At 64.7% G+C, this 53,187-nt stretch carries 63 protein-coding genes, 1 tRNA gene and 2 pseudogenes (2 of these 66 only partly in view); 38 read left to right on the forward strand and 28 right to left on the reverse strand.

Annotation, left to right across the window (positions count from 1 at the left end; all coding sequences use genetic code 11):
- From GT347_RS19960 to GT347_RS27630, 7 genes and pseudogenes are all read left to right on the forward strand, one after another.
- Nucleotides 1-536: the 3' portion of a protein-L-isoaspartate(D-aspartate) O-methyltransferase gene (locus GT347_RS19960; protein ID WP_407704112.1), read on the forward strand. Its footprint begins 229 nt before the window's first position; only the last 536 of its 765 coding nucleotides appear in the window; the start codon falls outside the window, past its left edge; the stop codon is at nucleotides 534-536.
- Between the two features lie 10 nt (nucleotides 537-546).
- Nucleotides 547-1,409 (forward strand): annotated as a pseudogene (locus GT347_RS19965) (peptidoglycan DD-metalloendopeptidase family protein).
- Between the two features lie 267 nt (nucleotides 1,410-1,676).
- Nucleotides 1,677-2,339 (forward strand): DUF11 domain-containing protein, encoded by a 663-nt coding sequence (locus GT347_RS19970; protein ID WP_160553866.1) that lies wholly within the window; start codon nucleotides 1,677-1,679, stop codon nucleotides 2,337-2,339.
- Nucleotides 2,340-2,431: 92 nt separating this feature from the next.
- The gene (locus tag GT347_RS19975; protein WP_160553867.1) at nucleotides 2,432-5,353 is read left to right on the forward strand and encodes a DUF11 domain-containing protein; all 2,922 of its coding nucleotides are present in this window, start codon (nucleotides 2,432-2,434) and stop codon (nucleotides 5,351-5,353) included.
- 139 nt (nucleotides 5,354-5,492) lie between these two features.
- On the forward strand, nucleotides 5,493-6,059 hold the full coding sequence (locus GT347_RS27620; RefSeq protein ID WP_229722395.1) for a hypothetical protein: 567 nt from the start codon (nucleotides 5,493-5,495) through the stop codon (nucleotides 6,057-6,059).
- 29 nt (nucleotides 6,060-6,088) lie between these two features.
- Nucleotides 6,089-8,710, forward strand: a complete 2,622-nt coding sequence (locus tag GT347_RS27625) for a DUF11 domain-containing protein (RefSeq protein ID WP_229722396.1) — start codon at nucleotides 6,089-6,091, stop codon at nucleotides 8,708-8,710.
- A 65-nt stretch (nucleotides 8,711-8,775) separates the two neighbouring features.
- Nucleotides 8,776-12,891 carry a TonB-dependent receptor gene (locus GT347_RS27630; protein WP_229722397.1) on the forward strand — a complete coding sequence of 1,372 codons (4,116 nt, stop codon included), beginning with the start codon at nucleotides 8,776-8,778 and terminating at the stop codon, nucleotides 12,889-12,891.
- On the opposite strand, the gene GT347_RS19985 is transcribed toward GT347_RS27630, so the two are convergent.
- Nucleotides 12,888-13,823, reverse strand: a complete 936-nt coding sequence (locus GT347_RS19985) for a LysR substrate-binding domain-containing protein (protein WP_160553868.1) — start codon at nucleotides 13,821-13,823, stop codon at nucleotides 12,888-12,890. The two genes, GT347_RS27630 and GT347_RS19985, sit on opposite strands and share 4 nt — an antisense overlap.
- A gap of 186 nt (nucleotides 13,824-14,009) precedes the next feature.
- Between GT347_RS19985 and GT347_RS19990 the strand changes: the two genes are divergently transcribed.
- The 3 genes and pseudogenes from GT347_RS19990 (at nucleotide 14,010) to GT347_RS20000 (ending at nucleotide 16,966) form a co-directional block, all read left to right on the forward strand.
- Nucleotides 14,010-15,209: an acyl-CoA dehydrogenase gene (locus GT347_RS19990; protein WP_160553869.1), complete on the forward strand. Its 1,200-nt coding sequence runs from the start codon at nucleotides 14,010-14,012 to the stop codon at nucleotides 15,207-15,209.
- Nucleotides 15,210-15,294: 85 nt separating this feature from the next.
- A complete protein-coding gene (locus GT347_RS19995) occupies nucleotides 15,295-16,542 on the forward strand; it encodes a CaiB/BaiF CoA transferase family protein (protein WP_160553870.1) in 1,248 nt (415 codons plus the stop codon).
- 11 nt (nucleotides 16,543-16,553) lie between these two features.
- Nucleotides 16,554-16,966, forward strand: a pseudogene (locus GT347_RS20000) (DUF2177 family protein).
- A 16-nt stretch (nucleotides 16,967-16,982) separates the two neighbouring features.
- Here the strand turns inward: GT347_RS20000 and GT347_RS20005 are convergent.
- The gene (locus tag GT347_RS20005) at nucleotides 16,983-18,098 is read right to left on the reverse strand and encodes a YihY/virulence factor BrkB family protein (protein WP_160553871.1); all 1,116 of its coding nucleotides are present in this window, start codon (nucleotides 18,096-18,098) and stop codon (nucleotides 16,983-16,985) included.
- A gap of 194 nt (nucleotides 18,099-18,292) precedes the next feature.
- Here GT347_RS20005 and GT347_RS20010 point away from each other — a divergent pair, with 194 nt between their 5' ends.
- Nucleotides 18,293-18,667 (forward strand): hypothetical protein, encoded by a 375-nt coding sequence (locus tag GT347_RS20010; RefSeq protein ID WP_160553872.1) that lies wholly within the window; start codon nucleotides 18,293-18,295, stop codon nucleotides 18,665-18,667.
- Between the two features lie 38 nt (nucleotides 18,668-18,705).
- Entirely contained in the window at nucleotides 18,706-18,909 is a 204-nt protein-coding gene (locus GT347_RS20015; RefSeq protein WP_160553873.1) for a hypothetical protein, read from the forward strand.
- A gap of 23 nt (nucleotides 18,910-18,932) precedes the next feature.
- Here the strand turns inward: GT347_RS20015 and GT347_RS20020 are convergent, their stop codons facing one another.
- Both GT347_RS20020 and GT347_RS27960 read right to left on the reverse strand, forming a co-directional pair.
- Complete coding sequence (locus tag GT347_RS20020; protein ID WP_160553874.1) at nucleotides 18,933-19,502, reverse strand: surface-adhesin E family protein; 570 nt, start codon at nucleotides 19,500-19,502, stop codon at nucleotides 18,933-18,935.
- A complete protein-coding gene (locus GT347_RS27960; RefSeq protein ID WP_160553875.1) occupies nucleotides 19,468-21,093 on the reverse strand; it encodes a methyl-accepting chemotaxis protein in 1,626 nt (541 codons plus the stop codon). Before GT347_RS27960 ends, GT347_RS20020 begins: the two co-directional genes overlap by 35 nt.
- Nucleotides 21,094-21,305: 212 nt before the next feature.
- Here GT347_RS27960 and GT347_RS20030 point away from each other — a divergent pair, with 212 nt between their 5' ends.
- Nucleotides 21,306-21,527, forward strand: a complete 222-nt coding sequence (locus GT347_RS20030; RefSeq protein ID WP_160553876.1) for a hypothetical protein — start codon at nucleotides 21,306-21,308, stop codon at nucleotides 21,525-21,527.
- On the opposite strand, the gene GT347_RS20035 is transcribed toward GT347_RS20030, so the two are convergent.
- From GT347_RS20035 to GT347_RS20055, 5 genes are all read right to left on the reverse strand, one after another.
- Nucleotides 21,517-22,185: a queuosine precursor transporter gene (locus GT347_RS20035; protein ID WP_160553877.1), complete on the reverse strand. Its 669-nt coding sequence runs from the start codon at nucleotides 22,183-22,185 to the stop codon at nucleotides 21,517-21,519. The genes GT347_RS20030 and GT347_RS20035 overlap by 11 nt on opposite strands.
- Before the next feature lie 135 nt (nucleotides 22,186-22,320).
- Nucleotides 22,321-23,499 carry an ABC transporter substrate-binding protein gene (locus GT347_RS20040; protein WP_160553878.1) on the reverse strand — a complete coding sequence of 393 codons (1,179 nt, stop codon included), beginning with the start codon at nucleotides 23,497-23,499 and terminating at the stop codon, nucleotides 22,321-22,323.
- A gap of 261 nt (nucleotides 23,500-23,760) precedes the next feature.
- Nucleotides 23,761-24,783: a site-specific integrase gene (locus tag GT347_RS20045; protein WP_229722398.1), complete on the reverse strand. Its 1,023-nt coding sequence runs from the start codon at nucleotides 24,781-24,783 to the stop codon at nucleotides 23,761-23,763.
- Nucleotides 24,780-25,004 carry a DUF4224 domain-containing protein gene (locus tag GT347_RS20050; protein WP_160553879.1) on the reverse strand — a complete coding sequence of 75 codons (225 nt, stop codon included), beginning with the start codon at nucleotides 25,002-25,004 and terminating at the stop codon, nucleotides 24,780-24,782. The genes GT347_RS20045 and GT347_RS20050 overlap by 4 nt, the downstream gene beginning before the upstream one ends.
- Complete coding sequence (locus tag GT347_RS20055) at nucleotides 25,004-25,327, reverse strand: DUF4326 domain-containing protein (protein ID WP_229722399.1); 324 nt, start codon at nucleotides 25,325-25,327, stop codon at nucleotides 25,004-25,006. The genes GT347_RS20050 and GT347_RS20055 overlap by 1 nt, the downstream gene beginning before the upstream one ends.
- 90 nt (nucleotides 25,328-25,417) lie before the next feature.
- On the opposite strand from GT347_RS20055, the gene GT347_RS20060 reads away from it, so the two are divergent.
- Nucleotides 25,418-25,723 (forward strand): hypothetical protein, encoded by a 306-nt coding sequence (locus GT347_RS20060; protein ID WP_160553880.1) that lies wholly within the window; start codon nucleotides 25,418-25,420, stop codon nucleotides 25,721-25,723.
- Nucleotides 25,724-25,951: 228 nt separating this feature from the next.
- Nucleotides 25,952-26,170: a hypothetical protein gene (locus GT347_RS20065; RefSeq protein ID WP_160553881.1), complete on the forward strand. Its 219-nt coding sequence runs from the start codon at nucleotides 25,952-25,954 to the stop codon at nucleotides 26,168-26,170.
- 457 nt (nucleotides 26,171-26,627) lie between these two features.
- On the opposite strand, the gene GT347_RS20070 is transcribed toward GT347_RS20065, so the two are convergent.
- The 4 genes from GT347_RS20070 to GT347_RS20085 are packed head-to-tail and all read right to left on the reverse strand — an operon-like array spanning nucleotide 26,628 to nucleotide 30,572.
- Nucleotides 26,628-26,921, reverse strand: a complete 294-nt coding sequence (locus GT347_RS20070; protein WP_160553882.1) for a hypothetical protein — start codon at nucleotides 26,919-26,921, stop codon at nucleotides 26,628-26,630.
- Nucleotides 26,914-27,531 (reverse strand): hypothetical protein, encoded by a 618-nt coding sequence (locus GT347_RS20075; RefSeq protein ID WP_160553883.1) that lies wholly within the window; start codon nucleotides 27,529-27,531, stop codon nucleotides 26,914-26,916. Before GT347_RS20075 ends, GT347_RS20070 begins: the two co-directional genes overlap by 8 nt.
- 3 nt (nucleotides 27,532-27,534) lie before the next feature.
- A complete protein-coding gene (locus tag GT347_RS20080; RefSeq protein WP_160553884.1) occupies nucleotides 27,535-28,422 on the reverse strand; it encodes a hypothetical protein in 888 nt (295 codons plus the stop codon).
- Nucleotides 28,423-28,442: 20 nt separating this feature from the next.
- Nucleotides 28,443-30,572, reverse strand: coding sequence for a DNA cytosine methyltransferase (locus GT347_RS20085; protein ID WP_160553885.1), 2,130 nt, complete (start codon nucleotides 30,570-30,572; stop codon nucleotides 28,443-28,445).
- 921 nt (nucleotides 30,573-31,493) lie between these two features.
- On the opposite strand from GT347_RS20085, the gene GT347_RS27865 reads away from it, so the two are divergent.
- Nucleotides 31,494-31,616: a hypothetical protein gene (locus GT347_RS27865; RefSeq protein ID WP_268236183.1), complete on the forward strand. Its 123-nt coding sequence runs from the start codon at nucleotides 31,494-31,496 to the stop codon at nucleotides 31,614-31,616.
- Nucleotides 31,617-31,635: 19 nt separating this feature from the next.
- Here the strand turns inward: GT347_RS27865 and GT347_RS20090 are convergent, their stop codons facing one another.
- Genes GT347_RS20090 through GT347_RS20110 form a run of 5 tightly spaced genes read right to left on the reverse strand, consistent with a single transcriptional unit; the run spans nucleotide 31,636 to nucleotide 35,841 of the window.
- Nucleotides 31,636-32,451, reverse strand: a complete 816-nt coding sequence (locus GT347_RS20090) for a hypothetical protein (RefSeq protein WP_160553886.1) — start codon at nucleotides 32,449-32,451, stop codon at nucleotides 31,636-31,638.
- A complete protein-coding gene (locus GT347_RS20095) occupies nucleotides 32,448-32,732 on the reverse strand; it encodes a KTSC domain-containing protein (RefSeq protein ID WP_160553887.1) in 285 nt (94 codons plus the stop codon). The genes GT347_RS20090 and GT347_RS20095 overlap by 4 nt, the downstream gene beginning before the upstream one ends.
- 11 nt (nucleotides 32,733-32,743) lie before the next feature.
- The gene (locus tag GT347_RS20100) at nucleotides 32,744-34,534 is read right to left on the reverse strand and encodes a YqaJ viral recombinase family protein (RefSeq protein ID WP_160553888.1); all 1,791 of its coding nucleotides are present in this window, start codon (nucleotides 34,532-34,534) and stop codon (nucleotides 32,744-32,746) included.
- A 9-nt stretch (nucleotides 34,535-34,543) separates the two neighbouring features.
- On the reverse strand, nucleotides 34,544-35,602 hold the full coding sequence (locus GT347_RS20105) for a RecT family recombinase (RefSeq protein WP_160553889.1): 1,059 nt from the start codon (nucleotides 35,600-35,602) through the stop codon (nucleotides 34,544-34,546).
- Nucleotides 35,599-35,841 carry a hypothetical protein gene (locus GT347_RS20110; RefSeq protein WP_160553890.1) on the reverse strand — a complete coding sequence of 81 codons (243 nt, stop codon included), beginning with the start codon at nucleotides 35,839-35,841 and terminating at the stop codon, nucleotides 35,599-35,601. Before GT347_RS20110 ends, GT347_RS20105 begins: the two co-directional genes overlap by 4 nt.
- Before the next feature lie 48 nt (nucleotides 35,842-35,889).
- On the opposite strand from GT347_RS20110, the gene GT347_RS20115 reads away from it, so the two are divergent.
- The gene (locus GT347_RS20115) at nucleotides 35,890-36,105 is read left to right on the forward strand and encodes a hypothetical protein (RefSeq protein ID WP_160553891.1); all 216 of its coding nucleotides are present in this window, start codon (nucleotides 35,890-35,892) and stop codon (nucleotides 36,103-36,105) included.
- A gap of 56 nt (nucleotides 36,106-36,161) precedes the next feature.
- On the opposite strand, the gene GT347_RS20120 is transcribed toward GT347_RS20115, so the two are convergent.
- From GT347_RS20120 to GT347_RS27305, 7 genes are all read right to left on the reverse strand, one after another.
- A complete protein-coding gene (locus GT347_RS20120; protein ID WP_160553892.1) occupies nucleotides 36,162-36,779 on the reverse strand; it encodes a hypothetical protein in 618 nt (205 codons plus the stop codon).
- The gene (locus GT347_RS20125) at nucleotides 36,772-36,933 is read right to left on the reverse strand and encodes a hypothetical protein (RefSeq protein WP_160553893.1); all 162 of its coding nucleotides are present in this window, start codon (nucleotides 36,931-36,933) and stop codon (nucleotides 36,772-36,774) included. The genes GT347_RS20120 and GT347_RS20125 overlap by 8 nt, the downstream gene beginning before the upstream one ends.
- Complete coding sequence (locus GT347_RS20130) at nucleotides 36,930-37,121, reverse strand: hypothetical protein (protein ID WP_160553894.1); 192 nt, start codon at nucleotides 37,119-37,121, stop codon at nucleotides 36,930-36,932. The genes GT347_RS20125 and GT347_RS20130 overlap by 4 nt, the downstream gene beginning before the upstream one ends.
- A complete protein-coding gene (locus GT347_RS20135) occupies nucleotides 37,118-37,345 on the reverse strand; it encodes a hypothetical protein (protein ID WP_160553895.1) in 228 nt (75 codons plus the stop codon). The genes GT347_RS20130 and GT347_RS20135 overlap by 4 nt, the downstream gene beginning before the upstream one ends.
- A gap of 184 nt (nucleotides 37,346-37,529) precedes the next feature.
- A complete protein-coding gene (locus tag GT347_RS20140; RefSeq protein ID WP_160553896.1) occupies nucleotides 37,530-38,075 on the reverse strand; it encodes a DUF2939 domain-containing protein in 546 nt (181 codons plus the stop codon).
- Between the two features lie 38 nt (nucleotides 38,076-38,113).
- The gene (locus GT347_RS28085) at nucleotides 38,114-38,350 is read right to left on the reverse strand and encodes a S24 family peptidase (protein ID WP_160553897.1); all 237 of its coding nucleotides are present in this window, start codon (nucleotides 38,348-38,350) and stop codon (nucleotides 38,114-38,116) included.
- A complete protein-coding gene (locus GT347_RS27305; protein WP_195812453.1) occupies nucleotides 38,263-38,805 on the reverse strand; it encodes a hypothetical protein in 543 nt (180 codons plus the stop codon). The genes GT347_RS28085 and GT347_RS27305 overlap by 88 nt, the downstream gene beginning before the upstream one ends.
- 82 nt (nucleotides 38,806-38,887) lie before the next feature.
- Here GT347_RS27305 and GT347_RS20150 point away from each other — a divergent pair, with 82 nt between their 5' ends.
- Entirely contained in the window at nucleotides 38,888-39,124 is a 237-nt protein-coding gene (locus tag GT347_RS20150; RefSeq protein WP_160553898.1) for a helix-turn-helix domain-containing protein, read from the forward strand.
- 158 nt (nucleotides 39,125-39,282) lie between these two features.
- Here GT347_RS20150 and GT347_RS20155 read toward each other — a convergent pair whose 3' ends face one another.
- Nucleotides 39,283-39,654 (reverse strand): DUF2513 domain-containing protein, encoded by a 372-nt coding sequence (locus tag GT347_RS20155; protein WP_160553899.1) that lies wholly within the window; start codon nucleotides 39,652-39,654, stop codon nucleotides 39,283-39,285.
- An 88-nt stretch (nucleotides 39,655-39,742) separates the two neighbouring features.
- On the opposite strand from GT347_RS20155, the gene GT347_RS20160 reads away from it, so the two are divergent.
- The 7 genes from GT347_RS20160 to GT347_RS20190 all read left to right on the forward strand — a co-directional run bounded on the left by GT347_RS20160 (nucleotide 39,743) and on the right by GT347_RS20190 (nucleotide 42,966).
- Nucleotides 39,743-39,880 carry a hypothetical protein gene (locus GT347_RS20160; protein ID WP_160553900.1) on the forward strand — a complete coding sequence of 46 codons (138 nt, stop codon included), beginning with the start codon at nucleotides 39,743-39,745 and terminating at the stop codon, nucleotides 39,878-39,880.
- Nucleotides 39,881-40,039: 159 nt separating this feature from the next.
- Entirely contained in the window at nucleotides 40,040-40,246 is a 207-nt protein-coding gene (locus GT347_RS20165) for a hypothetical protein (RefSeq protein WP_160553901.1), read from the forward strand.
- A gap of 65 nt (nucleotides 40,247-40,311) precedes the next feature.
- Entirely contained in the window at nucleotides 40,312-40,470 is a 159-nt protein-coding gene (locus GT347_RS20170) for a hypothetical protein (protein WP_160553902.1), read from the forward strand.
- 31 nt (nucleotides 40,471-40,501) lie between these two features.
- The gene (locus GT347_RS20175) at nucleotides 40,502-40,858 is read left to right on the forward strand and encodes a hypothetical protein (protein WP_160553903.1); all 357 of its coding nucleotides are present in this window, start codon (nucleotides 40,502-40,504) and stop codon (nucleotides 40,856-40,858) included.
- A 17-nt stretch (nucleotides 40,859-40,875) separates the two neighbouring features.
- Nucleotides 40,876-41,463, forward strand: a complete 588-nt coding sequence (locus GT347_RS27645; protein ID WP_229722400.1) for an HNH endonuclease — start codon at nucleotides 40,876-40,878, stop codon at nucleotides 41,461-41,463.
- A complete protein-coding gene (locus tag GT347_RS20185) occupies nucleotides 41,460-42,323 on the forward strand; it encodes a YdaU family protein (protein ID WP_160553904.1) in 864 nt (287 codons plus the stop codon). Before GT347_RS27645 ends, GT347_RS20185 begins: the two co-directional genes overlap by 4 nt.
- On the forward strand, nucleotides 42,310-42,966 hold the full coding sequence (locus tag GT347_RS20190) for a DUF6475 domain-containing protein (RefSeq protein WP_160553905.1): 657 nt from the start codon (nucleotides 42,310-42,312) through the stop codon (nucleotides 42,964-42,966). The genes GT347_RS20185 and GT347_RS20190 overlap by 14 nt, the downstream gene beginning before the upstream one ends.
- Nucleotide 42,967: 1 nt before the next feature.
- Here GT347_RS20190 and GT347_RS20195 read toward each other — a convergent pair whose 3' ends face one another.
- The gene (locus tag GT347_RS20195) at nucleotides 42,968-43,237 is read right to left on the reverse strand and encodes a hypothetical protein (protein WP_160553906.1); all 270 of its coding nucleotides are present in this window, start codon (nucleotides 43,235-43,237) and stop codon (nucleotides 42,968-42,970) included.
- Nucleotides 43,238-43,282: 45 nt separating this feature from the next.
- Here GT347_RS20195 and GT347_RS20200 point away from each other — a divergent pair, with 45 nt between their 5' ends.
- The 12 genes from GT347_RS20200 to GT347_RS20255 all read left to right on the forward strand — a co-directional run bounded on the left by GT347_RS20200 (nucleotide 43,283) and on the right by GT347_RS20255 (nucleotide 52,198).
- Nucleotides 43,283-44,191, forward strand: a complete 909-nt coding sequence (locus GT347_RS20200; RefSeq protein WP_160553907.1) for a hypothetical protein — start codon at nucleotides 43,283-43,285, stop codon at nucleotides 44,189-44,191.
- A complete protein-coding gene (locus GT347_RS20205; protein WP_160553908.1) occupies nucleotides 44,184-44,705 on the forward strand; it encodes a DUF1367 family protein in 522 nt (173 codons plus the stop codon). Before GT347_RS20200 ends, GT347_RS20205 begins: the two co-directional genes overlap by 8 nt.
- Nucleotides 44,706-44,812: 107 nt before the next feature.
- Nucleotides 44,813-45,253 (forward strand): nuclease domain-containing protein, encoded by a 441-nt coding sequence (locus tag GT347_RS20210; RefSeq protein WP_229722401.1) that lies wholly within the window; start codon nucleotides 44,813-44,815, stop codon nucleotides 45,251-45,253.
- The gene (locus tag GT347_RS20215; protein ID WP_160553910.1) at nucleotides 45,250-45,657 is read left to right on the forward strand and encodes a hypothetical protein; all 408 of its coding nucleotides are present in this window, start codon (nucleotides 45,250-45,252) and stop codon (nucleotides 45,655-45,657) included. Before GT347_RS20210 ends, GT347_RS20215 begins: the two co-directional genes overlap by 4 nt.
- Nucleotides 45,658-45,850: 193 nt before the next feature.
- Complete coding sequence (locus tag GT347_RS20220) at nucleotides 45,851-46,483, forward strand: hypothetical protein (protein ID WP_160553911.1); 633 nt, start codon at nucleotides 45,851-45,853, stop codon at nucleotides 46,481-46,483.
- Nucleotides 46,484-46,726: 243 nt separating this feature from the next.
- A tRNA-Met gene (locus GT347_RS20225) sits at nucleotides 46,727-46,800 on the forward strand.
- Between the two features lie 181 nt (nucleotides 46,801-46,981).
- The gene (locus tag GT347_RS20230; RefSeq protein ID WP_195812360.1) at nucleotides 46,982-47,599 is read left to right on the forward strand and encodes a putative metallopeptidase; all 618 of its coding nucleotides are present in this window, start codon (nucleotides 46,982-46,984) and stop codon (nucleotides 47,597-47,599) included.
- Nucleotides 47,600-47,649: 50 nt separating this feature from the next.
- Entirely contained in the window at nucleotides 47,650-48,102 is a 453-nt protein-coding gene (locus tag GT347_RS20235; RefSeq protein ID WP_229722402.1) for a DUF2280 domain-containing protein, read from the forward strand.
- Nucleotides 48,077-49,387, forward strand: coding sequence for a phage terminase large subunit family protein (locus tag GT347_RS20240; protein WP_160553914.1), 1,311 nt, complete (start codon nucleotides 48,077-48,079; stop codon nucleotides 49,385-49,387). The genes GT347_RS20235 and GT347_RS20240 overlap by 26 nt, the downstream gene beginning before the upstream one ends.
- A 7-nt stretch (nucleotides 49,388-49,394) precedes the next feature.
- Nucleotides 49,395-50,837: a DUF4055 domain-containing protein gene (locus GT347_RS20245; protein WP_229722403.1), complete on the forward strand. Its 1,443-nt coding sequence runs from the start codon at nucleotides 49,395-49,397 to the stop codon at nucleotides 50,835-50,837.
- The gene (locus GT347_RS20250) at nucleotides 50,818-51,930 is read left to right on the forward strand and encodes a phage minor head protein (protein ID WP_160553915.1); all 1,113 of its coding nucleotides are present in this window, start codon (nucleotides 50,818-50,820) and stop codon (nucleotides 51,928-51,930) included. Before GT347_RS20245 ends, GT347_RS20250 begins: the two co-directional genes overlap by 20 nt.
- Nucleotides 51,931-52,006: 76 nt before the next feature.
- Complete coding sequence (locus GT347_RS20255) at nucleotides 52,007-52,198, forward strand: hypothetical protein (RefSeq protein ID WP_160553916.1); 192 nt, start codon at nucleotides 52,007-52,009, stop codon at nucleotides 52,196-52,198.
- Here the strand turns inward: GT347_RS20255 and GT347_RS20260 are convergent.
- Nucleotides 52,195-52,419 carry a hypothetical protein gene (locus GT347_RS20260; protein WP_160553917.1) on the reverse strand — a complete coding sequence of 75 codons (225 nt, stop codon included), beginning with the start codon at nucleotides 52,417-52,419 and terminating at the stop codon, nucleotides 52,195-52,197. The genes GT347_RS20255 and GT347_RS20260 overlap by 4 nt on opposite strands.
- A gap of 146 nt (nucleotides 52,420-52,565) precedes the next feature.
- Here GT347_RS20260 and GT347_RS20265 point away from each other — a divergent pair, with 146 nt between their 5' ends.
- Nucleotides 52,566-53,187 carry the 5' portion of a DUF6651 domain-containing protein gene (locus GT347_RS20265; RefSeq protein ID WP_229722404.1) on the forward strand. The gene runs 182 nt beyond the window's last position, so the window shows 622 of its 804 coding nt (coding positions 1-622); its start codon is at nucleotides 52,566-52,568; the stop codon falls past the right edge of the window.

Consider the following 53,187-nt stretch of genomic DNA (forward strand, 5'->3'; position numbering starts at 1 on the left):
CCGCGCTGGCCGCGCAGGCCTACGAAGACACCAGCCTGCCGATAGGCCTGGGTCAGACCATCTCCAAGCCCGGCGTGGTGGCGCGCATGTGCGAGCTGCTGCTGGGCGCCGAGATCGCGCGCCAGGCGCCGCTGGGGCGGGTGCTGGAAATCGGCACCGGCTGCGGCTATCAGGCCGCGGTGCTGTCGCTGATGGCACGCGAGGTCTACTCGATCGAGCGGCTGCGCGGACTGCACGAGAAGGCGCGCGCCAATCTGCGGCCCTTCCGGCTGGCCAATGTGCATCTGCTCTTCGGCGACGGCATGGCGGGCTATGCCAAGGGTGCGCCGTACGCGGGCATCATCGCGGCCGCTGGCGGAGAGATGATTCCCGACGCCTGGTGCGAGCAACTCGCCATCGGCGGCCGCCTGGTCGCCCCCATGGTGACGCGTGCCGGACAGCAGGCGCTGGTGGTGCTGGACCGCATGCCGCAGGGCCTGCGCCGCACCGTGCTCGAAGACGTTCACTTTGTCCCCCTAAAATCCGGGATTGCTTAAAGGAATTCGTATGGTGTTGACGCGTGGACGTGGTTGGTGGACGAAGGGGGCACTGATGGCGCTTTCGGTGCTGTCGGGCTGTTCGCCCCAGGCACCGCTGCGTGCGCCACCCGTGGAAGACCGGGGCCTGGGCGCGACCTCGTTCAGTGCAAGCGCTGAACCGGTGGGTTCGGCCGCCGCGGCAGCCGCCGCCAAGCCGCTGCCAGGGGCCGAAAATGCCGGCAAGCCCGGCTACTACACGGTCAGGCCTGGGGACAATGTGCGCAAGGTGGCGCAGGAAGCCGGCCAGAACTGGCGCGACATCGCGCGCTGGAACGAACTGCCGAACCCCGACCTGATCGAAGTGGGGCAGGTGCTTCGCATCGTTCCGCCAGGCGCGGCCGCAACCCCCCTGCCGTGGCGCAGGGCTCGCCTGCAGCGCCCGTCGCACCGGCCGTGGTGGGAACGCCTTTGCCGCCCGCCTCGCCGCCGGCACCGGCGCGGCCTGCCGGCACGGCGGGCGAGGAGGAACTCGCATTCATCTGGCCGGCCTCCGGCCCGCTGCTCGCCGCCTTCGACGAGGCCAAGAACAAGGGCTATGACATCGGCGGTAAGGCCGGCGACCCTGTCGTGGCTTCGGCCACCGGGCGGGTGGTGTATGCCGGCGCCGGCCTGCGGGGCTATGGAAACCTCATCATCCTCAAGCACAACAACACCTATCTGACGGCCTACGCCCACAACCAGGCACTACTGGTCAAGGAAGACCAGACGGTTCAAAAGGGCCAGAAGATTGCGGAGATGGGCTCCAGCGACGCGGACCGTGTGAAGCTGCACTTCGAGATCCGGCGACAGGGAAAGCCTGTGGATCCTTCGCGATATCTGGCGACGCGCTGAAACGCCAAGCGACTCCAACAAGTCAAATGAATGCCCCGCAATCGCGGGGCATTTTTTTTTTGCCCTGCCGGGCATTGCCTTCATTCTTCACAGATTTTAGAAATCAAATGCCAATAATGAATCTATTTGTTTCGATATGAATTAAATGAAAATTTGGTAATTGACGTCAGCGGATGCTAACTTTGACCTGTTGTTTGCTTAAATGCGAGAGCGTTTGGTCAACGCGCACGTGTTGACCGATCTGTCACTCACCCGCAAAGGTTCGTTATGCCAAGTTTTGAGTTGTCTCGCAACTCGATTGATCCTGCAGGATCAATATGTTCGCAGACTTCTGGTCGTCAAAATTTCAGCCGCCTGGCGGCTTTTTTAGTCCTGGGAACGGTTGCCGCCCTGCTTGCAGCCGATGTGGCCTTTTCACAGGGTGTCGCCGCGACGTCAAAACTACCGACTGCCGCGGCCGCGCCTCCTGCAGTCACAGCGCTTTTGACACAAGCCAGGGTTGTCAAGGCATCCGATGGCAGCGAGAAACTCGAAGATGCGTCGAAGGTGAAGCCAGGCGACATCATCGAATACAAGGTGACTTACACCAACAAAGGTGGCAATCCGGTGAATGGGCTGATTGCCGAGTTGCCAATACCCGTCGGTCTGGATTATTTGCCCAACAGTGCCAAGCCCGGCGGAGCTATCGTCAAGGCGGCGACCGACGACAACAAGTTTGCCGCGGAGCCCCTCACGCAAACGGTGGCGGGGAAGCGTGAGTTCGTGCCGTATGCGAATTACCGCAAACTGCAGTGGACTCTCGGGAAATTGGCGGCGAACGAGTCTGTATCCGTAACGGCCAGAGCGGAAGTGGAGCGCGTAACTCCCGTTCTGCCTGCATTGCAGGATTCAGGTCATCGTTTCCAGCCAGATTCGCAGATTAAAAAATAAATCTCCGATAAAGCCTGCGCTAGCAAGTGCGGCAGTCCTCACAGCCCTTGCGGCGATGAAACAAGACTGCCATTTAAAATCAAGGAAATGCTGTGAAAGTAAGTTCGTTCGCCGCGCGTGCGAAATCAGGAGCTGGTCGCCCGTTGTGTCAATCCAGTCTGTTCCTGGCGATGTTGCTGGGAAGTGGGTCGACATGGGCCATTGCACCAGCTGCCCAGACCAATATCGGCAACACGGCATCCGCCACTTTTGTCGATCTGACTGGCAAAGCGAATATCGTGACCTCCAACCCGGTCGTGACCGTGGTGCAGCAGGTCGGTTCATTTGCGGTCGATGGCAGAACGGGCGCGACAAGCGTATCCGTCAATACCAAAACAGGCATCGCTGGAAGCACGGTCTATTCGCCGCACATTCTGACCAATACCGGCAATGGACAGGATCAATTCGGTATCTCGGTCAGCGCATCCGCTCTTTCGAAAATCGAAGTCTATGCTGACGACGGTAGCGGAAATCCCACTGGCGCAGCGCTCTGCAGCTCCGACGGAACCACGGCTTGCGAGGTGCAAGCCGTGCCGGTCGCGGGCAGCAATGGCGCTTTCAAGTTCGTGGTCGCCTACACGATTCCGGCGGTCGCTTCCGGCTCGGCCGCCCCCTATACGACGGCATCCATTTCCGTATCGCCGATCGCGGCATCGCGGCCGCTCTACCTCGCAGCCAACTACCCCACCGTCGTAAAGGACGATGTGAATCTGACGACCGGAGCAGCATTCACGATGACCAAGAGCATCGCAGCGCCTGCGGTCAGCGCACCGAATGGCGGCGCGTGGCCAGCGGCGGTTGCCGCAGGCGCCGCGTCTTCCCCTTCGGCCACTTGCGCGACGACCTGGTCAACCGGTCTGACGTCTACGGCAACCTGCAAATACACGGTCTACACCTTGAATTTCGTCAACCTGGGTTATGACCCGGGCCGTTTCGCGCTTGCCGACAGCCTGCCATCGGGGTTGACTTACGTGACGGGCTCCGCTGTGTGGAGCAATGCTCCCGGCATCGCGCTGACCGAGGCCGCTGGTGGCGATCCGGCCAACATGGATTACCAATATTCGGGCGGCCGCATTACCGCCGTCATTTCCAATATTCCTGGTGGCAATTCGCAATCGCTGAGTTTTGTTGTACTGGTCAACAGCAGCGCTACGACTGGAACCGCGAACACCACCAACGTCGCGTACTACAACCCGAGCGATGCCGGGCCCACGGCCACGTCCACCACACCAGGCAACCTGAATGCCCACACCTCCACCACGCCTTACGTGGTTCAGGGCAGATATGGGGTTGCGTTGGGGTCCAGATCCTCAACCGGCTCCACGGCGCTGGATACCACACATGGCCAACCGAATGCCGGCGCGGGCGACACAACGACGGTGGCTTCCGCTGTCGCGGGGGCCATCGTGAAATTCGAACAGCGCGTCTATAACACTGGAGACAGCACAGACACGGTGAACCTGTCTGTCGACCCTCAAACCTTCCCTCAGGGAACAACGTTCTTCCTGTTCGACTCGAGCGGCGCAGTCCTGCTGCAGGACACGGGCACGGGAGACGGGGTTCAGGACACCGGTCCGATTCGCCCTGGTGAATATGCAACGGTGGTTCTCGCGGCGGTTCTGCCGGCGAACTTGCCGCCGGGCAATGTGAATTACAGCGCCGTGCTCAAAGGCACTTCGCAAAGTGATCCGAGCAAATCCGATACCACAAAGGACACTGTTTCGGCCATCGCAAATGGCTTGGTGGATTTGACCAATACCGACAAAGGCAATGGCACGTCGGGTCTGACAGGCGATGGTGATGCCGGCCCCGGTCCCAGCCCTTTGCCGACGACCACCAACTCTACTTCCGCTGGTACTCCGACGGCTTTCAATCTTTATGTGGCCAACCATGATTCGGTTGCTCGTACCTACACCCTGGCTGCCAGTGCATCACAGAGTTTCCCGGGCAGTTTGCCTCAGGGCTGGTCGGTCAGATTCGTGATGAACGCGAATGCCTCGTGCGCGCCGTCTACTCCCCAGATCACGGATACCGGCACGGTGCCTGCCAACAGCCAGATGGCGGTCACCGCCTGTGTGACACCAGCGGTGAATCAGGTACCGGTCACGGCTCAGAAAATCTACTTCCGCGTCACGGCAACGACAGCCGCGGAGTCAGGACAATTGGCCAGCGACACCAAGACTGATGCCGTGACCGTCACTTACTCCACGGCGGAGCGGTTCATGGCAACGCTCGCAGGAAACAATTCGGGCGAATTAGGTAGTCCTGGTACGGTCGTTTATTCCCACCTTCTGCAGAATATCGGACGCGAGACTTGCGGGCCTTACACCCTCAATGCAGCTCTTTCGCCAAACGATCTGGCCGCTGGATGGACCGCGGCAATTTATCTGGACTCGGATGGAAATGGTCAATGGAGTGCCGCCGATTCACTGGTGACGGACAAGATCACAAATCCTCTCTTGCCGGGAGTGGATAAGGCTCAGAGGTTTTTTGTCAGAATTTACGCCCCCGGCAATTTGACTGCAGGGGCAATGAGCACTGCCACCGTCTCGGCAGTATTCGACGGACCGAACAGCTGCGGCTCGCCCTCGGTTGTCGATCTGACAACCGTCAATCTGGGCTCGGTTCGTGTGTATAAAACCCAGGCCCTTGATGAGAATTGCGATGGCACCAAGGTTTCCCCATTCACGACCGATGTTTTGAAGGTGAAGCCGGGTGGCTGCATTTCCTATCACGTCATGGCCAAAAATGAGGGGACCGCTCCAGTCAGCAACGTGGTCGTCAAGGACCGGGTTCCCGCCTACACCAGACTCAGTGGGTCGCAACCCCCGCAACATTGCGTGTCGGTCGGCATAACAGGTGCCACGGTGAGTTACACATCGACCGAGCCTGACGTGAGTTGCGGCAGTGACGGTAATGTCATGCAGCCAGGCGGATCGGTGACTCTCGACTACACCGTAACTGTCGATCAATAAAAACATGCGGCCTTGATGGTCGCGTTAAAAATGAAGCAACGATTTTTTTAATCGTTGCTTCCACTTTTTTCGTCCTAACGTCTGGGGTTGGGCAAGAAGGTAATGAGATAAGGCCGGCGGCGCAAGTCGAGGTAGCAGCGTGATGCTCAATGTTTTAAAAAAATTTAAGAATACCAAAGTCCTTTTTTCGACTTTTTCAGACAGGCTTGCGTTTTGCCTGATGCTGCTGCTGTCGGGAATCGGGGTATACGCGGCGCCGCCCCCTGCAGGCACGTCTTTGCAAACTGCGGCAAAGGCGACTTACATTCCGGCCGGAATATCTCAATCCGAGGTATCGACCTCCAACCTGGTGGTCGCCACGGTGGTTGCTGTAGAGGCGGCCCTGCTGGCACAGGATCAAAACGTGGTTCGCCCCGCAGGTGTAGGGGTTGTGCTAACCCATGTACTAAGCAATGTCGGCAACGTGAGTTCGAAATACACGTTTGCCCTGGCAAACGGCGGATCAACGTGCCCGATAGCGAATTTTCCTGTCGGTAATCTGCAGCTTTTACGCGATTCGAATGGGAATGGCGTGGTTGATGCCGCTGACACCCCCGTGCCCTTGGGGGGGCGGATGCTCTCACGCTTACGCCCGGTCAGAGCGCTGCCTTGCTCGTTCGGGGAGATGTGCCCGCAATATCCTCGGGTAACGCATGTGTTTCGCTGACGGCGAGCACTGCATTACAGAGTATTGTGGTGGCCAACCGTGACCTGATTTCCATCAGCAATGGGGCCATTCTTCTTCTTTCCAAGTCCGCCAGCTATCCGGCAGTTCTGGTTGCGGGTGAGAGTCGGATTGAGTTTAATGTTCGTGCGAGCAATATCGGCATGCAGCTCGCACAACCGGCAAGAAGCCTGCTTGCGTCATCCACGCTGACCGTAAATGGGTCGCCTGCCGACTACGTGCTTCTGCGCGATTTGATTCCTTCTGGGACAAGATATTTGCCGGGGAGTCTGCAAACGGCAGCGGCCAATGCGATACGCCTCTACCGGCGACAAAGTGATCCGCCGTTCAGCTATCAGACCACTGAAATGCCTGGCGCGGACGAGGTTGCGATAGGGTTGCCAGGCGGTATCGAGCCTAATGTTACGGTCGCCATGCAGTTCGCGGTTACGCGGCTGGCGGGGCAGAGTGGCGATATCGCCAACATTGCGCAAAGCTTTTATTACGACGGGAATCGCCCGGCTGAGTCCGCTTCGAACATGGTGGTGATCCCGGCAGGAAAGTCATGGATCGGGCTGGCCAAACAGGCTTCGAACGCCGTTGCGAACCGAAATCCGGATGGATCGCTGGATGGAACCATCAACTTGCAGTTTCGCATTCGCGTCAAAAACTATGGCGATGGATGGCTTCACAATGTGCAGGCGACGGACATATTGGAAGGCAGCGGTGCGGATAAATTTGGGAGCTACACGACGGCGAATGTCCTGGCGTCGGGGCAGTACACCGTTATTCCGGGGTCCATTCGTGTGGTGTCCGGCTCGGATGTTTCTATCAACGCTGCTTACAACGGCACGGCAAGCTCGGCAAATCTGCTGGCCCCTGGAGTGAGACTTTCTCCCGGCTCCGATGTGACGGTTCAATTCGAGGTGAAAGTCAATACGACGGGTCGCGTCGTGGCACTTGCCAATAATGCCAGTGGCTCTGCCAGTACCGCGGAGGGCCAGCCTCCGTCGGTTTTCGATGACTCGGTGGACGGCCTCGATCCCGATCCCGATGCGGACGGAAATCCTAATAACAACGCCTCGACCACATTCGTGGCTACGCAGATCCCCATTCTGAATTTCACAAAGACAGCCGGGGTGCCGCGTCGTGTCGATGCGGGTGTTTATGAAGTCGACTACACCTTTCGGTTAAAAAACGCGGGCAGTGTGCCGGCACCCAATGTCAGGGTGGTGGACAACCTGGCTTGCACATTCGGCGCGGACTCGGTGGCTTCATGGAGCCTGGTCAATGCACCTCAGGCGCGCAATGGCAACTTGTCGATTTCGCCGGGATTCACCGGCAGGGCGACCTGCAATCGCACCCAGTTGGAAAGCAAGAATCCCGCGGATCTGCCTGGAGAACTGGTGCTGAACATGACGGATGGCAGCCGCTCGCTTGCACCTGGGCAATCCGAGGAAATCACGCTGACGGTCCGGATCACACTGAAGAGCGCTGCGCCGGACGGTGCGTCGTTGATGACGAACAAGGCATGGGCGGCCGCGTTCCGAAACAACATGGTCGGCTTCGATGCAGCGTCCGTGGTCGCAGCTTCGTCCTCGACGGCCGATACGCTGCTGGTGGATCCGCAAGGTATCGTTTACGACGCTTCCAGCCGCGCGCCGATTGCAGGCGCTGTAGCCACCTTGACCCGGCTCTCATGCCAAAGCTCGATATCCGGCGCCATCACCGCCGCTGACCTGCTCAGTGGCGATAGCGGCGCATACCGTTTCAACGGCGATGGCAGTGCGTCCATGACGACAGGCGCCGATGGTGCGTACCAGTTCGTGCTGAGATCGCCGCCCGTCACGGATTTATGCACATACGGCCTGACGGTGCAGCCGCCGGCTGGTAGCGCCTATGTCGCGCCGTCTGAACTCATTCCGGCCAGCTCCGGGGTGTTTTCCAACTGCGGGGCGGTGGTACCCGGTGCTTTGGCTCCACGGGACAGCGATCCCACGATCTTTTATAACCAGGTTCTGCTTGGCCCGCGCGCTGCGGGCGGCCAGGCCTGCGAGGTATTCCACAACCATATTCCGCTCGATCCTGGAAATGTGCGCGGCTTGATCCTGCGCAAGGAGGGAAGCAAGCGTCAGGTGGAACTCGGCGATTTCATGGACTATGCCCTGACGGTGGTCAACAAGACCGGCATGGCGACTCAAGGCGTCACTTTCGACGACCATTTGCCGCTCGGTTTTGCGTATGTGCCCGGCAGCGCCCAGCTCAACGGCGTGCGCGTGGGCAATCCGTCGGGTGGCGCCGGCCCGCAACTGACTTTTGGCTTTTCCGACTTGCCCCTGGCACCGGAAGCTTCTGCAACCCTGCGCTATCGCGTTCGGGTTGGGGTCGGAGCTCCCACCCATGGCGATGCAGTCAACCGCGCGGTGGCCCGCTCGGCCGCCCTGCAATCCAATCAAGCCAGCTGGACGGTGCGGCTGACCGGGGGCGTGTTCTCCGATGAGGCCTTCGCCTTCGGCAAGGTGTACCTCGATTGCAAGCGGGATGGCCGGCAAGAGGGGCGGATGAGGTGGGCGTGCCGGGAGTTCGGTTATTCCTGGAAAACGGGACTTCAGTCGTCACCGATGTCGAAGGTAAATGGAGTCTTTATGGCCTGAAGCCGGTCACTCACGTATTACGCCTGGACCAGACCACCCTGCCAGAGGGTGCACGACTCGCCATCTTGGACAGCCGCAACGCCGCCAATCCGGCGAGCCGCTTCCTGGACCTGGTGAAGGGCGAATTCCAGCAGGCGGACTTCATCATCGGAAACTGCGACAGCAAGGTGGTGGAGGCCGTGACGGCCCGCCGTTCGGCGACCAAGGCGGACCCCAATGCAGAAGGCGAAGCGCAGATCAGGTCCAGGCTGGACCCCGAAGGCCGATCACCCGCTTTGGGCGATACGCGCGGTTTGCCGGCCAGCGGGCAGGCTTCGACCACTGGAGCGGTCGGATCGCTTCCGGCAGCCGTCGGGCCCTTGATCCAGTTGCCGTCCGGTTCCACCAGCGCCTCGGGTACGAGCTACGTAGGGGCGGTATCGGCTGCAGGCAGCACCTTGAACGGCAGCAATGTCACGTCTGCAGCCGCTCCCGGCAGTCCATTCACGCCTTTGGCCGGCATGCCCGATTCGGCCCAGCCCAGATCGACCACGAGCATGAGCGCCGTTGGCCCCGGAGCCTCCGGGCAGCGTCCTTTGTCACGCAGCGGAGCCATGCTCGAGCCGAATGCGCCGGCCATGCTGGCCTCGGAACTTCCCAGCCCTATCGAGCTGGAGACGCTCTTGCCAGGGCTTGCCGACAACAAGCTGGGCTTCATTGACCTGAAAGACGGCGACACGGTGCCTCAGCCGGTATTGAACATACGTGTCAAAGGCGAGATGGGCACCGCCTTGCGGCTTGCGGTCAACGGCGAGACGATCGATGAAAAACGCGTCGGCAAGAAAGCGACCCTCGCGGAGAAAAAGCTCGGTGCGTGGGAGTACGTCGGTGTGGTGCTCAAGGCTGGTCCCAACGAACTCCAATTGAGTTCTCTGGACGAGTTCGGAAACCTGCGCGAGACCGCGGCACCCATTCGTATCGTCGCGCCCGGAACGCTGGGGGCGATACAACTCGAGCTTCCGGCGTCCGCGCGTGCGGACTTGCGTACGCCCATCCCCGTCAGGGTGCGTCTGGTCGATGCGGCCGGTGTGCCGGTGACGGCGCGCACGCAACTCACATTGGAGTCCGATCGCGGCAGGTGGCTGGACGAAGACCTGAATCCCCAGGAGCGTGGGCTGCAGGTGTTCATGAGCGGTGGGCAGGCCGAGTTCCGCTTGCTGCCGCCGGGCGAGCCTGGCGTGCTGCGCGTCCGCGCAAGCGCAGGCTCGTTCGTCAAGGAGGCGAATGTGAGTCTGCTGGCGGAGCTCAGGCCGATGATTGCCGTTGGCGTGGTGGAGGGCGTGCTCGACTTCAGCAAACGTGGACCCGTACCGGTGGGTGCCGTGCCCGCGGGCGCGGCCTTCGAGTCCGAACTGAGCAGTCTGGCTGAAGGCTCTGACGCGCGGGCGGCAGGACGAAGCGCCTTCTTCCTCAAAGGTGCGGTGAAGGGCGAATACCTGCTGACGGCCAGTTTCGACTCCGACAAGCGCGAGAAAGACCGCTTGTTCCGCGACATCCGTCCGGACGAGTTCTACCCCATCTACGGCGACTCTTCGGTTCGCAGCTTCGATGCCCAGAGCACGCAGCGGCTGTATGTGCGCATCGACAAGAACCGCTCCTATCTGCTCTATGGTGACTTCACCACGGCGAGTAGCGGCGAAGTCCGCAGCCTGAGCCAGACCAACCGCACCTTGACCGGGGCCAAGCAGGTCTATGACGACACCCGGGTTCGTGTGACCAGCTACCTGGCGAACACCTCGCAGACTCAGCAAGTAGAGGAATTCATAGGCCTGGGCATTTCGGGGCCTTACTACCTCCGCGCTGGAGCCGGTGAGTTTGTCCTCAACAGCGAGCAGATCGAGATCGTGGTGCGAGATCGAGCACAGCTTGACAACGTATTGCAACGAACGCCTCTGACGCGCAATAGCGATTACGTGGTGGATACGGTCAACGGTGGCATCACCTTCTCTCACCCGATCGCCGCGTTCGACGCAAACCTCAATCAGCAGTCGATTCGTGTCACCTACGAAGTGGAGAGCGGTGGTGCCAAGTTCGTGGTCGCCGGTACCGACGCGCAGTTCAAGATCACGGACCAGCTGCAGCTCGGTGTGGTCGCCAACACGGATCGCAATCCCCAGAACCAGCGAAACCTGGCAGGTGTGACCGCGTTGGCCCGCATCGGAGCCAACGCCACCGCGGCGGGCGAACTGGTACGGACCCAGTCGGACGACAAAGGCATGGGTACTGGCGGCCGCGCCGAAATCCGCTACCAGGACGACAAGCTGGCCGCGGTCGCGCTGGCCAGCAAGACGAGCGCCGGCTTCGACAATCCGGGATCCACCATCGGGGCCGGGCGCTCGGATGCGGCAGCACGTGCCGAATACCGTATCGACCCCACGCTCGCGGTGCGCGGAGAGGCGCTCTACAGCAAGGACGATGCGTCCAACGTCGAACGCAGCGGTGCGACGGTCAGCGTGCAGAAGAAGCTCGATGACTCGACCACGGTGGAAGCCGGTCTGCGCTACGGCCAAAGCAATGCGGCGCTGGGCAGCAGTTCCGGTTTCGACTACGGCAATGTCTCGACCTACAACGGCGCCATGGGCGGCAACCTCGGCGCAGGCAACACGACGGCGCTGGGTGCCGCGGCAGCCAATGCCGCCAACCGTGCGGGTGACAACCTCGCCACGGTTCGGGCGAGGCTGTCCGCCCTGGTGCCGGGACTGCCGGGTGCGCAGGCTTTCGTCGAAGGCGAGCAGAGCCTCAGCGAGTCGGATCGCCAGACGCTGGCCATCGGGGCCAACTATGCCCTGACCGACAAGACCCGGGCATACGGTCGCTACGAGCTGATCTCGGGTCTTTACGGTCCGTATGAGTTGGGTGGCACGCAGGTGAACAACGTCGGCATCCTGGGCATCGAGAGCGCCTATATGGAAGGCGGCCGTGTCTACAACGAGTACCGGCTGGCCGACTCGATCGACGGGCGTGGCGTGGTCGCGGCACTGGGCGTTCGCAATACCTACGCGCTGAGCCCGCGGATTCGGCTGACCGGCGGCGTGGAGCACAGCCGCAACCTCAGCAGCGCAAGCAACAGCGTCAACAACGGCACGGGCTACGGCAGCGTCCTCGGCGAATCGACTGCCATCACCTCGGGGGTGGAATACACGGTCGAGCGGCTCAAGGCCAGCGCCATCCTGGAGGCGCGGGACGGTTCGGACTCGGACACCCTGCTGTTCAGCGGCGGCGTGGCCTACAAGCTCAATCCGGAGTTCAGCCTGCTCGCGCGCAGTGTCGTCAGCGACAGCAAGGGGCAGGGTTCCAGCATAGGCAACAGCCGGGAGCTGCAGCGTCACCAGATCGGTGTGGCGTACCGGCCGGTCGATACCAATACCTGGAACGCCCTGGCGCGCTATGAGCACAAGACGGACAAGGTGACCGGCAGCGGCAATTCCTCCGGCAGCTTCCTGGCCGGCAATTCGGGAAATGCGAACCTGCCCGGCACCTACACGACCGACATCGTGTCCACCCATGTGAACTACAACCCGCGTGCCGGGCTGCGCACGAACGCGCGTTATGCGGCCAAGGTGAGCCAGGCCGACGACGGTGTGTTGTCGAGCCGGTATTGGGCGCAGTTGATCCAGGGACGCATCACCCGCGACGTCGGCAGCGACTGGGACATCGGCTTTCAGGCCGGTACCTTGTTCGGTCAGGGCGGTGCCCGGCAAAACACGGTGGGCGCCGAGGTCGGTCACCAGGTCTACCGCGACATCTGGGTCTCCGGGGGCTACAACTTCGTTGGCTTGACCGATCGCGATCTGGCCGCCAACGAATACACCAGCAAGGGCGCCTACCTGCGGCTGAGGATGAAGTTCGACGAAACCGCACTGGGTTTTGCGCCGGTGGATGAAGCGGCCAGGGCGGTTGCGCCGATGCCGGCGGTGCCCGTGCCGGTGCCCGAGTCCATGGTCCGCCAACCCGATGCGCCTGCGCTGGAGATATCCCCTTCGCTCACCCCGCCGGCGCCGCCGGCGGCTGCTGGGCCGGCTGCCTCTCCCACGCTGCCCACACCACCCGCGCCGCCCACGGCGCCCACGCCGCCCGTATCCCAGCCCCATGAGCCGGCGAAGAGTCCCGCGCCGGCAGAGGAGGCGGCCGAGACCCGCTAAAGGCCAGCCTGCGCCGAAGGCCCAAGTTCTGCGCGCGCCACCATCTCGCGCATCCATTGCTTGAAGGCCGAGAGCGCAGGCGTTTCTCCGGCGCTCACTGGTGAAACCAGGTAGTAGGCACGCTCGATCGGCGGCGCGTCCGCGCAGGCAATCGCCAGCACGCCGCTGGCCAGTTCGTTTTCCACGAGCATGCGTGGAACCAGGGCGGCTCCCATGGCATGGGCCGCCGCGACCGCCACCATGGAAAACAGCTCATAGCGCGGCCCTTCCAGGGCATGCGGCGCGGTCACACCGAGGGCGCCGAACCAGCGCTGCCAGGCGGTGGGGCGGGTGCTTTGCTGCAGCAATGGCAGGCGCGTCAAGGCGGTCGGGCTGATCGGCCCGCCGCCGGGCGGCAGCAGGCGCGGGCTGCAGACCGGCACGACTTCCTCATCCATCAACTGCTCGGCGCTGGTGCCGGGCCAGTGCGCGACCTGTTCGGGTGTTCCGGCGAACAGGGCTGCGTCGAAACCCGATTCCTCGAAGATGAAGGGCCGTGTCCGCGTCTCGATGTGCACCGTGATGCCGGGATGGCGCACGGCCAGTTCCGGAAGCCGGGGCACCAGCCAGCGGGTGGCGAAGGTCGGCACGGCAGCCAGTGCCACGCCGCCGCCGCTGCCCTGGCCGGCCATGAGGTCGAGTGTGTCGCGCTCCAGTCCCTGCAGGCTGCGGCTCACCTGCCGGCTGTAATGGGCGCCGGCCGGCGTCAGGGCCACGCCATGCCGGGTGCGGCGAAACATCGGCAGGCCGACGAAGGTTTCCAGGGCCTGGATCTGCCGGGAGACCGCGCTCTGCGTCATGGAGAGCTCTTCGGCGGCCCGGGTGTAGCTGCGGTGGCGCGCCGCGGCTTCGAAACACGCGAGCGCCTGGGTCGAGGGGATTTTTCTTCGCATGCCGGAACGGAATCCTGTGTGAAGGAATGCCAAGCCTGCCAAAGCTGCGCGGCGGCGGCAAGATATTCCATCTTCTCATTTCTGCGTGTGGATTTCTCGGTTGCATGCCTGCCTGGGCGGTCTATACCATGCGGTCCTTGGAAACGCGGGAGCCATCGGGCCCGCGCCGAAAACCTGGAGACCATCTTGACCGCCAACCGTGCCGCCTTTCACTGGGAAGACCCCTTCCTGCTCGACCAGCAACTCAGCGATGACGAACGCATGGTGCGCGATGCCGCCGCCGCGTACTGCCAGGACAAGCTGGCGCCGCGTGTGCTGGAAGCTTTCCGCAACGAAAAGACCGACATCGGCATCTTTCGCGAGATGGGCGAACTGGGCCTGCTGGGCCCGACGATTCCCGAGCAGTACGGCGGTCCCGGCCTGAACTACGTGGCCTACGGCCTGATCGGCCGCGAGGTCGAGCGGGTGGATTCGGGCTATCGCTCGATGATGAGTGTGCAGAGCTCCCTGGTCATGGTGCCGATCTTCGAGTTCGGCACCGAGGCCCAGCGCCAGAAGTACCTGCCCAAGCTGGCCACCGGCGAATGGATCGGCTGCTTCGGCCTGACCGAGCCCGATCACGGCTCCGACCCCGGCAGCATGGCCACCCGCGCCAGGAAGGTCGCCGGCGGATATGAGCTGCGCGGCAGCAAGATGTGGATCACCAACAGCCCGATCGCCGATGTCTTCGTGGTCTGGGCCAAGGAAGTCAGCGAGAGCGGCGCCGTCGGCCCGATCCGCGGCTTCGTGCTGGAAAAAGGCATGAAGGGCCTGAGCGCGCCGGCCATCCATGGCAAGGTGGGCCTGCGTGCCTCCATCACCGGCGAGATCGTGATGGACAACGTCTTCGTGCCCGAGGAAAACGCCTTCCCTGAAGTGACCGGCCTGAAGGGCCCGTTCACCTGCCTGAACAGCGCCCGCTACGGCATCGCCTGGGGTGCGCTGGGCGCGGCCGAGGATTGCTGGTTCCGCGCCCGCCAGTACGTGCTGGACCGCAAGCAGTTCGGCCGCCCGCTGGCCGCCAACCAGCTGATCCAGAAGAAGCTGGCCGACATGCAGACCGAGATCGCGCTGGGCCTGCAGGGCTGCCTGCGCCTGGGCCGCATGAAGGACGAGGGCACGGCCGCGGTCGAGATCACCTCCATCCTCAAGCGCAATTCCTGCGGCAAGTCGCTGGATATCGCCCGCATGGCGCGCGACATGATGGGCGGCAACGGCATCAGCGACGAATTCGGCGTGGCCCGCCACCTGGTCAACCTGGAGGTGGTCAACACCTACGAGGGCACGCACGATGTGCATGCGCTCATCCTGGGCCGGGCGCAGACCGGGATCGCCGCCTTCAGCTGAACCGGCAGCGGTTGATCAACAGACGCGGCGCGCCCCCGACATCCGGGAGCGCGCCGTTTTTCGATTTCTGGAGGAGACAAATTCCATGACCGCACTCACATCGCACCAGGGCGCCCTGGCCGGCATCAAGGTGCTGGACCTGTCGCGCGTGCTGGCCGGCCCCTGGTGCACGCAGACGCTGGCCGATCTGGGCGCCGACGTGGTGAAGATCGAGCGCCCGATCGTCGGCGACGACACCCGCCACTGGGGCCCGCCCTTCCTGCATGACGCGCAGGGCCAGGCCACCGGCCAGGCGGCTTACTTCGCCTGCTGCAACCGCAACAAGCGATCGGTCACCATCGACATGGCGACGCCGGACGGCCAGGCCCTGCTGCGCCGCATGGCACTGGAAGCCGACGTGCTGGTCGAGAACTTCAAGGTCGGCGGCCTCAAGGCCTATGGGCTGGACTACGCCAGCATCTCCGCGCTGAATCCGCGCCTGGTGTATTGCTCGGTCACCGGCTTCGGCCAGGACGGCCCCTACGCCCGGCGCGCCGGCTACGACCTGATGGTGCAGGCCATGAGCGGCATGATGAGCATCACCGGCCTGGGCGACGACATGCCTGGCGGCGGGCCGCAGCGGGTGGGCGTGGCGCTGACCGACACCTTCACCGGCATGTACGCCGCCACGGCCATCCTGGCGGCCCTGCATGCACGCCAGGCCAGCGGCCGCGGGCAGCACATCGACATGGCCTTGCTGGACGTGGGCATGGCGATCCTCGCCAACCAGTCCACGGGTTACCTGAACTCAGGCAATGTGCCGCAGCGCCAGGGCAATACCCATCCCAGCCTGGCGCCGTACCAGGATTTCCCCACGGCCGACGGCTCGATGCTGCTGGCCATCGGCAACGACGGCCAGTTCGCCCGTTTCTGCCAGGCGGTGGGCCGGCCACAGTGGAGCGCCGACCCGCGCTGGGCCACCAATGTGGAGCGGGTGCGCCACCGCGCCAGCTTGATCCCGGCGATGGAGGAAGTGACGCGCCAGCGCACGACAGCCGCATGGATCGCGCTCTTCGAGGACAAGGCGGTTCCCTGCGGACCGATCAACGACATCGCCCAGGCCTTCGCCGACCCGCAGGTGCAGGCGCGCGGGCTGGCGCTCAAGCTGCCGCGCGATGCGCAAGACGGCATTGCGGAGATCGGCAGCGTCGCCAGCCCGATGCGGCTTTCCGAGCATCCGCCGGTGTTGCGCCACGCTCCGCCCGCGCTGGGCGAGCACACCGACGAGGTGCTGCTGGAGCTGGGCCTGGACAGCGTCGAAATCGCACGCCTGCGCGCGGCTTCGGTCCTCTGATCGAGATGTCCATGCAAAACCCACTCGGTTTCAGCCAGGCCGCGGCGGCCTATGTCGCGGCACTGGTCGCCATCCTGCTGCTGGACGGCTTCTGGCTCGGATTCGCCGCCAAGGGCCTGTACCAGGTGGAGATGGGCCAGTTGATGAACGACAGTCCGCGCTGGGGCCGGCCGTCCTGTTCTATCTGGCCTATCCGGTCGGGCTGGTGATCCTGGTGACGCTCGGCGGCGTGCCTGCGCCGGCTGCCGCCGCATGGCGCGGCGCCATCGTGGGCGCCATGGCCTATGGCGCCTACAACGCCACCAATCTGTCGGTGATCCGGGGCTTTTCCACCAGGCTGGCGGTCATCGATTTTTGTTGGGGCGTGGCGCTCACCGCCGCGGCTTCGGCGGCGCTGGCCTGGGCCGCGAACCGCTTCAAATAGGCCAGGTTCGGGCGTCTCAACGACGCCGGCTGCGCCGTCGTGCCTCGGCGCGTCCCATGGCGAACCTCACCGCGACCTGCAGCACGGCCAGCGTGCCGTAGACCAGCACCTTCTGCTGCCAGGTGGGCCCCGGTGGCAGATCGGCCGTGTGCGCCAGGGGACCTTCGGGCGACTCCTGCGGCGGCAGGGCCAGCGAGCCGGCCTGGACCGCCGCGGTGGCGGGAATGCCGGGCGCCGGCTGCTGGCGATTGGGAACCTCGGCCGCGGCGGGCGGCGTGTGTGGAATGCCCGAGCGGGAGCCGTGTTCCTGGGCGAACACCCAGGTGAACTCCGCGCCCAGCAGGAAGATCTGCGCCGAGTAGTACACCCACACCAGCAGCACGATCACCGAACCGGCGGCCGCATACGACGAGGCCACGCTGGTCTTGCCCACGTACAGGCCGATCAGCAGCTTGCCCACCTCGAACAGCACGGCGGTGACACCGGCCCCCACCCACACGTCGCGCCAGGCGATGCGTGCCTGCGGCATCAGCTTGTAGATCATGGCGAACAGCACCGTGGTGATGCCTAGCGAGATGCACAGGTTGAGCAGCTGCAGTCCGATCTCCCAGCCCGGCACGTAGTCGCCGGCCCAGCGCCCGATGACGGCCACGCCCGCGCTCACCACCAGCGACACCATCAGCAAAAACGCCAGGCCCAGGATCAGCCCGAAGGACAGCAGCCGCGCGCGCAGGGTCGCCATCACCCCGGACTTGGCGTTCTGCGGCACCTGCCAGATGCGGTCCAGGGCGGATTGCAGCTCGCCGAAGACCGTGGTCGCGCCGACGATCAACACCACCACGCTGATGCCGCCGGCCACCAAGCCGTCCGCCGGTTTACTCGCGCTCTTGATCAGGCCCTGGATGGCGAGCGCGCCGTCATGCCCGATCAGGCCTTGCAGCTGCGCCACGATCTCGCCCTGCACGGCATCCCGGCCGAACACGGCGCCCGCCACCGCGATCACGATCAGCAGCAGCGGCGCCAGCGAAAAAACGGTGTAGTAGGCAATGGCCGCGCCCATGCTGGGCGCGTAGTCGTCGGACCAGGCGGCGACCGACTTTCGCGCCAGGTCGTAAAAGCGTTTGAACTGCATGCATCCCTCCAGACCGCCGATTGTTGACGTGTCGGGGCGGTCACGTCTTGGGCGCTTTTTGTTTCATCGTGTAGGCCATGGGCGATGGCGCTTGCGCCACGGTGCGTCCCACCATGGTGCCCGCAGCTTTCCTACAAGCGCGTCACGCCTGCAGTCCTAAGGTGGATGCATCCCATACCTGCGAGGAGCCGACCATGACCCAGTGGACCGTGAAGATCGAAACCAATACCAATGGCCGCTACCAGTGGCGCCACGAACCCACCGAAGGCGCGGGCAATGCCCACCTGGGTGCCGACCAGTACGACACGCCCGAAGCCGCCCGCCAGGCCGGCGAACAAGCCCTGGTGCGCCACCATGAAAACGCCGCGGCCACCGATGCGGACGGCTATGCCCTGCCGGAAACGCCGCAGCACGACGAGGACACCCGCCTGACCGAGTCGCAGGCCAAGCTGGAGTCCGAAGAGGATCCGCGGCTGATGGGTGGCGCCGGCCTGTCCATTTCCAGCCTGCCGCTCGAAGCCGAAGTACGCACCGCCGACGAAGAAGGCCAGCCGCTGCTGCGTCACTGAACCAGCCGGCCGCCACCAATCAACGACAGGAGACACCCATGACCATCAGGCCAGGCGACGAAGACAAGATGCGAAAGGCCCTCGGCGTGCCGGACGCGATGACCAAGGCCACCGGTTCGGACATCGATCCGCACAAGGCCTCGGAGTTGCGCCAGCGGGCCGAACGTGAAGAAGCCGAGGACAAGGCCAGATCCGATAGCTGGGACCGTGACGACGCCGCGCGGCCGCCCACGGGCAGCTGAACCCGCCGGGCCGCGCTGCCGCTTCAGCGAACCGCTGCGCAGGCGGCGGTGATCAGCTTGACCGCCGGCGCTCCGGGGATCTCGGAAAAGATCATCGGCGCCTCTTCCGGCTTGAAGGTGACGGTCTTCGATACCGTGCCTTGCCAGGCTGGCTGCGTGTAGAAGCTCAATGTCAGGAACCAGCCCTTGCGCGAGTTGCAATCCACCGCGGCGAGACCCTGATAAGAGCGGTAGGGAACGCCCCCGTATCCGGTGCGCATGGCCTTGCGGGTGGTCCTCACCTCGACGGCCACCTGATCCTGCCAGCTGCTGATGCCGGGGCTGATCTGGATGACATCGGTTTCCGGCAGCTCGGGATAGCCGTAGATCGTGAACCAGTCCTGGGCTGCGGCTTGGGAGGCGGCCAGAGCCGGCGCCAGGGCGAGGGCGATCGCAGCGGTGAGTCGCATCATGATGGTTCGCGAGGCGGTGCCGGACGGCACATGGATGGTGGCCGGACATGATAGCCGGCCCGCCTTTCGGCCCGACGACGGCCGCACGCCGCGGCCATCGGCCACATCAGGCACCGATGCGCGCGAATGCGGCAGGGCCACCGATGGCGGCGCCATACGCATGATGGCTGGCGGCCAGTCCGCCACCGGCCAGCCTGAACACTGACACCGCCTGCACCAGCTGCTGCGCCTGGCCCTTCAGGCTCGACGCCGCCGCTGCGCTTTCCTCCACCAGGGCCGCGTTCTGCTGCGTGGCCTGGTCCATCTGCGTCACCGTCTCGCCGACCTGTGTCACACCGGCGCTCTGCTCGCGGGTGGCCACGCTGATTTCGGCGACGATGCTGGCCACGCGCTGGATCGACTGCACCACATCGCTCATCGTGGCCCCGGCGCGATCGACCAGGGCGGTGCCCTGGCTGACCCGCTCGACGCTGGTGTCGATCAGCGTCTTGATTTCCTTGGCCGCGTCCGCGCTGCGGCCCGCCAGGCTGCGCACTTCGCTGGCGACCACCGCGAAACCACGGCCCTGTTCGCCAGCGCGGGCGGCTTCCACCGCGGCGTTCAGCGCCAGGATGTTGGTCTGGAAGGCGATGCTGTCGATCACGCCGATGATGTCGGCGATGCGGCGCGAGGCGTCGTCTATGCCCTTCATGGTGGCGACGACTTCGCCCACCACCTGTCCGCCGCGGGTGGCCACCGCGGAGGCATCGGTGGCGAGCTTGCTGGCTTCCTGGGCGTTGTCGGAGTTCTGGCGCACGGTCGAGCTCAGCTCTTCCATGGACGCCGCGGTTTCTTCCAGCGCGGCCGCCTGCTGCTCGGTGCGGCCGGACAGGTCGTGGTTGCCCTGTTCGATCTGCGCGCTGGCGGTGGCCACGCCCTCGGCATTGCCGCGCACCTCGCCCACCACCCGCGACAGGCTGTCGCGCATTTCGGAAAGCGCCTGCATCAGCTCGGCGGACTCGTCCTTGCCGGACACCGCCACCTGCATCGTCAGATCACCCTGGGCGACCTTGCTGGCCATCTCCACGGCCAGCGCCAGGGGCACGGTGATCAGCCGGGTGATCCACCAGGCCAGCAGGCCGGACACCAGCACCACCACCAGCATCAGCACCGCCAGCATGGTGCGGGCGCTGGCGTAGACGGCGGTACCGGCGTCGTGCGCCGCGTCGGCGGCCTTGCGGTTGAAGTCGGTCAGCGCGGTCATCTTGCTGGTCAGCGTCGCATACTTCGCGGCCGACGGGCCGAAGTAAAGGCGCACGATGTCGTCGTGCGGGGCGTTCTTGTCCAGCATGGCCAGCAGCTGAGCCTGGTCGGCCATGTAGCCGGTGCGAGCGGCCTGGAAATCGTCGTACAGCCGCCGCTCTTCGCCTTCGGTTACCAGGGGCGCATACACATCGACCGCCTTTTGCACCTCGGCGCGTCGGGCGGCCAGATCGTTCTTGTACTTCTCGGCCTCGTCCTGCTGCGCCGGCATGAACAGCTCGCTCTCCGTGCGGCGCATGCGGTTGACCGACACCCGCACCGTTCCCACCGCCTGCACGCTGGGCAGCCAGTTGGTGGCGATGTCGTCGGCGCCCGCCGCGACGCGGGAAAGCTGGTTCCACGCCAGGATTCCCAGCACGAGAGTCAGCAGGGTGGTGATCGTGAAGGCGAGGGCGAGCTTCGCTCCGATACGCAGGTTTGCGAGGTTCATCTTGGCGGGGGTGGAAGGAGAAGCGGGAGGAAATTTTCGTACGTCGTCACAATTGGAAACCGCCGGACCTGACCACTTCCTGAAGCATAGGAACGAATCCAGGCGTCTGTTGGTTCGATGCAACGGTAAGGCCATTCCGTAGGCCAAGGCCTAGGCCGCGATACGGCGCCCGCTGGCTGTTGGGGCTGGGTCGTGGCGAGACCATACACCGCATGAAACTTCCCACCAAACGCGGCACGAAACGCGAAGCCCAGATGGGCGAATTCGAGGCCCTGGATTCCGCTGACCGGCTCGACCGCAAGGCCGAACGCCGCCGCGCCGAAGCGCTGTCGCCCGAGAGCCCGGTCGGCTATCCCGGCGCACCGGCCCGGACTGCACGCAAATCGCAGCCGGAAAACGGCTGGGCAGGACAGCGCTTCGTCCTCATGGCTTGAGGCTGAAGGGGTTGAAGTCGGTGTGGCGGTCGTAGACGTCCACGCCCTCCTGGCGCTTGAGGAAGGCGACGACCCGGTAGGTGACGGGAGTCATCACGATTTCCCAGCCGGTCTTGAGCAGGTACTGCGCCACAACCACCGCCAGCAACTGGTGATGGGGCCAGATGCCGCCGAACGCGATCACATAGAAAAGGCTGGAGTCGACCAGTTCGCCGCACAGGGTCGAGCCGATGGTGCGCATCCACAGTGCCCGTCCCGCCATGGCGACCTTCATGCGTGCCATCACATAGCTGTTGACGAAACTGCCGCACCAGAACGCGATCACCGATCCGGCCACGATGCGCGGCGTGTTGCCGAACACGGCCTCCAGATGCGCCTGGTAGCCGGCGTTGAAGGGATCGCTCGAAGGCTTGAGCGCCAACACCACGGCCGACATCAGCGCCGCGAACACCAGCGCCGCGAAACCGGCCCAGATCACGCGCCGGTCGCGGCCATAGCCGTAGACCTCGGTGAGCACATCGCCGAAGACATAGGAGATCGGGAAGAACAGCACACCCGCGCCGAAGGTCACGGTGCCGAGCAGGGGCAGCGTGACCTCGGCCGCCTTGGCCGCACCGATCAGGTTGGAGCACAGCAGCACCGCCACGAACGCGGCCATCACGAGGTCGTAATACCGGAACTGCGGGCTGGGCGGCGTGTCCGGCAGGGGGTGGGGAGGGGGTTCATGCGGGTGGGTCCGGCGGCGGCAGGAGTGTGGCGGCTCTCAAGCAGGATCGAGGCCAGGGGGCGGGGCTCAGCGGGCCTGCTTGCCGGGATCCTTCACCCGCTCGAAGCGGTCGAATTCGACATTCACGAGTTTGCCCTCGACCTTCTCCACCTTGCGGATGTAGACCGTCTGCACGATGTCGCGGGTGGCCGGATCGATCTCGATCGGACCGCGCGGGCTTTCGAAGCGCAGGCCGCGCAGCGCCTCCATCATCCGGTTGCCGCCGAGATCGCCCCGGGTTCGCTTGAGCGCGAGGTCGATCGCCGCCATCGCGTCGTAGGCCGTCACCGCGAAATAACTCGGCCGCCTCTCCCGCCCGAAGCGGGCGGCGAAGTCGGCCACGAACTTCTGGTTCTTGGGCGAGACGTGGGTGTAGGAGTAGTGATGGCTGGTGATCAGCCCGAGCGCCACGTCGCCGGTCGCTTCCAGATAGGCATCGCTGGTGGCGTCGCCGGTCGCGAACAGCCGCACGCCGAGTTCTTCCACGCCCGACTGTTTCCAGGCCTTCAGAAAAGCCATGGGCATGGCGCCCGCCGGAAAGAAAAAGAAGACCGAGCGCGGCCGCACCTGGCGGATGCGCTGGATGCAGGCGGCGAAGTCGCTGCTGTCCAGCGTCACCCGGAACTGCCCGGCGATGGTTCCGCCGCCGCCGATGAAAGCCGCGGCGAAGGCCGTCTCGGCATCGATGCCGGAAGTGAAATCGGCCACCACCGTGAAAGCGTCCCGGATGCCGTTGCGCAGCATCCAGCGCGCCATCGGATCGGATACCTGCTGCACCGTGAACGACACCCGGGCGATATAGGGCGATGCTGCGGTGATGCCCGACGAGGAGGCGTTCATCACCACCGTGGGAATCTTGGCCTGCGTGATCACCGGCGCGACGGCATAGGCGTAGGTGCTGAAATCCAGCCCGGTCAGGATGTCGATGCGTTCCTTGCCGACCAGGTCCTGCGCGAAGCCGCGCGCCACCTCCGGTGCCGGCCCGGCCGCATCCTTGCGGATGAATTCCACGCCGCGGCCGGCCAGGGTTTCACCGTGTTCCTGGAGGTACAGCGCGATGCCGGCATCGAATTGCCGGCCGTAGTCGGCATAGGGCCCGCTGTAGGTGGCGATGATGCCGATACGCACCGGCGCATCGGCCGCGGCGGCTGCCAGCGGCAGGGCTGGTGCGGCGAGGGCGGAGAGGATTTGTCTTCTACTCGGCATTCCGGCACCTGTTGGGGGATGCACGAGCTTACGCTGCTCGCGGAAAGTTATCCGGCGGCCTTGCGACTCATGGCGCGGATCTGGTGGAGATGACCGCCAGACTGCCATGGTGCCCGGGGCCGGAATCGAACCGGCACGCCTTGCGGCGGGGGATTTTGAGTCCCTGGAAAAATTGAGCATTGGCGCGGGTTTTTGGCCTAAACGTTCCGCATTTGTGGAGGTCCGGCCTCCAGCGAGGATGGACGTTTGCGGAACGCTTTTTCAGGCCACTGGCTTGAGTTTTCTGACGGCTCCGTAGTGCCTTTCCGTGAGTCGTTTGTCGTCGTGCTGCAGCAGGTCTGAAGCCTCCTCCAAGCTGCCGGATTTCTGAGCTGCGCGCTTCCTGCCGTCGCGCAGAAACAGCGCTCGAATCGCCGCCACGCTTTGGCCATCGTCCGCGAGAGAGGCCTTCACCGCAGCCCGCTCCCGGGCCGTGTCCCACCGGTATCGCAGCATCTTCAGGTTCACCGGCCGCCCGTCCGGAGTGGATAGCAGCATGAGGTGGTCGGCGCCGAGGGCGCGGCGCCGGGCCAGCAGATCGGGCAGCGTTGCCGACAGGCTGAGATCCCACTCGGCTTCCTTCCCGGTCTTGCTGGCCTCCAGGTGCAGGATGTCGGTCCGGGGCATGAGGACGGTGATGCAGTCGGTCAGGCGCATGCCGGTGGCGCTGGCCAGGTCCATGCAGTCGTGCAGCACCTGGTCGCCTTCGTACCGGATGGCATTCCAGATCTCATCGCGCACGCGCATGCGCCGCGGCTTCTCCTTGTTTTTCCAGCCGGACCGCTCCATGCCGGCCGCCGGCCACACCAGGGTCGTGTAGCCCTCGCCTCGGGCCCAGTTCCAGATCAGCGATAGAAGAGCCATCTCGCGGTTGCCTTGTGTCTTGGCGCTCCGTGCTCGCAGATAGCCCTTAAGCAGCGGGACGTCGACCTGGTCCCAAGTGCCCGGGCCGAACGTCGGCCGGATCCGGCGCAGCTGCTTCGTGTAGCCCTCGCGGGTGTGGTGGTTCGTGTAAGTGGGCAGCACCTCGGCCTCCCAGGCCTTGAACGCTTCCTCGATGGTGCCGACCATGCGCGGAGCTTGGTGGTGGATCTCATCCCAACGCTTCACGGCCTCGTCGAAGTCCTTGCCGAGCGGAATGTCCGCCTCGCTCCAAGCCCGGCGGTCGTAAAAATAGTAGACGACCACTTTCCCCGACTTGCGCCGGCGCGTGACGGATCGGAGGTTGGGGTATTGGCCGGTCATTTCACCAGTGCGAGGCTGATCCCGCGCGAGGGCGTGACGGCGCGGCCGGCAAGCCATTCGCGGGTGTGAAAACGGCTGACGAGGATACGCCTGCCGCGGCGCCGGAAGGGTATGCCATCGGCGGCCAGGATGCGCTCCTGCTCGTCGATGTTCGCGGTGTCGGCCAGCGCCTTGACCTCGCTCGGGGTCAGGAATTCGTCGGCTAGTGGTTGAGCGGACATCAGCCTTCTCCTTGCGCCGCATTCGCCAGCTGCAGCAGCACGTCAGCGTGGCAAGGCGTGCCCAAGCGGCACCAGCATGCGAGGTTCTTGCCGCGCAGCTCGCGCCGGATGTCGTCGGTGGAAACCCAGACGTGAGCAGAGCCGCGGCGCGCGGTATGGCCCAGGTAGCCCCCATCGCGGTCAAGCTGATCGCGGAACAGCACCACGGCCGTGGCGGCATCCTTGATCTCGACCGTGCCGTGCCCAGCATCGACCTGATCGCCGACGCGGAAGGGATTGCCCCAGATGGTGGTGCGATCGACCTTCACGGTGTTGGCTGGCATGCGCCAGCCAGCGGTGCGGCCGAGCTGCACTCGGTGCGGCAGGGCTGGGGGCGGCTGAGTGGCAGCTGTGTGCGGCATACTCGTTCCTGCATGGAAAGTCCCGTCAATGCTATATACCGGATCTGCGCAGTGCGATACGGCGCCGACGGCTATCTGGCCGCTGTGCGTTGGTGCCGGATGGAACTCGACACGGACAATGCGACTGCTGGTCAGCTCGAGGAAGTGGGCGCGGACAGAGCCATGGCCGCGGCCTATGCCAACCTGGTGTATGCCTGGGGACCAAGCCGGCTCGTCAATCGAATCGTGGTCGAGCCAAAAGCATTTGGTGGCAGCCGATTGGCGGACTCGTCCGATGCGGCTGCAGATTCCTGGCTGACCAGCATGCCGAGGTTTTGACTCTGATTGAACCAGGGTCAGCTTGCGGTCAGACATTTGTAGTAAGACTGACCCGCGCATATCGACGCGCGCGCTCAGACACCCCTCGGCGGTGGAAATTGCCCCCCCGATCGTTTTGATCTCTCCGGTGGTCGCACTCTCTTTCTGCAGAACTGCGATTGCTAGGTTGCTGAGACGCTGAACCGGTAGCGTGAACCAACCTCCAACAGTATTTTTAAAAGTTTGACCATGCCCGCTGAATACCTTATCAACATCGGCGAGGCTCAGGTTTACCTGACGGCCCAGGGCGAGCGCTGCAGCCGCGGCGCCCTCGGCACGGGACCGATCTATTTCGTTCGCTGTGACACCGACGGGGTGCCTCTGTTGGCCAACTGGGACATCGGGCTCAGCGAATTCTCCGAAGAGCAACGCAAATCCGCGCAGGTTTGGGCGCGGGCTCGAGATTGATTCAACCGGATCTGATTGGCTATCCCATTTTTCGTAATCGGGATATCGCAATCCGACTAGTTCGCTATGGCGTAAACGCGTTATCGGCTGATCGCAGCCGCATGTGTTATCAATCGCCGGGTTAACAGCCCTTATAAAGCCATGGACATTTCCGGTCTTCGCCAAGAGGCAGCACCAGTTGCGTCGTTGTCGGTTACGGCTCACTATTTGGTGCACATTGGCGGTACGCAGCTTTATTTCGACATTGACTTGGAGCCGTGCAAAGCGCCGCGGGACGGCCCGGTAGACGATCCCCGTCCGGTGTATTTCCGCCCAGCCAACTCTGCCACCCTTTGGACGCACGAATGGCAAGCGCTGCTTGCTGACTTCACCGTGGAGCAAAGGATTGCTGCGCGTCTGTGGGTGCGAGAAGGCGGATAACTGGAGCTGATGCGGCGCTAGACAAGCCGCGCGCTTTTTACTGCACGCCATTGCCGCCTCCCTTCCCACCCAGGCCATCTGCCTGAGGGGCTGCGAGTCGGGCCAATTCGGTTGTCAGGGCCAGGAAGGTGCGCCAGGGTTGCGGCTCCAGCACTCGGGTGGGCTTGCAGCTACCGGCGTGCGGGAAGGGGCTGTCCATGTAGTTGGTGATTTGCGCCCGGTTGCAAAACCTGCAGCGCAGGTAGTCGCCGTCAAGCGTCCATCGGTTTGAGAAGTCGCAGAGGTCGCCATTGATCGCGCTTGTGGCCTCGATGTATTTCCGGTCAGACATGGCTCTCTCCCTTCTCTGCCATCTGATCCATTGGGCTTTTGTTGGGGGTGGCGTCCTCGATCAGAAGCGCGAACTTGCCAGAGCTCCACGACAGGGGTGCGCAGGAGGCCGCCACCTTGTTGTAGGCCTCGACGGCTTCCTGAAGGTCGCTCGGCAAGCTGTGCCAGTCGCCGTCCTCCGGCAGCTCGTCGCAGAAGAAGTCTTCGTCCAGCTGGCGCGGGAGGTTCGGATCGCAGAGCACCAGGCGCAGGCCGGTAAGCGACTCGCCCTCGTCGAGGTTTTCCGTGGCATCCTGGATGTCCTGGAAGTAGCGATCCTTCGCCTCGCTGTAGAGCATCTGGTGGCCGTCCCATGCCTTACGTGGCATAGCGGCGTAGCGTTCCAGCTTGCGTCGGGCGCCGCAGGCGTCACAGACCCCGTAGCCCTTGTCGCAGGTCGCGCCGCAGTCGGCGCAGGCGCCGTGCGTGCTGCCGCAATAGCGTGCCATGCGCTCCCCGTGAGCATCGTCGCTCCAGAGGCTGCCATCGCGGCCAACCCAGCAGGTGACCGACTTGCGTTCGGCGGCCAGCGGCGAACTCGGCAAGATGACGGTTTCAGTCTTGGCGTTCATGGCTCACGCTCCTTTGGTTGCTTGAGAAGCGATAGCTGCGTCGAATTTCGGTTTGGCTGCGTAGCGGGCACGCATCTTGTCGCGGACATGCGGCTGGCAGATATGTGCCACGTCGGCCTCCGCCATGGCGATCATGTCGATGCCCTTGGCCTGCGCCAGTGCGCCCAACGTGGCAACAACCGAGCCGATTTCCTTCGCCAACTCGCCCACGGGGCGGCTGTAGGTGTGCGCCACCCGCTGGTGCGCCTCCTGCTCGGACATGGCGGCCGCCTGCGCCACCTCGATGGCCTCCTCGAAGAAGTGGCCGCGCCGGTCGGGCAGGCTTTCCATGCACTCGATGCCGAAGGCCGCGCAGCCGGCGGCCCAGATGCGGGCCTGGAGGGCATCCGGATGCTCCGCTCCTGCCGGTGCAGCCTGCTCGGGCTGTCGAACCACCGCGCAGGCGCCGGCCATGCGCTGGCTGCGGATGCGGTTGAATTGCTCTTGTTTGCCTTCCGTGCAGAGGTTCCAGCCCAGCAGCATGCCTGCCGCGTAATTGGAGTCGGCAATCGCGTCCTGGCGCTCGCTCGGCGCTCCCTTGCCGGACTCCACGGCAGGAGCGGCTGCAGACGCGGATGCTTCACCCGCCAGGGCGGCCCGTGCGACCGCGCCGGCGGCGCCTTCCGCGTAGGTCTGGAGGGCGGCGCGCAGCACGTTGATTTCGGTCTGGGCATCGTCCATGACAGCCTGGGCCGATGGGCGCTCAATCCAGTTGCCGGACTCGTCCGAAACGCGCCGAACCCCTCCGCACAAGAGGATGAAACTGAAGGCAGGGAGCCTGCAGAGCTTGTCCCAATACTCGTAGCCGGGGCGAAGTGCTGGAGCGGCGCCGCTCATAGGGATGTTTTCCATGTTGTTTCCTTGGGAGGGAGTCATGCGGCAGCGCGCCCGTGGATCTGGGCTTCGTGGGCGAAGTTGGCGCGGGCGAGGGCCTCGGCCTGGGCCGGCGCCACGCTGTTGTCGCACATGCGCACCTGGGCGGTCGCGGTGAGCGGAATGCGGGGCGCCAGTAGCGGCTCCGTCGCCTGCATGCCACCGGCGAACAGCAGGGTCGGGTCCGGGATTTCGTGGATCACGTAGCCCGGCGGGAAGCTCTGGGCCAGGAACAGCTCCGGCGCCTTGAGCATCCGCAACGTGATGTCCACCAGCACCCAGTCGCCCACCAGCACCAGGTCGGCCGGCTCGGGAAAGTGCTCCGGCAGGTACAGGTGCAGCAACTCGGCGCACTGCTTGGCTCGGGCCCGCAAGTCGGGCGCCAGACAGTCGGCCGATACCTGCACCACCTGCACCAGGCCCATCCGGCCCTTCGTCGGCAGCGTGTGCATCGGCTCGGCCAGACCCTGCCACTGCCCGCCGCTGGAGTAGTACTTCACGCAGTAGGCGGTGATCAGGCGCTGATTGCTGCCGGCTGCGGTGATGGTGGACATCGGCGCATCGGCTGCACGGCCGTCGCCGTCGTAGAAGCCGCCATTGGCCTGCTCCAGGCAGACGGCCGCGATGGCGCTGGTGGCGCCGCTTGCGGTCACGGTGTTCAGCGGCACGTCAAGGCTGCGGATGCCGTGGCTGAACCGCTTCGTGCCGTCCTTGCCTTCGCCGTGACCCATGTCCACCAGGTGCGCCGCCACCAGCCCCAGCGGCACGCTGCCGCCGGGCCGCTTCACGAAGCTGTTCGCGGTGACGGTGTGGAGCGGCTCCTGCAGGTCGTGCCCGACGCTGTTGGCGCGGAACTTGGTGACGAAGGCGCCTTCGCAGACGGCATGCTTCACGCCGCCGGCCACCACCGTGCCTAGCGGTGCTCCGATGTCGAGGGCCCGCGGCTCCTGGCCTGGCCGCTCGCCATAGCCGACGGTGATCAGGTGCGCGCCAGATAGCGCGTGATGCGTGCCGCCGGCCGAGATCGTCGAGAGCGGTGCGGCCACGTCATCGCCGTTGAGATGCGGTTCGTCGGTGCCGCGCAGCGGGTGCAGCGTGGGTGCCACGACGGCGCGATGGTTCTCGGTCGTCATCGCGCCCAACGGGCGGTCAGCTGCGACCGGCCTGCCGCCGTATTCAGGCCCACCGGCACCGAGGATCATGGGTGCCAACACCGGCAAGGCCAGCGCCGAGTCGGCCTTCGAGGTGATGGTCTGGACCGGCTGGTGCACACCGCGCGCCGGGCTCTGGCCCATGCGCCCGCCCACACCCACGATGAAGGGCTTCGGGCTGGTCAGGACGTGCCGCCACAGGCCCTTCGCCACGCGGCGCAGGGTGTTGTCGGCCAGCGCCTTCTTGCGGTCGAACACGCTGCGCGCCGGCAGGGTGAAGTCGATGCACTCGGCGGCGCTGCGCCAGGGCAGCAGCTTGCCGGCCAGCACCGCCGCGCTGGTGGGCTCGCCGTGAGTAGCCTCGGGCCAGACGATGGGCAGGCCGTCGCGGCGCGCCACCATGAACAGGCGCTTGCGGATCGTCGGCGCGCCGTTGTCGCAGGCGCGCAGCTCGCGCCACTCGACTTGGTAGCCGTGGGCGCGCAGCTGACGGACGAAGCTCTCGAAGGTCTTGCCGCGCTTGGCAGGATCCGGGCGGACCAGGCCATCCGGGCCGACCAGCAGCGGGCCCCAGGTGGTGAACTCCTCGACGTTCTCCAGCATCATCACGCGGGGCTTGCACCGGGCGATCCAGCGCATGCCCACCCAGGCAAGGCCGCGGATGTGCTTCGCCACCGGCGTGCCGCCCTTGGCCTTGCTGAAATGCTTGCAGTCGGGCGAAAGCCAGACCAGGCCCACCGGCTGATTCTTCGTGACCTTGATCGGGTCCACGTCCCAGACGCTCTCCAGCAGGTGCAGCGTGCGAGGGTGGTTGATGGCGTGCATCGCCAGCGCCTCGGGATCGTGGTTGATGGCGATGTCCACGGGGCGGCCGAATGCGGCTTCGAGGCCGGTGCTGGTGCCGCCGCCACCGGCGAAGTTGTCGATGATGAGCTCGTCGGCGAAGCCGAGCGGCATGGTGAAAGCATCGCGCTTCATGCGGCGCTCCTTTCCGCCGCCCGACGCCCGTCTGGCGCGGTGTGGGTCTGGTCCTGCAAGCCGGTGGGTCGTAGGCCTGTAACGCGACGAGAGCTTCGGAGGTGTTCTGGGTGGCACCGTTGCAGGTGAATGCGACCATGACCAGAAAAGATCCCGTGTACGACGCCTGGAATCGGCTGCGGGGCCGATGGGAACTTGTCACAGGCGAAGCTCAACGAGAGCGGGCAAAGATGAATGCGCGCTTGGCACAGGCGGCCCGGGGCGAAAAGCCGGCTCCGCGGGATGCCGAATTCGCTGAGTGCGACAGGCTGGACGAATTGGCGAAGAGCCTGGCTGCCGACATGGATGTGCTCAGCTCGCGGTACTGACGCCGCGTCCGGCTGAGTTGCCTGCGAAATCCCCTTCGGCAAGTCGGATGCCTGCATCCGCATGAGACGACCCGACGTATCCAGCTCAAGACAATAAGTTTGGAGCCAAAGATGAGTCGGTTGGGAAAGTCGGCACAGGAAATTACCGCTGAGATCGGGCGCGTTGTGCGCGACGAGTTGGGGCAGCCTGAGTTCCTGGACAGCAGCATCCAGTTCACGCCGGGCCCGCGTTGGCCCACCTTGGACGATCCTTGCAATTGGCAGATCGTTGTTGCACCGCCGGTGCGACAGCAGGTTTGGCGAGCGCTGTGCATTGCGGCTGAGCGCGTGCGCGCACGTTGGGATTTGAAGCCTTCCCTTGGCTCCAAGTGAACAGCTTTCTGCCGCCGTGGTCAGCCGCTGGCGCTCTTCCGGACAGGTGATCCTAGCCATCCGAGGGGCAGCCTTCTCTGCTGCGCCCCTCAGGCTGCGGTTTGCTGCGCAGTCAACATTGCGTCCCGGCGCTACGTGAAAACCCGTATATTTCGAGTCCTGACCACGCGCAGGAGCGGCAATGCACTTCGGTACCAACGGGCCAGACCCGGCGCCGCAGGAAAAGTCACGGAGCTGGCTCGACTGGCTGAGCGATGGCTTTGACGTCGTCGAGCTGATCGTCGAGGTTATGAAATTGTTCTGAGTGTTCTCGGAGCTGTTCATTACGCAGCCTCCGCCAACGACTTGGCAATCGAGCGAAGGTCGCCGGCGCCAACACCGTTCGACGTTTTGGCCTGCAGTCGAATTTCTCCCGTTGCGGCATCGAACGAGGTCACCGTGACGCCGCGCTCCAGAGCCTTGAACAGCTGCCCGTCGTTCAGCGCCACCAGTTTGGAGTTGCCCTTGGCTTGCGCAGCCTCCAGACGTGCAGCGAGTTCCTGCCCAGCCTCGGCGCCGCGCTTGCGAACTGCCTTCACCGCCTCTGCCGCGCTCACCGTGCCCGCTTGCACCATGCGTTGAATGTCCGTGTTGGCATTGGCCAGAAGCAGCATCTGGCGGATGTGCTCCTCGCTTTTTTGCATGCTCGTGGCGATGCGCGAGACCGGCCAATCGAAGGCCGCCAGCCGCTTGTAGACACGGCCAAGCTCCAGCGGGGCGAGCTTCAAGCCGGCGTTGGTTTGCGCGATGGCCGCGACGGCTTCGGCGTCGTTGCCGGTGAACACGTCGAAGCGCATCCACACCTCGCCATCGGCATCAGCGATGCTCGAGTCCTCGGCCAGAGCGCGGCGGGTCGCCTCGGTGCGGCAGTGACCATCGCGCACCAGGCCGCCTTTGTCTTCCAGCGAAATCAGGATCGGAGGCCATGTCCCACCGGCCAGCTTGTGGCGTTTCAACGCCTCGATGTGCGCCTCCAGTTCTGGGCCGGGGGTGCGCTCGTTGAAGCCGTCCTGCACGCGCAGGGCCGACAGGCGGATCACCGGGCCGGTGTCGGGGCGCCGGATGATCTTCGCGGCGTTGAGTTTGTTGAGCGAACTCACGCGGCCACCTCCGGCAGCTTGAACTTCTTGAACGGCAGATGCTTGATGTGCGCGCCGAAGAAGACGCCTTTCGATTCGGCAGCCATGAACTCGGCATGCTTCTCCGGCTCGACGTCCGGGTACTGGTAGAGAGCCTGACCGCGGGTGAAGGTGACGGCCAGGGTCTTCGTCTCGGGGTCGTAGCCGATCTCGGCCACCTGGTTGGACTCGACGGCCTGGCGGTTGATGGCGAGGGGCTCGCTTTCGGAGAAGGGCTGGGCGACGGGGAAGGTTTTACGCATGTGGATCTCCTTCAGGCGGCCTGCAGGGCGCGCACGCGGTTGATGTGGGCGATCAGGGCGGCGGTGATGCGCGGCCAGTCGGATTCGAGGTAGAGCGGGGCGGCACGCTCACGGGCGGCGGGCTCGAAGCCGAGCGTCATGAGGAATGCGCCGGGGAGTGCGAAGCCAAGGCGCTCGGCCATGGTTCCGAGCTTCAGGGTCGGCACCTCGTCGGTCGCCGGCTCGGGGAAGGTGTTCGGCGTCAGGATCTCGGGCTCGGCCGGAGGCGCGGCGGCCGCCTGGGCTGCGGCAGTAGCGGTCTGCACCACTGCGCGGGCGGAGACGGCGGCTTGTTGGCGCTGACGCTCGTCCGCTTCGGCTTGGCGCTGCTGGGCGGCCTGCCGGTCGCGCTCCTGCTGCTCGGCCTGCAGGCGCTGCTGTTCTGCGGCGTGGGCCAGCTGCTGGGCTCGGGCCTCCTCCTCGCGGCGGATCTGCTGGCGCAACTGGTCGGCCTTGGCTTCTTCCTGGCGCTGGTGGTCGGCCAGCCGCGTGCGCACCAGGGCGGTCAGGTCATCGTTTGCTTTCAGGACCAGCTGCGCCGTGTCGGGGAACAGGGAGTGGTGCCCGATAGCCAGCTCGCGCAGCGTGGCCAGGTTCACCTGGATGCGGTCGGCCGTCTCGTTGGCTGCAATTTTGGAAGACGCAAGAAGGGTGGCGATCGCATCCTCCATGTTGTCGAAGTTCTTCTTGCCAGCGATTGCCCCTGCGAAGTCCGCCTTGGCTGCAGCCTCCGGCATGTAGGGCTTGCCGAGGCGGACATTGAGTGCGTCGACGTGCGCCTTTAAGGCTGCATGACCATCGAACACGATCTTGGTCTTGCGGTTCTTCTTTTCAGCCTCGACGATCTTTTCGCGGGCAAGCCGGGTAGTGCGTGCCAGTGCATGCAGTTCGGCCTTCAGGCGGCGCATCGCATCGACGTCCGTCAGTTCGCCGAGCGCGGCTTCCTCGGCCGAATCCAGCGCATCCTCGATCTTCTTGAGCGCCTTGCACTCGGCGTCCGCGTTGGCGAATTCCTGATCGTTGCTGGGCTTCTCGACCATGCGACCGATGAAGGCCCGCAGCGCCACGCTGATCTCGGGCAGGTTGGACGCCACCGCCAGGGAACCGCTGAGGCGGACCTGTACGGCCGGCAAGGTCTGCACGGGTGCAGCCACAACCTTTGCTACAACTTCCATCGGCACATAGGCCGCAACATCGGCTTCGAGCTGCGCCCAACCGGCGACGATCTGGGCGCGCAGCTGCGGGTCCGTCACGTACCAGGCCTCACGTTTTTCGACGAGCTCATCGCCGCGCCATTTGGACGCCATGAACAGCGTGCGGCTCGCGTTCGAAACCAGGTGCTGGTGCTCCATTTGCACTCGGTAGAGCAGAGGAAGGTCGGCACCCGTGCAACCGGAGACCATCGCAGCGCGCAAAAGCTCGTTCAGGCTCTTGTGCTCGAAGGCGTCTGCCCGGTCCATGGTCAGCCCGTCGAAGGAAGCGGAATACTTTCCGTTGGTGCCGGTCACCGGGTAAAGGTCGTCCCCGACGATGTCTTCGGCCAGCGGCCGGGCGAGCGCTTCGGAGCGATGGCCTTCGGCGAAGATCAGCTGCATCTCGGCCGTGACTTCCGGCGCAATGCCCGTCGCGAGCCGATGGATAAGCTGCGTGCGCGTTTCGTAAGGCGAGCAGCCCATCATGGCTGGCGCATCGCTGGCATTAAAGTGCTGGGCACGATGGGCGTGCCACTCCGGTGTGCCTTGTTGAAGCTTGTGTGTTTGCATGGTGGTTCCTCAGGACAGGTCGAAGTGGCGGGCGTCGTGCTGAGCGGTCAGCTCCTTGCGCTGCTCGGGGTCGGAAACCTCGCCGATGAGATCGGCGGCGGTGGCCAGCTGATCGAGGTTGGTGGCGAGACGGATGCCGTCGGCGACCTGGGCATAGGTGACCTTCACGGTGGCCACCGCTGTGGGCTTAAGCGCGCGAATGGCGGCCTTCTGGTCTTCGCTCAGCAGGCCCTTGCTCTCGGCGAAGCTGATGATTTCATCGGGGCCGCTGCCGTTGTCCACGGCCTTCTGCCACTTCGGCATGCGGGCCTTGAAGGCTTCATCAGGCCAGGCCTCGGGTGCGGCTGGCGGAGGAGGGGGCGGCGGCGCCCCGACCACCTCGGCCATGCCCATGAATCGCTCGGCGGGCTCGCCCAGCTCGTCGGGCGTGTAGACGCCCAGGATGACGTCGGGGGTGAAGAGGCGGGCCCAGCGCTTTTGCGCCAGGTATGCGATCTGCTGTTTCGGGTCTTCCGTCCACAGCGTGCTGTTGCGGGTGCGGGCCTGGGTCATCAAGATCTCCAGCACACGCGGCTCAGCTTCGCCCTTGATCGTGGCCCAGACGCGAACACCCAGGCCGTGCTCGTCGGCCTGCTGCCAGGCCGGCACGATGTACTTCTTCGGATGGCCGTTGTCGTCCTTCTTGGTCCTGGACTCGACCTCCTTGAACTTGCCGACGATCTTGGTCCACTCGCCGAACCACTCGAAGTGGAAGCGGTCCTGCACGGCGCCACTGCTGTTGATCACCGCAGCCACCAGTTGCGCCTCGTAGCCGAGAACGCCGCTCACCAGGAACGTCTTCTGGGCCACCGCGAAGGGGTTCATGCCCCACTGCATGGACTGCAGCGCGATGGCGAAGCAGTCACCGGCGCTGCCGCGGAGGTGCTGCGGCACCGTGACCTTGCCGGCCGCCATGAGGTCGCTTAGGCGCTCCAGGCGCTGCATGCTGGCGTCGTCCATCAGCAGTGCGCCAGCGGACGCACTGCGCACGGCAAGCGCCGATGTTTCGGATTGGGTACTGGCGTTCATTGGTCGCTTTCGGGGAGGGCGGACGGATGCCGGCGGCGCACAGGCTCCGCGGCGCTGGGGTGTTGGGAGCGGACGGCGTCGTGCTCGGCCACGTAGACGGCCAGCTGCAGGTCTTCGGCCTCGGCAGCGCGGGCAGCAACGGTGTCGGCCGTGGCCTGGTCGGCCTCGGTGTCGCAGTTGGTGGCGGTACCGGCCAGCAGGGCGGCGGCCAGCAGCACAGTCAGGCCCCACGCCTGCATCCGGGTCATGTGCTTGTGGTTGTCACGAGGTGGCTCGACACTTCCGGCATGCTCGAAATAATCCCGGGCCGCTTCGCCACCTACTTCCCGTACGCCCGGCAAAGGGCGACGGGTCGGGATGACGCGCCTTGGCAGGGCTGCGTGGACATCGTCAGCGAGTACGGCCGGACGACATTCGTGTGCCAAAACCTGCATGCGTCCGCAGGCGACGCCCAGGTTGATGCCAGCGTGGAGGCGTTGGCCATGGCAGCACGGGACCGGTGAGCGGTTCGTCGCGCCAGCGCCCATGGGCTCGGTGACGAGGTCCATGCGGCAGCGGGTCATGAGGCGCTCCCGGTGAGCTTGGCAATCACGGCGCGGGCTGCGACGAACTGGCACGTCGATGCATGTTCCCCGTCTTGCTTTCCGCAAGAAGGGCAGATCTGCAGCATCCGGCCGTCGTATTCGGTGTCGTAGCCGTCGTAGGTCGCGAGGTCACGCAGCGCCGCCAGCAGAGCTGGCACCGCGTCTGCGATGGTCAGCAGCTCCAGCAACTCGCTCGCGTCGATCTGAACGTGCCGGCCGTGGCTGCCGAAATCGAGCTGGTGCAGCGCCTTGGCCCGTAGCGCTTTCATGCGATCGAGCGTGATGCCCGACACGCAGCCCTGGACGGAAATTGGACGTTCCGCAGGCAATGCGCGCTTCACAGTGCTCGGTTGAGCCGCTCCGCTGTGAACATCGCGATGGTGGTCGGCCATGCCGACCAGCCGGACGCGCTTCCCGCAGGTAGGGCAGGGCGCCTTCTTAGCGGCCGCACCCTCTGCTTGATTCCGGGCGATATTGGCTTCCTTCTGGCAGGACCTGCAGAAGGTCGGCTCGCCTGTGGGCTTGCCGTGCAGCGCGACGCCGCAGCCATGGCACAGCTCGCCTTCGAGCATCATGTCGGCGTACTCACCCATTGGCGGCCTCGCCTTCTTCGTCTTCGTCGCGGTCACAGTCCGGGTGGTCCGGATCGCGCGGATCGGGGTGGCGCAGCAAGGCTGCGTCGTGCCAGCGCGCGGCACGGTCGCGGTTCTGCAACTCGTTGAAGTCGGTGTCGTCGAGGTCGCTCATGGCCTGACCTCGGCGGGCAGCTGAGCCGCGTAGTAGGCGTAGAGGTCACCGAACGCGGCGGCCAGGCGGGCGCTGTTGGCAGGGTCAGCAGTCAGCCAGGCCTTGGCGATGTGATGGGCGAAGGCGCCGCCTTCCGTGACCATGAGGTGCAGCACCTCGCGGCGGGCGATGAAGGCTTCGGTATTCATGAGAGGAGCACCCCCATGGCGGCTGCTTGAGCCCGCATGCCGCAAGCTTCAGCGGACAAGGCCGCAAGCAGATCGGCGCACCGCGGGTCGTCGGAGAACATAGCCAGCTCGGCCGTGGTCTGCGCGTATTCGCGGGCCAGGGACTCGGCGGTACTGCGCACGGCAATGGCAGGCCGGCGCTGGATGTGTGCGGGGTGGCTGGCGGGGGAGGGGGTGGTTTGCAAGGTGCGCTCCATCGGGTTGATGGAACGCAGTATCAGCGCCGCTGATTGTTGTGTCAATCAGCGGCGCTGATTTATTTTGCGTGTATTTTGTAACAGCGGCGCTGATCGCGCGTTCGTTAGGTGCCAAACAACAATGCCGCCCGGTTGGGCGGCATTTCTAAAGTTGCGAACTGGTGCTCCAGCGCTATCGGGGTCCACTGCGGGCAATGTCGATGCCAACCAACTTCCAGTGAAACCAGCCATCCCGCCTGAAGATGAAGGCGCCTTCGGCGGATTCCGGGGATACCCTGACCTCATCCAGATCAGCGTACTTGATCGACAGCTTTGGCTCGTCACCGTTGATGCCTGTCTGCGTCTCTGGGACGCCCGTCGCTCCATTTCGGGCAGTCGAAACGCTCGGGCTTGCGTTCTTCACCATCGCAGCTAGGCCGCTTGGGGTGACCATCGTGTCGACCATCGTGTTGATCATCGAAAGAGCAAACATCTGACCCAGTCCCGCAAAAGGGTTTCCGGCTAGTTCGCGATCCATGCGAGAGGTCATCGCAACCGTCAATTGCACGCGCAATTGCTCTCGCAACGCAGGGAAATCGACGTGTTCAGAAATGTAGTTCGAGTCATTGGCCTTTGCTGCGCGCTGAATTCGCCAGAGGACAAAATATGGTGAAACTGCGTAAATTCCGATTATTAACGCCAGTGCAACCAGGGCGATTGAAATTCTTTTTTTGGTCATGGCGGTGATTAAGGTTATGGATCTGCGGCGTTCGAAGACTAGAGCTTCGCGCCCATCCACACGGCGCGACCCTCTACGATGATCTGCGCTAGGCCATCTAAGAAGATGTCTGCATTGCCGTTATCGGACGTTGCGTACCAAGAATCGCCTCGTTGTCTGAAACGTTTTACGAGAATCTCGTCGCCTTTTACAAACGCATAAATGTGACCGTCGCGTGGGGTTTTGTCCGCTTTGTTGATGAGCAGCACGGCCCCGTCTTTGATTGTCGGCTCCATGCTTGCGCCACGGACATTGATAATGGCAGCATCTTTGGGGGCAACGAAACTGCGCGAAGAAATTCAAAGCGGAATTGCAGTGCCCCATCTTCTTCGACCACCCCTGGAATCCGGCCTGGTCCTGCTCCAGCGGAAACGGTAAGCCTAGGCACGGCGACGAAATCCTCGTCGGCACCGACAACGCCAGCCGCCTCCGCTGCCTTGTGCGCTTCGGCCGCCAGGCGCTTGCTGAAGTCCCTGATCTTGCATCCGAGGCCTAGAGCGAAGCCGGTAGCGGCCTTGAGGTTCAGCGGGGAGTGGGCATTGAGATAGTTCGCGACCATCGTCTGCCCACCTATGTCGTGGGCCTTGCCGAACTCTCCCTGATTTGCTGGGCGCACTTGGTCGTAGATAGCCTTCAGCGCGGCAGCTTCCTGCCGGTGTTCCGGCGTGATAGTGGCTTTGCGTTCGTTCATGGGGCGGAGGATCGTTTCCCTGTGACCAAAAGAATCAGCGGCACTGATTGACAGATGAATCAGCGCCGCTGATACTTACGCCATGAGCACCATCAAAGCCATTCGCAAGCGCCTCGGCGTAACGCAGCAGGCCCTTGCGGACGGCATCGGCTGCACGCAAGGGAACGTCGGCAACTACGAGACCGGCCAGACCGTCCCGCCCGATGCCGCCAAGCGGCTTCTCGAGTTCTCGAAGGCGCGGGGCCTGGAGATCACGCTGGATCAGGTCTACGGATTGGCCCCGCTGCCCGCCGCCGAGCCCGCAGGGCAGGGGGCCTGATGCCTTCCGTACACCTTGCGCGTTCCGCCGCTGGCTTGGCATCCCTGTGGTTCCGCCAGGCTGGTTCAGTGCTGGCGGCACCGGTGAGCGCGACCCACGTCGCGGCGCTGGACGGTGCAAAGCAGGGCCTTCTCGCAGCCGCGATCGACTTGCGCTCGCTACTGAGTGAGTCGGTGGAGGGTCGGCAAGCCCTGCGCGATCTCGGCTTTGAGCCAATCCTTCAAAACGTCGAAGGTGAATGACATGCTGGGCTTCAACACTGTGCTCTTGGCCTTCGCCCAAAGCGTGTCGCTGCGGATTGCATCCGTGAAGTCGCAGCCGGCCCAGGTCAGCCGCAGGATGAATGCGTACTCCGACGACAGGGCCTTGTCGGAGGTGATCGCTCTCACCAAGCCGGCTTCTGCCAGCCATATCGCGTGGATGACGAATTCCGGTTGCGGCACGCCGTCGAGTCCCTTGAGCTGCCCCTCGGGCGGCAGTTCTGCGGTGGCCAGAAGGATTCGTCTCACCAAGTCCATGTCCCGTTTCATGTCCGCCTTCAAAGGTGATGGTTGCGTAGCAACCTCCATCGTATGGCCTGCGAAGGCGGACGCCATCTTCTGCAGAGGCGCCTGACCTATGGCCCTCGCCCTCTTCGCCATCTGCGCAAGCCGCTGCATCCGCACCCTGAGCGGGCACCACCCCATGCGCCGTCTCGACTTCCTGGCCGTCGTCGGCCTGGTCTATGGCGTCTGCCACGCCGCTGCCGGGTTTTGACATGGACCGCCGGACCTTCACCCATCGCCTGCGCATCGCTGCCAGGACCTTCTTCGGCATCGCCTTCGCGGGCGCCGCCATCGCGCTGTTTGTGCGCGACCTCCTAGGCGCCTGAGGCGCCAGGCCCACCAACTCAACCCACCCGAACGACCACCAGCTATGTACGCCGACCCGACCCACATCCGTGCGAAGCGCGTGAATCTCTCCCTGAACGAAACCGAGGACCGCATGGCGGAAGCCGCTGCCGAGTTCAACGGGATGCAGAAATCCGCCTATCTGCGCGAGCTGGTGCTGGAAGGGTTGCGGCGTGTCCATGGTGGCGATTCTCAAGAGAGCGGCGCCAACTTGCGAGCGCTTGCTTCGTGACGCGTCCGTTACGGAAATGACCCGCAGTGCGTCGTCCACCACCCCCGAAGACGAGCCCCGTCGAGTTGACCGATGCCGAAGCCGCGGCGCTGTCGCAGTACGCGACCTCCCAAGGCATCACGGTCGATCAGGCCGCCACCCGACTCGCGCAGCAGGAGCTGCAGCGCCGGTATCGCCGGCCGCCCGTGCCTGGCGCACGCGTTCTGCCCATGCGACGGCGCTGAGAACTTTTGCGTTACGGAAAAGCGCCAAACGATGAACACCCACCAGCTGCAGCTCGGCATGCCCTTGCCTATCCCCATGGACGCTTCGCGTGCTGCCGGCGTGGTCGGCGCGACCCTGGCCACCGAGAAGGCCGAGGGCATCTGCCCGAACTTCGCCGAGCGCGCCTATGTCTTCGTCCTCGACTACATCGCTGAGCACGGCCCGATCTCTGGCGAGCTGGTGACCGTGGCCTGTGTGGCCGCCGGCATTGACCCGGGCGAGCGCCGCGCCTTCGGCTCCATCTATGCCCGCGCCCTGCGCGAAGGCGAGATCCGCGCGGTGGCCGAGTGCCGCCGCATGTTCGGTCATGGCACGGCCGGCGGTCGGATCTATGCGAGGTGCGCTTGAGCGATTGCCCAGCACCCATGACGCCGGCCGGCTGCGACCTACAGGACTTCCCCTTCATGCCGCTGGATGTCGCGCGCCTGCGCGATTCCGAGTTGGCTTCGAACGAGACGCCAGAGGCTTGCTGGGCCGCGGTGCTGATCTGGGCCGCCTCCTGGCACCAGGTGCCGGCCGCATCCATCCCTGATGACGACATGTGGATCGCCAAGCAGGCGGGCTACCAGCAGCGCGGAAAAATCGACAAGGCATGGAAGGACGTGAGGTCCGGCGCCCTGCGCGGCTGGGTGCTCTGCAGCGATGGCCGGCTCTACCACCCGGTGGTCTCGGAGAAGGCGTTGATCGCTTGGGCGAAGAAGGAGGCGACCGCCAGAAAGATCAATCGCCGGCTCGAGATTGAAAGCGGAGCTTGGGCGGAAATCCGTGCAGCCGTCTTTGCCCGCGATAAGTACACCTGCCAGTACTGCGGCGCCAATGGTGTTCGGCTTGAAGCCGATCACGTCGTGCCCGTCAGGCTGGGCGGCGCGACGTCCATGGAGAACCTCAAGACCGCTTGCAAACCGTGCAACCGCTCAAAGGGTGCTCGGCGCCCTGAGGAGTGGGCTCGGTGAATTTCTACCCACACCACATTGGCGACTACCTAACTGCCACAGCACATCTTTCGTGGCTTGAGGACTGCGCCTATCGACGTTTGCTCGACGTCTATTACAGCCGCGAGCAGGCGATCCCTGCGGAGATCCCAAAGGCTTGCCGTCTCGTGCGCGCCTCGTCCAAGGATGAGCGCGCCGCTGTCGATACCGTTCTGAACGAGTTCTTTCGGCTAACCGATGCGGGCTGGATTCACTCCCGCTGCGAAGTGGAAATCGTGAAGGCGCGAGAAGCCGCAGAACGCGCCCGAGTGAACGGGAAAAAGGGCGGACGTCCTCCAAAGAGCAAACCGGCGGGAAACCCAGAAGAAACCCAGCCGGTTATTCCTGGGAACCCAGAAAAAAGCGACTCACAAGCTCCCAATCCCAATCCCATTACCAAACCCAATCATTCCGTACCTGACGGTACGGACGGCGGGTCGCCGGCTGCGGCCCCGGCCGCGCCGTCGCCTGCCGCAGCTCCGACCCCAACCCCACCACCACCACCGCCGCCAGCCCCGCCGACCAAGACGCCCGAGGAAATGGCCAAGGCCGAGCTGTGGCGAGCCGCCGTGTCGGTGCTGGAGCAGGGCGGCTGCCCCCCGTCGCAGTGCCGGACCTTCATGGGCAAGCTGGTCCAGGACTACACCTTCCCGGTCGTGCAGCAGGCCGTTGCCGCCGCCGTGACCGCTCAGCCGGCTGACGCCCGCGAATACCTCAAGGCCACATGCCAGCGCCAATCCGGCCAGCGCCTGGCCCCCAACAAGCAGGAGGCCCTGGAGGCGCGTGGCCAAGCCGTGGTCGATGCCTGGGCGAGCAAAGGAGAAACCCATGCTGCAGCGTGAAAAAGCCGAGTTCGGCCAGCTCGTGAAGGACGTCATGGCGTACTACCGCCAGGACACCAGCGCCTTCCTCCTCGACACCTGGTGGGGCGCCTGCCAAGGCTTCGGGCTGGAGCAGGTGAAGACGGCCATGCAGCGCCACGCCACGGATGCGGAGCACGGCCAATTCGCTCCCAAGGTGGCTGACGTGGTGCGCATCCTGGCCGGCACCGCGACCGACCGCGCCGCGCTGGCCTGGGGCAAGGTGCACGACGCGATGAGCCGCGTTGGCGCGTACAGCGATGTGGTGTTCGATGACCCGGCGATCCATGCGGCAGTCGAGGACTGCGGCGGCTGGCCGAAGCTCTGCCGCACCGAGCTGGCCGAGCTGAGCTACCTGCAGCACCGGTTCCAGGCCGCCCACCGCGCCTACACCGAGCGCGGCGAGTTCGACTATCCGCGGTTATTGAAGGGCGCGGCGGGCCCGGACAACGCTGCCATGCTGGCGAAGCGCGGCTTGCCGGCGCCGGAGCCCGCCTTCATCGGCGACCCGAAGCGTGCGCTGCGCGTGTTCCAGGCTGGCGGTGCCGGGAAGACCGCGATCACATACCAGTCGGTGGCCGACCAGGCGCTGCGCGGTCTGCCCACGATCGGCGGTGCCCAGTGAATCAGCTGCCAAACAGCGCCATCACCACGCCCGGAAAGGCCACTGAGGTGCCGACCGCACCCGCCGCGATGGCGAGTGCCCCGGCCACCCATCGACCGCGATGCGGCCGCGGCCATTCGCGGGCCCGCGGCTTCAAGTCGCCCCAGGCATCGAGCACGGCGATTGTCTCGTCGCGCTCCTTGAGCGGATTGGCGCCCCACGAGCGCGCATGTATCGGTCCTTCAACCATGGTTGGCTCCCCATTCCCATTGCATTCCAGGATCTGCAGCAAGATTTGTACTCGCGTCCATGGGCATGCGTACGTGGGGAATGCCCGATGAAGGTGCTCGTCCCCTTGCGCACCGGCACCGGTCAGAACGACCGCGAGCATCACCACGCCCGTGCCCGCCGCGTGAAGGCCGAGCGCCATGCGGTGGCCTGGCTGCTCGCGCTGCACAAGCCGCCGGCCGGCCCAGTGATCGTGACCATGTGCCGAATCTCACCGGGCCCGGGCCTGGATGCCCACGACAACCTGCGCGCCAGCCTCAAGGCACCGGTGGACCAGGTCGCCGCATGGCTTGGCCGCGACGACCGAGACCCGTCCATCACTTGGGCCTACGAGCAGCGCCGCAGCAAGCCAGGCGAGTGGATGGTGGCTATCGAGGTGCTATCTCATCGTGAGCAGGATGTTGGCGAGACCTGCCGCCTCAATAGTCGCTGCGTCACGGGCGTCAAGTTCGGTCACATAGAAGCCCGGAGCGGTGTGCTCGGTGCAGACGCCGCGATCTCCGACGACATGAATGGTTGCGCGCCATCCCTGCGCGATACGAGTCGTTCTCGGGAAAAGGGTGTATCCGCGCACATGTCTGAAGGGCAGCATCTCGAAAGTATTTCATGTGATGCGCTTTACACCAAAGCAAGAGCGCATTTCACAAGCTGCAGCGATTTGACGGGGTGGCGTGAAGAAAAACTTTGCTGCCTAGCGGGATTCCCGCAGGTTGGTTGCCAAGTTCAAGGCCTCAGTACGAGCGTCCATCAAGGCGGCGAATTCCGTGGCGCGTCCACTCAGACAGATATGCAACAAGAGGGGTTCGCGCCCCTCTCGAATGTGCAAAACGCCCTGCCAGCGCCCTTCGATTTTCCCCGCTCTTGGGAAAAACGTGTAGCCGTGAGCGTGGATGGGGCAGTGCATTCCCCAATGGTCATGGTAGATCGGCGCGAGCGCAAGGAGGTCAACCATGGCTGACATCACACTTGTGCGCCAAGAGGCGACTGAAATCACCGAAGCGGATCGCGTCGTCGCCCGCCGGGTCATTTTCAGCATCGTGGACGGCTTGGGTGGCACAGGCCGCCGACAGTGGCGCCGCTTCTGGAACCGGGTCTTCAAGCTGGAGCCCGGCGAGATGATCGACATCAAGACCCACCAGGCGCGGCTCGGCTGGTTCCACCGCAAGCACATGGCCCTGGAGCAGGTGCTCTTCGAGGCGCAGGACAAGTTCGAAACCTTCGAGGCGTTCCGCACCTGGCTGAAGGTCGGCAGCGGCTTCGTGGACTGGTACCCGGGCCCAAAGGGCGGCGTGATACCGGTGCCGCGCTCGATCAGCTACTCGAAGCTGGAGCAGGGCGACATGGAGAAATTCCATGGGGACGCGATCGACTTCCTGCGGACCGAGCACGCCGGCAAGACGCTGTGGAAGCACCTGTCCGTCACCCAGCGCCTGGATGTGCTGGAGACCATCCTGGGGAACTTCGGCGAATGAACCGCAGCACACCCATGAAGAGAACGGGCTTCGCAACGCCTTCACGGCCGCGGCGTGAGCGAGCGGAGGCCATCACGGCGGAGTTCCAGGAAGCCTGGCTCCGGTCGATGTCAACCGTCCCGCGAGGGAGCTATGGCCCGGCCAAGCTCACCGCGCAGCCCAAGACCGTGGCCCGCCGCAACCCGCAGCTGCTGGCCATGGCCGCCGGCCGCCCGTGCTTGCTGCGCGTGCCTGGCGTCTGCAACGGCGACCCGGAGACCACCGTGGCCTGCCACTCCAACCTCTCAATCCACGAGAAGGGCGGCCACCGCAAGGCCGACGACTGCTACTCGGTCTGGGGCTGTGCACGCTGCCACACCTGGCTGGACAGCAGCTACAGCGCCACCGGCGCCCAGCGCGCACAGCGCTTTATGGGCGCTCACCTGCAGCAGGTGCTGGCCTGGCGCCGCATCGCGGAAGACGCCGCCGCGCCCGAAGCCGACCGCAAGGCTGCCCAGTGGGCCCTCGATCAACTCAATGCCACGCCGGTAGCGCAGGACGCCCCATGAGCACCACGGTTCTGAATTTCTCCACGGACATAAACCGCGCGCGGCTGACCAGCCTCCGCCGCCGGCTCGCGGCCAAGCCTCAGGCGATCGCCGACGTGGCCAAGGCCATCGGCATCCACCGCGGAACCATGCTCCGGTACTTCCAGCACATCCGCGCCGAGATCCATGTGACCCGGTGGGAGAAGCGCCGCGCGAACATCGTGGCGATCTATGCCCTCGGCGCCGGCCCGGATGCGCCGCGTCCTATGTCCGAAGCGCGCCCGGTAGCGACCACGACGGCAAGGGCGAAACGTGCCGCCCCTCGGCCAACTCGCGCCCCGCGCACCTACTGCTATCGCCCGCAGCCGGCGAGGCGCGACTGGTCCGTCGCCATGATTTTCGGCCCAGCAGGAGCCACAGCGTGAACTGCAGCGCCTGCGCCCACTGGGAGCTGCAGGGCTCGCCCATGCGCATGCATGGCATGGGAACCTGCGCAAAGGAGGTCGGCCACTTCCGGAAGGCCCGCACTTTCGGCCCCGGGACGCCCTGCAACAAAAACCGATTTGAAGAAGCCCCGCCGCGCGTGCAGGCGGCACGAAACAAAGCCCTGGAGGCCATATGCTGAACGACGAAAAACGAACCACCGAAGAGGCCTACACCAGCGCGACGATGTCCTCAAACCTTCGGGTCGAGGCGGATCGCCGCGGAGACGCCGACATCCTGATCGCGGCCGGCTGGTCGAAGAGCCGCATCGGCGGCGCGCTGCTGCGCCTGCACAGCGAATTCGACGGTGCCGAGAAGGTCCGCATGGCCACGGCCGCCGACTTCCTGGCCGGCACCACTGGGAAGCCACGCGACCGCCGCCATGCTGCCGGCGCCCAGGCCCACGCCTTCAACCTGCATGAAACCGGCCTGCTGCTGCAGAAGCTGAAGTCGCTGCCTGATGTACGGGCCCAACTGGCCCTGCAGCTCACCGTCTGGAAGGTCGAGCAGCCGGAAGAGGTGGCCGTCGGCGTGCTGCGCTGGTGGCTGTCTCAGCCCTGCCCGGTGTGCAAGGGCACGAAGTACCAGGTGGCGGAGGGCACCGGCCGACACAACGGAAAGGCCTGCCGCGCCTGTCAGGGGACTGGCCTGCGCGAGTCGCCTCACGGGCAGGCCGGCCGCCGGCTGGCCAACTTCATGGACGATTGTGTCCAGCGCGCACGCGATCAGATCGGAAAGCGCTTGCGCATCTCCATGGACCGAAATTAGAATTGCAGTCGACGATTGCAGAGGGCGCTGACCCTCTCGCCCGGCGACCCTCTGTTGAACGCCCGCAGCTACAGCCTGGCCAAGCCAGTAGCGACTGCGGCAGACCTCGATAGAGAAACTCGCCCCGAATTTCAAGCCACCCACGCGGTGGCTTTTTCGTTTCTGCATCCCAGCACACAGGCCGTGTCGCCGCCCTTCCAAGCCGCGCAGAGCAAGGTTCAATTCCCTCGGGATGCTCCATATCGTGGTGTAGCGCAGCCTGGTAGCGCGCTGGGCTCATAACCCAGAGGCCGCTGGTTCGAATCCAGCCACCGCAACCCCTTGTCGTCAGCCGGACTCGCTCCACCACTCAGAGATGCCGGAGATCATGTCCGCGCTGACGACCCTTCGCTCCAGCGGCTGGGTGAGCAAGAACCCTCCGCCCCGGACCACCACCAGCTATCCAGCCTGCACCTCCCGCAGGACGCTGGCGGTGTGCCAGGCCCTTCAAGGATGCGCATGGGCAAGACCATCGCCAAGCGCCCGCTGCCGCCCGTCGGCCTGGATCACTTCCGGCCCGCGCCCGAAGTCGGCGTGTGGGTCAATGCCGAGGTGCTCGCATCCGAGGGCCGGATCCACAACCCCGAGCACCGGCACCTCGACCAGGCCGACCTGGAGTTCCTCTGGGCGCCCCGCGGCTTCGTCCGCCAGACGCGGTCGGTGATCGGCCAGGCCGAAGAGGTGATGATCCGCTCCGGTGGCTGGCAGAAGGCCCGCCAGGAAGAGCAGCTGACCGACTGGTTCGGCCGAGTACCCGGCTTCCTAATCACCCTGGACGCCAGCTACTGCGCCACCTGCAGCGACGCCGACTGGTGCGCACTGGTGGAGCACGAGCTCTACCACGTCGCCCACAAGCGCGACGAGTTCGGCGCCCCGGCCTTTACCAAGGAGGGGATGCCGAAGCTGTGCATCCGCGGGCATGACGTCGAAGAGTTCATCGGCGTGGTCCGGCGCTACGGTGTCGGTGATCCTAGTGGGGCTATCGCCCAGCTTGCCGCCGCGGCGCGCGGTCAGCCTGAAGTAACGCGGTCGAACATTGCAGGAGCTTGCGGGACTTGCCTGTTGCGGGCCGCCTAGGTTGACCACGGGTTGACGAGGGGACCTCTATGGCGGCTTTGTCGGAGGACGTGAAGCAGTTCATCGTCCAGGCGCTGGCGTGCTACGACACGCCGATGCAGGTCACCGAAGCGGTCAACCTCGAGTTCGGCCTGACGGTGCCGCGCCAGCAGGTAGAGAAGTACGACCCGACCAAGATGGCTGGCCGCGGGCTCAGCCGGAAATGGCGGGACCTGTTCCAGCAGACCCGGATCGACTGGAAGGCCGGCGCCACCGAGGTGCCCATCGCCAACCGCACCTTTCGGCTCCGCGTCTTGGCCCGCCTAGCGCAGAAGGCCGAGGGCATGCGCAACATGGCGCTGACCCTGCAAGTGCTGGAGCAGGCGGCCAAAGAGGTGGGCGATGCCTATGTGAATCGCCGCCTCGATGCGCCCAAGGGTCCGAGCGCCGAAGACAAGACGCCCGCGCAGGATTACAAGCTGCTGAGGCCGGACGAAGATGCTCCAGCAAGTCCGATCCTCTGACGGCCCGGTCGACCTCACGCCGAAGCAGGCGAACATCTATGTGTGGGGCTGGCAGCAGGCGGCGCGCTTCCGCGATGCGGTCTGCGGCCGGCGCTTCGGCAAGACATTCCTCGGCAAGGCTGAGATGCGGCGCGCGGCCAGGCTGGCCATGCAGTGGAACGTCAGCGTCGAGGACGAGATCTGGTACGCGGCGCCGACGTTCAAGCAGGCGAAGCGGGTTTTCTGGCGGCGGCTGAAGCAGGCGATCCCCAGCTCATGGCGCGCGGCGCGGCCGAACGAGACGGAATGCTCCATCACCCTGACGACCGGGCATGTGCTGCGGATCGTCGGGCTGGACAACTACGACAACCTGCGCGGCTCGGGCCTGTTTTTCCTGCTGATCGACGAATGGGCGGACTGCCCGTGGGCGGCCTGGGAAGAGGTGCTGCGGCCGATGCTGTCGACCTGCAAGTTCTTCGTGGATGGCGTGCTCCGCATCGGTGGCCACGTCCTGCGCATCGGCACGCCCAAGGGCTTCAACCACTGCTACGACACCTACCTGGACGGCCAGGACTGCCGGCAGGCTGACTGCAAGAGTTGGCTCTATACGTCGCTGCAGGGCGGCAACGTGCCCGAGTCCGAGATTGATGCGGCCCGCCGCACGATGGACCCGCGGACCTTCCGCCAGGAATACGACGCCAGTTTCGAGAACTACCAGGGCGTCGTCTACTACTGCTTCGATCGCCGAAAGAATCACACCGACGACGCTGTCAAGCCGGGCGATGCGCTGCACATCGGCATGGACTTCAACGTCGGCAAGATGGCTGCGGTGGTCTTCGTGGTGCGTGACGGCTTGCCGCGCGCAGTAGACGAGTTCAAGGATGTCTTCGACACGCCAGCGATGGTAGTGGCGATCAAGAAGCGTTTCCCGGACCACGGCATCTCGGTCTACCCGGACGCCTCGGGCCAGAACCGCAAGAGCAGCAACGCCAGCGAGTCCGACCTGAAGTTGCTGAGAGACGCGGGCTTCACCGTGGTGGTCGACCGCACGAATCCGGGCGTCAAGGACCGCATCAACAGCGTCAACGCGATGCTGTGCAACACCTACGACGAGCGGCGCCTGCTGGTCAACACGAGCAAGTGCCCCGGCTTCGTCATGTCCCTGGAGCGCCAGGTCTACGACGACAAGGGCGAGCCCGACAAGAAGGGTGGCTTCGATCACCAGAACGACGCCGGCGGCTACTTCATCGTGAAGACTTGGCCGGTCGTCAAGCGCGTGGCGAGCGTGTCTCCGCTGCGCATGTAAGGAAGCCATGGCCCTGAAGGTACAAGACCAATCGCAGGAGGTGCAGGCGATGGCCCAGGAATGGCCCATCGTCGAAGCGCTCCTCGGCGGCACGGCAGCCATGCGAAAGGCGGGCGCGCAGTTCCTGCCCAAGTGGCCGAACGAGGATCCGGTGAGCTATGCCGCACGCTTGGCCACCGCCACGCTCTTCCCGGCCCTGGCGCGCACGATCTCAGTGATGAGCGGGAAGCCATTCTCGAAGCAACTGACGCTCGGCGACGACGTGCCGGCCAACATCGTGGAATGGTGCGATGACGCGGACCAGCAGGGCGACAACCTGCACAGCTTCGCAGCTGATCTGCTGGCCGAGGCTCTGGGTTATGGACTGTGCGGCGTGCTGGTGGACTATCCGACCGTGGGCGATGCGGCCAGGACGCGCGCCGACGAGCGTGCCCTGGGCGTGCGGCCCTACCTGGTGCTGATCCGTCACCACCAGATCCTGGGCTGGCAGACCGAGCGCATCGGTGGCGTCACACGCCTCACCCAGCTGCGCCTCGCCGAAACAGCCGAGGTGCCAGACGGCGAGTTCGGCACCAAATGCGTGAAGCGCGTTCGTGTCCTGACGCCGGGCCTGTTCCAGCTGTGGGAAGAGCCGGAGAAAAAGGACGAGGAATACACCCTGGTAGGCGGCGGCGTCACCAGCCTGCCCATGATTCCCTTCGTCCCGTTCTACGGCAAGAAGAAGGGCTTCATGTGCGGCGTGTCTCCGCTCCAAGACCTTGCCTACCTGAACGTGAAGCACTGGCAGAGCCAGAGCGACCAGGACACGATCCTGCACGTCGCCCGGGTGCCGGTGCTGGCCATGATCGGCGCAGACGAGGTGGGTGCTGATGGCCAGGGCGGGACCCAGCTGACGGTCGGCGGTTCCGCCGCGGTGCGCCTGCCGAAAGACGGCGACCTGAAGTACGTCGAGCACAGCGGTGCGGCTATCGAGGCCGGCCAGACGAGCCTGGAACGCCTGGAGGACCAGATGGTCACCACCGGCGCCGAACTGCTCGTCATGAAGCCCGGCGACCAGAAGTCCGCGACGCAATCGAACAACGATGCCGAGGGCAACAAATCCGACCTGCAGCGCATCGTCGAATCGACCGAAGACGGCATCGACCAGGTGCTGCAGCTCATGGCCGCATGGGTGAAGCTGCCCGATGGTGGTCACATCAGCCTGTTCAAGGACTTCGGCGCGGCCACGCTTACCGACGCCAGCGCGCAGCTGATCGTCACCATGCAGCAGGCCGGCTTGATCACCAAGGAAACAGCGATCCGCGAGCAGCAGCGCCGCGGCATGTTGGCGGCGGACATCGACCCGGAGACGGAACTGGCGGCCGTGGAAGAGCAGGGCCCGCCGCTCGGCACGCTGGGTCTGCAGGACCCGAACAACCCTGGCAACGGCGATGGCGGAAACGGTCAATGAGCGGCTGCGCGATGCGGCCATAAGTCACGAGGTCGACCTTCGCCAGTACAGCGCCAGCGTGGTCCACAAGATCATCGCGGTGCTGAACCGCAGCGATGAGCGCCTGTTCGAGCAACTGACCGCGGCCCTGGCCCAGGTCGAGCCAAGCACCTTCGCCGTGGACCGCCTCGAATCGTTGCTTGGCAGCGTCCGGGCGACCAACGTCCAGGCCTACAACCAGGTCGAGCGCGACCTGACCGCCGAGCTGCGCGACTTCGCCGGCTACGAGGTCGATTTCCAGTCGACCACTCTGCGCGACGTGATGCCGCAGCCTGTGCCGGTCGCCGTGGTGAGCGTGGATCAGGTCTATGCCGCCGCGATGGCCAGGCCTTTCCAAGGCGGCCTCCTGAAGCAGTGGATTGCCGACCAGAAGGCTGGAAAGGCCAAGAAGATCCGCCAGGTGGTGGCGCAAGGCTTTGTCGAGGGTCGCACCACCGACCAGATCGTGCGTGACCTCCGCGGCACGCGGGCGAAGGGCTATGCCGACGGCCTGCTAGAGATCAGCCGGCGCGATGCGCAGTCTGTCGTGCAGACCGCCCTGGGCCACATGGCCGGCTTCGTGCAGGACCGGGTCGCCGAGGCGAACGAAGACATCATCAAGGCGGTGCGGTGGTCTGCGACGCTCGATTTGCGCACCTCACCTATCTGCCGGGTGCGGGACGGCAAGACCTACACGCCTGCCGGGCACAAACCGATCGGGCACACGCTGCCGTGGCTGGCCGGGCCAGGCCGGGCGCATTGGCGGTGCCGGTCAGCGCAGGCCATCGTGACGAAGAGCTGGCAGGAGCTGTCGGGCGTCCCCGGCATCCCAGAATTCACGCCCAGCCAGCGCGCGAGCATGGACGGCCAGGTGCCGGCCGAGACGACATACCCGCAGTGGCTGGCGAAGCAGTCGGCCGCGCGACAAGACCAAGTGCTGGGCCCCGCCCGCGCGAAGTTGCTGCGCGACGGCGGCCTTGAACTGAAGGATCTCTACGGCGCCAAGGGCCAGCCGCTCACGCTGGACCAGCTGCGCGAGCGCGACGCGGCGGCGTTTTCGAAGGCCGGCATATAGTTGCAGGATGCCGCTGCAGCTCGTCCCGCCCTCCGAGCCTTCCCACGAAGAGAAGGTTCGCCAGCGCGTGCGGTCCATGCCGAAGCGTCAGGACGGCATGCTCCAGTGCAACCGATGCGGCTGCCGGACCTCGCTGACCACCACGAACGGCACCTACTTCAAGGACGGCCGGCGCATCAACGGCACGGTGATCGAGAAGGACGTCTGCGCGAACTGCTTCAAGGATGGAATCAAGAGTTCCATGCTGCCCACCATCAAGCCGGCCTAATTCCGCCAGCTCTGCTTGAACTCCTGATCGGCCCACATCTCCACAAAGTCGGCCGGCGCGAAGCTCTTAGTCCGGAAATCGAAAACTTCAGGGTGCGCCTGTTTAAGCCACGACAGGAAGTCTGAAACGTTGATTTCCTGGGATCCTTTGTCTGGATGAAATTTGGCCTGCCACGAGTGACACAACGACCTGACAGCCTGTTCGGCTTCCTTCTTCATCATTTCGACGACTCCTGACTTAGATCGCGGATCGTATCGAACCCCTTCTCAAGCCGCCCCGGTGCAAATCGGAGGCGGCTTTTTCATGCCTCAAACGCGGATGCGGAGTAGGGCGCTTCGGGCCGGATGGCCCACCGACCAGCGGGCGGATGCCCAAGGAAACAGCAACCATGCCTTTCAAACTCGACGCAAACGGCGCCATCGTCACCCAGGATGTCAACGGCCAGAAGCTGCCCGTGTTCGTGCATGCAGACGGCAAAGAGACCGCCTTCGATGGCGACAGCACCATCGCCACCATCAGCCGCCTCAACGGTGAAGCAAAGTCCCACAGGGAACGAGCCGAAGCCGCCGAGACCGGCCTGAAGGCTTTCGAGGGCATTGCCGATCCGGCAGCGGCCCGCAAGGCCCTGGACGTGGTCAAGAACCTCGACGACAAGAAGCTGGTGGATGCCGGCGAGGTCGAGAAGGTCAAGGCCGAAGCCATCAAGTCCGTGCGCGCCGAGTACGAACCCATCGTCGCCAAGGCCAAGGATCTGGAAGGCCAGCTCTACGGCGAAAAGATCGGCGGCGCCTTCGCCCGTTCCAAGTTCATCGCCGAGAAGGTCGCGGTGCCCGTCGACATGGTGCAAGCCACGTTCGGCGGCCGCTTCAAGGTGGTGGACGGCAAGACGGTCGCGGTCGACGTCAACGGCCAGCAGATCTTCAGCCGCACCCGCCACGGCGAGCCGGCTGACTTCGAAGAAGCGCTCGAAATTCTCGTGGACACCTATC

This window comes from Xylophilus rhododendri (assembly GCF_009906855.1).
In the GTDB taxonomy this organism is placed as follows: domain Bacteria; phylum Pseudomonadota; class Gammaproteobacteria; order Burkholderiales; family Burkholderiaceae_C; genus Xylophilus; species Xylophilus rhododendri.

What these genes read in the sequence shown, in the direction of transcription:
- GT347_RS20105 (WP_160553889.1), bottom strand. Translation starts at nt 35,602, where the DNA reads ATGAACGCCAGTACCCAATCCGAAACATCGGCGCTTGCCGTGCGCAGT.
- GT347_RS20005 (WP_160553871.1), bottom strand. Translation starts at nt 18,098, where the DNA reads ATGCAGTTCAAACGCTTTTACGACCTGGCGCGAAAGTCGGTCGCCGCC.
- GT347_RS20015 (WP_160553873.1), top strand. Translation starts at nt 18,706, where the DNA reads ATGACCATCAGGCCAGGCGACGAAGACAAGATGCGAAAGGCCCTCGGC.
- GT347_RS20095 (WP_160553887.1), bottom strand. Translation starts at nt 32,732, where the DNA reads ATGCGTAAAACCTTCCCCGTCGCCCAGCCCTTCTCCGAAAGCGAGCCC.
- GT347_RS28085 (WP_160553897.1), bottom strand. Translation starts at nt 38,350, where the DNA reads ATGGAGCCGACAATCAAAGACGGGGCCGTGCTGCTCATCAACAAAGCG.
- GT347_RS20260 (WP_160553917.1), bottom strand. Translation starts at nt 52,419, where the DNA reads ATGATGAAGAAGGAAGCCGAACAGGCTGTCAGGTCGTTGTGTCACTCG.
- GT347_RS20230 (WP_195812360.1), top strand. Translation starts at nt 46,982, where the DNA reads ATGGGCAAGACCATCGCCAAGCGCCCGCTGCCGCCCGTCGGCCTGGAT.
- GT347_RS20085 (WP_160553885.1), bottom strand. Translation starts at nt 30,572, where the DNA reads ATGAAGCGCGATGCTTTCACCATGCCGCTCGGCTTCGCCGACGAGCTC.
- GT347_RS20030 (WP_160553876.1), top strand. Translation starts at nt 21,306, where the DNA reads ATGAAACTTCCCACCAAACGCGGCACGAAACGCGAAGCCCAGATGGGC.
- GT347_RS20130 (WP_160553894.1), bottom strand. Translation starts at nt 37,121, where the DNA reads ATGAATACCGAAGCCTTCATCGCCCGCCGCGAGGTGCTGCACCTCATG.
- GT347_RS20215 (WP_160553910.1), top strand. Translation starts at nt 45,250, where the DNA reads ATGAGCACCACGGTTCTGAATTTCTCCACGGACATAAACCGCGCGCGG.
- GT347_RS20240 (WP_160553914.1), top strand. Translation starts at nt 48,077, where the DNA reads ATGCTCCAGCAAGTCCGATCCTCTGACGGCCCGGTCGACCTCACGCCG.
- GT347_RS20205 (WP_160553908.1), top strand. Translation starts at nt 44,184, where the DNA reads ATGGCTGACATCACACTTGTGCGCCAAGAGGCGACTGAAATCACCGAA.
- GT347_RS20245 (WP_229722403.1), top strand. Translation starts at nt 49,395, where the DNA reads ATGGCCCTGAAGGTACAAGACCAATCGCAGGAGGTGCAGGCGATGGCC.
- GT347_RS20255 (WP_160553916.1), top strand. Translation starts at nt 52,007, where the DNA reads ATGCCGAAGCGTCAGGACGGCATGCTCCAGTGCAACCGATGCGGCTGC.
- GT347_RS20055 (WP_229722399.1), bottom strand. Translation starts at nt 25,327, where the DNA reads ATGCCAGCCAACACCGTGAAGGTCGATCGCACCACCATCTGGGGCAAT.
- GT347_RS27305 (WP_195812453.1), bottom strand. Translation starts at nt 38,805, where the DNA reads ATGAACGAACGCAAAGCCACTATCACGCCGGAACACCGGCAGGAAGCT.
- GT347_RS27865 (WP_268236183.1), top strand. Translation starts at nt 31,494, where the DNA reads ATGCACTTCGGTACCAACGGGCCAGACCCGGCGCCGCAGGAAAAGTCA.
- GT347_RS20250 (WP_160553915.1), top strand. Translation starts at nt 50,818, where the DNA reads ATGGCGGAAACGGTCAATGAGCGGCTGCGCGATGCGGCCATAAGTCAC.
- GT347_RS20150 (WP_160553898.1), top strand. Translation starts at nt 38,888, where the DNA reads ATGAGCACCATCAAAGCCATTCGCAAGCGCCTCGGCGTAACGCAGCAG.
- GT347_RS19985 (WP_160553868.1), bottom strand. Translation starts at nt 13,823, where the DNA reads ATGCGAAGAAAAATCCCCTCGACCCAGGCGCTCGCGTGTTTCGAAGCC.
- GT347_RS20155 (WP_160553899.1), bottom strand. Translation starts at nt 39,654, where the DNA reads ATGAAACGGGACATGGACTTGGTGAGACGAATCCTTCTGGCCACCGCA.
- GT347_RS20100 (WP_160553888.1), bottom strand. Translation starts at nt 34,534, where the DNA reads ATGCAAACACACAAGCTTCAACAAGGCACACCGGAGTGGCACGCCCAT.
- GT347_RS20075 (WP_160553883.1), bottom strand. Translation starts at nt 27,531, where the DNA reads ATGAACGCCAAGACTGAAACCGTCATCTTGCCGAGTTCGCCGCTGGCC.
- GT347_RS20115 (WP_160553891.1), top strand. Translation starts at nt 35,890, where the DNA reads ATGCTCGAAATAATCCCGGGCCGCTTCGCCACCTACTTCCCGTACGCC.
- GT347_RS20200 (WP_160553907.1), top strand. Translation starts at nt 43,283, where the DNA reads ATGAAGGTGCTCGTCCCCTTGCGCACCGGCACCGGTCAGAACGACCGC.
- GT347_RS20060 (WP_160553880.1), top strand. Translation starts at nt 25,418, where the DNA reads ATGGAAAGTCCCGTCAATGCTATATACCGGATCTGCGCAGTGCGATAC.
- GT347_RS20125 (WP_160553893.1), bottom strand. Translation starts at nt 36,933, where the DNA reads ATGAGCGACCTCGACGACACCGACTTCAACGAGTTGCAGAACCGCGAC.
- GT347_RS20080 (WP_160553884.1), bottom strand. Translation starts at nt 28,422, where the DNA reads ATGGAAAACATCCCTATGAGCGGCGCCGCTCCAGCACTTCGCCCCGGC.
- GT347_RS20120 (WP_160553892.1), bottom strand. Translation starts at nt 36,779, where the DNA reads ATGGGTGAGTACGCCGACATGATGCTCGAAGGCGAGCTGTGCCATGGC.
- GT347_RS20065 (WP_160553881.1), top strand. Translation starts at nt 25,952, where the DNA reads ATGCCCGCTGAATACCTTATCAACATCGGCGAGGCTCAGGTTTACCTG.
- GT347_RS20110 (WP_160553890.1), bottom strand. Translation starts at nt 35,841, where the DNA reads ATGCAGGCGTGGGGCCTGACTGTGCTGCTGGCCGCCGCCCTGCTGGCC.
- GT347_RS20190 (WP_160553905.1), top strand. Translation starts at nt 42,310, where the DNA reads ATGCTGCAGCGTGAAAAAGCCGAGTTCGGCCAGCTCGTGAAGGACGTC.
- GT347_RS20140 (WP_160553896.1), bottom strand. Translation starts at nt 38,075, where the DNA reads ATGACCAAAAAAAGAATTTCAATCGCCCTGGTTGCACTGGCGTTAATA.
- GT347_RS20045 (WP_229722398.1), bottom strand. Translation starts at nt 24,783, where the DNA reads ATGACCGGCCAATACCCCAACCTCCGATCCGTCACGCGCCGGCGCAAG.
- GT347_RS19970 (WP_160553866.1), top strand. Translation starts at nt 1,677, where the DNA reads ATGCCAAGTTTTGAGTTGTCTCGCAACTCGATTGATCCTGCAGGATCA.
- GT347_RS19995 (WP_160553870.1), top strand. Translation starts at nt 15,295, where the DNA reads ATGACCGCACTCACATCGCACCAGGGCGCCCTGGCCGGCATCAAGGTG.
- GT347_RS20210 (WP_229722401.1), top strand. Translation starts at nt 44,813, where the DNA reads ATGTCAACCGTCCCGCGAGGGAGCTATGGCCCGGCCAAGCTCACCGCG.
- GT347_RS20220 (WP_160553911.1), top strand. Translation starts at nt 45,851, where the DNA reads ATGCTGAACGACGAAAAACGAACCACCGAAGAGGCCTACACCAGCGCG.
- GT347_RS27645 (WP_229722400.1), top strand. Translation starts at nt 40,876, where the DNA reads ATGACGCCGGCCGGCTGCGACCTACAGGACTTCCCCTTCATGCCGCTG.
- GT347_RS20070 (WP_160553882.1), bottom strand. Translation starts at nt 26,921, where the DNA reads ATGTCTGACCGGAAATACATCGAGGCCACAAGCGCGATCAATGGCGAC.
- GT347_RS27960 (WP_160553875.1), bottom strand. Translation starts at nt 21,093, where the DNA reads ATGAACCTCGCAAACCTGCGTATCGGAGCGAAGCTCGCCCTCGCCTTC.
- GT347_RS20035 (WP_160553877.1), bottom strand. Translation starts at nt 22,185, where the DNA reads ATGGCCGCGTTCGTGGCGGTGCTGCTGTGCTCCAACCTGATCGGTGCG.
- GT347_RS20160 (WP_160553900.1), top strand. Translation starts at nt 39,743, where the DNA reads ATGGCCCTCGCCCTCTTCGCCATCTGCGCAAGCCGCTGCATCCGCACC.
- GT347_RS20040 (WP_160553878.1), bottom strand. Translation starts at nt 23,499, where the DNA reads ATGCCGAGTAGAAGACAAATCCTCTCCGCCCTCGCCGCACCAGCCCTG.
- GT347_RS20010 (WP_160553872.1), top strand. Translation starts at nt 18,293, where the DNA reads ATGACCCAGTGGACCGTGAAGATCGAAACCAATACCAATGGCCGCTAC.
- GT347_RS20050 (WP_160553879.1), bottom strand. Translation starts at nt 25,004, where the DNA reads ATGTCCGCTCAACCACTAGCCGACGAATTCCTGACCCCGAGCGAGGTC.
- GT347_RS20175 (WP_160553903.1), top strand. Translation starts at nt 40,502, where the DNA reads ATGAACACCCACCAGCTGCAGCTCGGCATGCCCTTGCCTATCCCCATG.
- GT347_RS20165 (WP_160553901.1), top strand. Translation starts at nt 40,040, where the DNA reads ATGTACGCCGACCCGACCCACATCCGTGCGAAGCGCGTGAATCTCTCC.